Source organism: Ruegeria sp. BHSA163, from assembly GCF_059613365.1.
On the sequence record NZ_JBXWSJ010000027.1, the window covers coordinates 5,001 to 62,671 of the forward strand.

The 57,671-nt window shown below is 52.2% G+C and carries 47 protein-coding genes and 1 tRNA gene (2 of these 48 cut by a window edge); 32 read left to right on the forward strand and 16 right to left on the reverse strand.

The annotated features are described in order from the left end of the window. Positions 1 to 221: the 3' portion of a hypothetical protein gene (locus tag AC2FNV_RS13605; protein WP_496773618.1), read on the forward strand. It extends 139 nt beyond the left edge of the window; the window shows 221 of its 360 coding nt (coding positions 140–360); its start codon lies beyond the left edge, outside the window; it ends in the stop codon at positions 219 to 221. 95 nt (positions 222 to 316) lie between these two features. Here the strand turns inward: AC2FNV_RS13605 and msrQ are convergent, their stop codons facing one another. Together msrQ and msrP are read right to left on the reverse strand one after the other, a co-directional pair. Then, positions 317 to 931 carry a protein-methionine-sulfoxide reductase heme-binding subunit MsrQ gene (gene msrQ / locus AC2FNV_RS13610; protein ID WP_170608597.1) on the reverse strand — a complete coding sequence of 205 codons (615 nt, stop codon included), beginning with the start codon at positions 929 to 931 and terminating at the stop codon, positions 317 to 319. 4 nt (positions 932 to 935) lie between these two features. Further along, positions 936 to 1,838 carry a protein-methionine-sulfoxide reductase catalytic subunit MsrP gene (gene msrP / locus AC2FNV_RS13615; protein ID WP_170608599.1) on the reverse strand — a complete coding sequence of 301 codons (903 nt, stop codon included), beginning with the start codon at positions 1,836 to 1,838 and terminating at the stop codon, positions 936 to 938. A 272-nt stretch (positions 1,839 to 2,110) separates the two neighbouring features. On the opposite strand from msrP, the gene AC2FNV_RS13620 reads away from it, so the two are divergent. Further along, positions 2,111 to 3,085, forward strand: coding sequence for a hypothetical protein (locus AC2FNV_RS13620; protein WP_170608601.1), 975 nt, complete (start codon positions 2,111 to 2,113; stop codon positions 3,083 to 3,085). 61 nt (positions 3,086 to 3,146) lie between these two features. On the opposite strand, the gene clpB is transcribed toward AC2FNV_RS13620, so the two are convergent. Then, on the reverse strand, positions 3,147 to 5,765 hold the full coding sequence (gene clpB / locus AC2FNV_RS13625; protein ID WP_170608603.1) for an ATP-dependent chaperone ClpB: 2,619 nt from the start codon (positions 5,763 to 5,765) through the stop codon (positions 3,147 to 3,149). A gap of 226 nt (positions 5,766 to 5,991) precedes the next feature. On the opposite strand from clpB, the gene AC2FNV_RS13630 reads away from it, so the two are divergent. Next, positions 5,992 to 6,582 carry an isopropylmalate isomerase gene (locus AC2FNV_RS13630; RefSeq protein WP_170608606.1) on the forward strand — a complete coding sequence of 197 codons (591 nt, stop codon included), beginning with the start codon at positions 5,992 to 5,994 and terminating at the stop codon, positions 6,580 to 6,582. A 5-nt stretch (positions 6,583 to 6,587) separates the two neighbouring features. On the opposite strand, the gene AC2FNV_RS13635 is transcribed toward AC2FNV_RS13630, so the two are convergent. Further along, positions 6,588 to 6,905 carry a hypothetical protein gene (locus AC2FNV_RS13635; RefSeq protein WP_170608608.1) on the reverse strand — a complete coding sequence of 106 codons (318 nt, stop codon included), beginning with the start codon at positions 6,903 to 6,905 and terminating at the stop codon, positions 6,588 to 6,590. A 149-nt stretch (positions 6,906 to 7,054) separates the two neighbouring features. Between AC2FNV_RS13635 and pyrF the strand changes: the two genes are divergently transcribed. Together pyrF and AC2FNV_RS13645 are read left to right on the forward strand one after the other, a co-directional pair. Beyond that, positions 7,055 to 7,759, forward strand: a complete 705-nt coding sequence (pyrF, locus tag AC2FNV_RS13640) for an orotidine-5'-phosphate decarboxylase (RefSeq protein WP_170608609.1) — start codon at positions 7,055 to 7,057, stop codon at positions 7,757 to 7,759. A 351-nt stretch (positions 7,760 to 8,110) separates the two neighbouring features. Next, entirely contained in the window at positions 8,111 to 9,364 is a 1,254-nt protein-coding gene (locus AC2FNV_RS13645) for a DNA polymerase IV (protein WP_170476721.1), read from the forward strand. Between the two features lie 3 nt (positions 9,365 to 9,367). Here AC2FNV_RS13645 and AC2FNV_RS13650 read toward each other — a convergent pair whose 3' ends face one another. Further along, on the reverse strand, positions 9,368 to 10,228 hold the full coding sequence (locus tag AC2FNV_RS13650) for an N-formylglutamate amidohydrolase (protein ID WP_170608611.1): 861 nt from the start codon (positions 10,226 to 10,228) through the stop codon (positions 9,368 to 9,370). Between the two features lie 146 nt (positions 10,229 to 10,374). Here AC2FNV_RS13650 and AC2FNV_RS13655 point away from each other — a divergent pair. Both AC2FNV_RS13655 and ykgO read left to right on the forward strand, forming a co-directional pair. Beyond that, positions 10,375 to 10,449 (forward strand) — tRNA-Val (locus tag AC2FNV_RS13655). Between the two features lie 93 nt (positions 10,450 to 10,542). Continuing rightward, positions 10,543 to 10,668, forward strand: coding sequence for a type B 50S ribosomal protein L36 (ykgO, locus tag AC2FNV_RS13660; RefSeq protein ID WP_005648635.1), 126 nt, complete (start codon positions 10,543 to 10,545; stop codon positions 10,666 to 10,668). A 122-nt stretch (positions 10,669 to 10,790) separates the two neighbouring features. Here ykgO and AC2FNV_RS13665 read toward each other — a convergent pair whose 3' ends face one another. Continuing rightward, positions 10,791 to 11,813 carry a permease gene (locus AC2FNV_RS13665; protein ID WP_170608612.1) on the reverse strand — a complete coding sequence of 341 codons (1,023 nt, stop codon included), beginning with the start codon at positions 11,811 to 11,813 and terminating at the stop codon, positions 10,791 to 10,793. An 85-nt stretch (positions 11,814 to 11,898) separates the two neighbouring features. Between AC2FNV_RS13665 and AC2FNV_RS13670 the strand changes: the two genes are divergently transcribed. The 4 genes from AC2FNV_RS13670 (at position 11,899) to AC2FNV_RS13685 (ending at position 15,183) form a co-directional block, all read left to right on the forward strand. After that, positions 11,899 to 12,756, forward strand: a complete 858-nt coding sequence (locus AC2FNV_RS13670) for a LysR substrate-binding domain-containing protein (RefSeq protein ID WP_170608614.1) — start codon at positions 11,899 to 11,901, stop codon at positions 12,754 to 12,756. A 225-nt stretch (positions 12,757 to 12,981) separates the two neighbouring features. Next, positions 12,982 to 13,998, forward strand: a complete 1,017-nt coding sequence (locus tag AC2FNV_RS13675) for an extracellular solute-binding protein (RefSeq protein ID WP_170476712.1) — start codon at positions 12,982 to 12,984, stop codon at positions 13,996 to 13,998. Positions 13,999 to 14,113: 115 nt separating this feature from the next. Then, positions 14,114 to 14,668 (forward strand): helix-turn-helix domain-containing protein, encoded by a 555-nt coding sequence (locus AC2FNV_RS13680; RefSeq protein WP_170608616.1) that lies wholly within the window; start codon positions 14,114 to 14,116, stop codon positions 14,666 to 14,668. Continuing rightward, the gene (locus AC2FNV_RS13685; RefSeq protein ID WP_170608618.1) at positions 14,665 to 15,183 is read left to right on the forward strand and encodes a GNAT family N-acetyltransferase; all 519 of its coding nucleotides are present in this window, start codon (positions 14,665 to 14,667) and stop codon (positions 15,181 to 15,183) included. The genes AC2FNV_RS13680 and AC2FNV_RS13685 overlap by 4 nt, the downstream gene beginning before the upstream one ends. Positions 15,184 to 15,225: 42 nt before the next feature. On the opposite strand, the gene AC2FNV_RS13690 is transcribed toward AC2FNV_RS13685, so the two are convergent. Continuing rightward, positions 15,226 to 15,480 (reverse strand): BolA family protein, encoded by a 255-nt coding sequence (locus AC2FNV_RS13690; RefSeq protein ID WP_170476707.1) that lies wholly within the window; start codon positions 15,478 to 15,480, stop codon positions 15,226 to 15,228. Between the two features lie 108 nt (positions 15,481 to 15,588). Here AC2FNV_RS13690 and AC2FNV_RS13695 point away from each other — a divergent pair, with 108 nt between their 5' ends. Then, positions 15,589 to 16,215: a J domain-containing protein gene (locus AC2FNV_RS13695; RefSeq protein WP_170476705.1), complete on the forward strand. Its 627-nt coding sequence runs from the start codon at positions 15,589 to 15,591 to the stop codon at positions 16,213 to 16,215. A 6-nt stretch (positions 16,216 to 16,221) separates the two neighbouring features. On the opposite strand, the gene AC2FNV_RS13700 is transcribed toward AC2FNV_RS13695, so the two are convergent. From AC2FNV_RS13700 to AC2FNV_RS13710, 3 genes are all read right to left on the reverse strand, one after another. Continuing rightward, entirely contained in the window at positions 16,222 to 17,112 is an 891-nt protein-coding gene (locus AC2FNV_RS13700) for a Hint domain-containing protein (RefSeq protein WP_170608620.1), read from the reverse strand. A 653-nt stretch (positions 17,113 to 17,765) separates the two neighbouring features. Next, positions 17,766 to 18,752, reverse strand: coding sequence for a hypothetical protein (locus AC2FNV_RS13705; protein ID WP_170608621.1), 987 nt, complete (start codon positions 18,750 to 18,752; stop codon positions 17,766 to 17,768). Continuing rightward, positions 18,701 to 19,333, reverse strand: a complete 633-nt coding sequence (locus AC2FNV_RS13710) for a glycosyltransferase family 39 protein (protein WP_170608623.1) — start codon at positions 19,331 to 19,333, stop codon at positions 18,701 to 18,703. The genes AC2FNV_RS13705 and AC2FNV_RS13710 overlap by 52 nt, the downstream gene beginning before the upstream one ends. 186 nt (positions 19,334 to 19,519) lie before the next feature. On the opposite strand from AC2FNV_RS13710, the gene cobS reads away from it, so the two are divergent. The 10 genes from cobS to AC2FNV_RS13760 all read left to right on the forward strand — a co-directional run bounded on the left by cobS (position 19,520) and on the right by AC2FNV_RS13760 (position 38,459). Further along, positions 19,520 to 20,506, forward strand: coding sequence for a cobaltochelatase subunit CobS (cobS, locus tag AC2FNV_RS13715; protein WP_170476700.1), 987 nt, complete (start codon positions 19,520 to 19,522; stop codon positions 20,504 to 20,506). A gap of 12 nt (positions 20,507 to 20,518) precedes the next feature. Further along, positions 20,519 to 21,220: an aspartate/glutamate racemase family protein gene (locus AC2FNV_RS13720; protein WP_170608624.1), complete on the forward strand. Its 702-nt coding sequence runs from the start codon at positions 20,519 to 20,521 to the stop codon at positions 21,218 to 21,220. Continuing rightward, positions 21,217 to 23,094, forward strand: coding sequence for a cobaltochelatase subunit CobT (gene cobT / locus AC2FNV_RS13725; RefSeq protein ID WP_170476696.1), 1,878 nt, complete (start codon positions 21,217 to 21,219; stop codon positions 23,092 to 23,094). The genes AC2FNV_RS13720 and cobT overlap by 4 nt, the downstream gene beginning before the upstream one ends. Before the next feature lie 243 nt (positions 23,095 to 23,337). Next, positions 23,338 to 25,128 carry an aminopeptidase P family protein gene (locus AC2FNV_RS13730; protein ID WP_170608625.1) on the forward strand — a complete coding sequence of 597 codons (1,791 nt, stop codon included), beginning with the start codon at positions 23,338 to 23,340 and terminating at the stop codon, positions 25,126 to 25,128. A gap of 62 nt (positions 25,129 to 25,190) precedes the next feature. After that, the gene (locus tag AC2FNV_RS13735; protein WP_170476693.1) at positions 25,191 to 25,535 is read left to right on the forward strand and encodes a DUF427 domain-containing protein; all 345 of its coding nucleotides are present in this window, start codon (positions 25,191 to 25,193) and stop codon (positions 25,533 to 25,535) included. A 245-nt stretch (positions 25,536 to 25,780) separates the two neighbouring features. Then, positions 25,781 to 26,767 (forward strand): glycosyltransferase family 2 protein, encoded by a 987-nt coding sequence (locus tag AC2FNV_RS13740; RefSeq protein WP_170608626.1) that lies wholly within the window; start codon positions 25,781 to 25,783, stop codon positions 26,765 to 26,767. A 196-nt stretch (positions 26,768 to 26,963) separates the two neighbouring features. Continuing rightward, positions 26,964 to 28,289, forward strand: a complete 1,326-nt coding sequence (locus tag AC2FNV_RS13745; protein WP_170608627.1) for a nucleotide disphospho-sugar-binding domain-containing protein — start codon at positions 26,964 to 26,966, stop codon at positions 28,287 to 28,289. Between the two features lie 617 nt (positions 28,290 to 28,906). Next, positions 28,907 to 30,154 carry a HupE/UreJ family protein gene (locus AC2FNV_RS13750; protein ID WP_170608628.1) on the forward strand — a complete coding sequence of 416 codons (1,248 nt, stop codon included), beginning with the start codon at positions 28,907 to 28,909 and terminating at the stop codon, positions 30,152 to 30,154. Positions 30,155 to 30,532: 378 nt separating this feature from the next. Further along, entirely contained in the window at positions 30,533 to 34,639 is a 4,107-nt protein-coding gene (locus AC2FNV_RS13755; RefSeq protein ID WP_170608629.1) for a non-ribosomal peptide synthetase, read from the forward strand. A gap of 1 nt (position 34,640) precedes the next feature. Beyond that, positions 34,641 to 38,459 (forward strand): non-ribosomal peptide synthetase, encoded by a 3,819-nt coding sequence (locus AC2FNV_RS13760; RefSeq protein ID WP_170608630.1) that lies wholly within the window; start codon positions 34,641 to 34,643, stop codon positions 38,457 to 38,459. A gap of 17 nt (positions 38,460 to 38,476) precedes the next feature. Here the strand turns inward: AC2FNV_RS13760 and AC2FNV_RS13765 are convergent, their stop codons facing one another. The 3 genes from AC2FNV_RS13765 to AC2FNV_RS13775 all read right to left on the reverse strand — a co-directional run bounded on the left by AC2FNV_RS13765 (position 38,477) and on the right by AC2FNV_RS13775 (position 40,900). Continuing rightward, positions 38,477 to 38,860, reverse strand: coding sequence for a carboxymuconolactone decarboxylase family protein (locus AC2FNV_RS13765; protein ID WP_170608631.1), 384 nt, complete (start codon positions 38,858 to 38,860; stop codon positions 38,477 to 38,479). 73 nt (positions 38,861 to 38,933) lie between these two features. Further along, entirely contained in the window at positions 38,934 to 40,016 is a 1,083-nt protein-coding gene (locus AC2FNV_RS13770) for an aromatic ring-hydroxylating oxygenase subunit alpha (RefSeq protein ID WP_170608632.1), read from the reverse strand. Continuing rightward, positions 40,013 to 40,900 (reverse strand): MurR/RpiR family transcriptional regulator, encoded by an 888-nt coding sequence (locus tag AC2FNV_RS13775; RefSeq protein WP_170476676.1) that lies wholly within the window; start codon positions 40,898 to 40,900, stop codon positions 40,013 to 40,015. Before AC2FNV_RS13775 ends, AC2FNV_RS13770 begins: the two co-directional genes overlap by 4 nt. Positions 40,901 to 40,965: 65 nt before the next feature. Here AC2FNV_RS13775 and AC2FNV_RS13780 point away from each other — a divergent pair, with 65 nt between their 5' ends. From AC2FNV_RS13780 to speB, 10 genes are all read left to right on the forward strand, one after another. After that, positions 40,966 to 43,419 carry an FAD-dependent oxidoreductase gene (locus AC2FNV_RS13780; protein ID WP_170608633.1) on the forward strand — a complete coding sequence of 818 codons (2,454 nt, stop codon included), beginning with the start codon at positions 40,966 to 40,968 and terminating at the stop codon, positions 43,417 to 43,419. Further along, positions 43,416 to 44,498 carry an alcohol dehydrogenase family protein gene (locus AC2FNV_RS13785; protein ID WP_496773631.1) on the forward strand — a complete coding sequence of 361 codons (1,083 nt, stop codon included), beginning with the start codon at positions 43,416 to 43,418 and terminating at the stop codon, positions 44,496 to 44,498. Before AC2FNV_RS13780 ends, AC2FNV_RS13785 begins: the two co-directional genes overlap by 4 nt. Next, positions 44,495 to 45,601 (forward strand): mandelate racemase/muconate lactonizing enzyme family protein, encoded by a 1,107-nt coding sequence (locus AC2FNV_RS13790; protein ID WP_170608634.1) that lies wholly within the window; start codon positions 44,495 to 44,497, stop codon positions 45,599 to 45,601. Before AC2FNV_RS13785 ends, AC2FNV_RS13790 begins: the two co-directional genes overlap by 4 nt. Continuing rightward, entirely contained in the window at positions 45,598 to 46,704 is a 1,107-nt protein-coding gene (locus AC2FNV_RS13795; protein WP_170608635.1) for a mandelate racemase/muconate lactonizing enzyme family protein, read from the forward strand. Before AC2FNV_RS13790 ends, AC2FNV_RS13795 begins: the two co-directional genes overlap by 4 nt. After that, positions 46,701 to 47,804, forward strand: a complete 1,104-nt coding sequence (locus tag AC2FNV_RS13800) for a mandelate racemase/muconate lactonizing enzyme family protein (RefSeq protein WP_170608636.1) — start codon at positions 46,701 to 46,703, stop codon at positions 47,802 to 47,804. Before AC2FNV_RS13795 ends, AC2FNV_RS13800 begins: the two co-directional genes overlap by 4 nt. A 3-nt stretch (positions 47,805 to 47,807) precedes the next feature. Beyond that, positions 47,808 to 49,079 carry an aspartate aminotransferase family protein gene (locus AC2FNV_RS13805; protein ID WP_170608637.1) on the forward strand — a complete coding sequence of 424 codons (1,272 nt, stop codon included), beginning with the start codon at positions 47,808 to 47,810 and terminating at the stop codon, positions 49,077 to 49,079. Positions 49,080 to 49,472: 393 nt separating this feature from the next. Further along, the gene (gene speA / locus AC2FNV_RS13810) at positions 49,473 to 51,362 is read left to right on the forward strand and encodes a biosynthetic arginine decarboxylase (RefSeq protein WP_170608638.1); all 1,890 of its coding nucleotides are present in this window, start codon (positions 49,473 to 49,475) and stop codon (positions 51,360 to 51,362) included. Between the two features lie 24 nt (positions 51,363 to 51,386). Beyond that, positions 51,387 to 52,598: a saccharopine dehydrogenase family protein gene (locus AC2FNV_RS13815; protein ID WP_170608639.1), complete on the forward strand. Its 1,212-nt coding sequence runs from the start codon at positions 51,387 to 51,389 to the stop codon at positions 52,596 to 52,598. Between the two features lie 83 nt (positions 52,599 to 52,681). Beyond that, positions 52,682 to 53,851: a carboxynorspermidine decarboxylase gene (gene nspC, locus AC2FNV_RS13820; protein WP_496773635.1), complete on the forward strand. Its 1,170-nt coding sequence runs from the start codon at positions 52,682 to 52,684 to the stop codon at positions 53,849 to 53,851. Continuing rightward, entirely contained in the window at positions 53,848 to 54,690 is an 843-nt protein-coding gene (gene speB / locus AC2FNV_RS13825; protein WP_170608641.1) for an agmatinase, read from the forward strand. Before nspC ends, speB begins: the two co-directional genes overlap by 4 nt. Here the strand turns inward: speB and AC2FNV_RS13830 are convergent. The 3 genes from AC2FNV_RS13830 to qhpG form a co-directional block, all read right to left on the reverse strand. Continuing rightward, positions 54,687 to 55,277 carry an HD domain-containing protein gene (locus AC2FNV_RS13830; RefSeq protein ID WP_170608642.1) on the reverse strand — a complete coding sequence of 197 codons (591 nt, stop codon included), beginning with the start codon at positions 55,275 to 55,277 and terminating at the stop codon, positions 54,687 to 54,689. The two genes, speB and AC2FNV_RS13830, sit on opposite strands and share 4 nt — an antisense overlap. Positions 55,278 to 55,387: 110 nt before the next feature. After that, positions 55,388 to 56,524, reverse strand: coding sequence for an LPS export ABC transporter permease LptF (gene lptF / locus AC2FNV_RS13835; protein ID WP_170608643.1), 1,137 nt, complete (start codon positions 56,522 to 56,524; stop codon positions 55,388 to 55,390). A gap of 69 nt (positions 56,525 to 56,593) precedes the next feature. Beyond that, a protein-coding gene (qhpG, locus tag AC2FNV_RS13840; RefSeq protein ID WP_170608644.1) for a flavin-dependent monooxygenase QhpG crosses the window boundary here: on the reverse strand, positions 56,594 to 57,671 show its 3' portion. It continues 329 nt past the right edge of the window; only the last 1,078 of its 1,407 coding nucleotides appear in the window; its start codon lies beyond the right edge, outside the window; its stop codon occupies positions 56,594 to 56,596.

Here is a 57,671-nt window from a genome sequence, read left to right on the forward strand (position 1 = left end):
AACAAGACCATCACGCCAATAAATCAGCGCAACCGCCCAATCCCTTACCTCAGATGCCCACCGTCTCTCCGATGCGTCCAGCCAACTCTCCAGCCCGTCACCAAACCCATAAAGACCCGGTGAAGCGCCTTCTAAGCCCAACTCAATACTTCCGCAAGAAGAAAAAGACAAAAGTTCAAAAAAAATCCCACTTCGGTAAAACATTGTTTAAAAACAGTTAGTTAAATGATTAATTCTCAAATTTCACTGACGAAAATTGCTTAGGTAATTCTGGAAAGAGACTCATGTACAGAGTTACCCACAGACTCAGGTCAAATCACCTAATGTCGGCCTGACGAGATCGTTGAAACATGCCCGAGAACGGTAGGCGTAACGCTAAAAGAGCCAAAATAACCACTAAGTATATCAAAGGCTCGATCTGGAACCCTTTTGCCAGCATTACGTAATGAAGCGCACCTAAGATCGCCACGGGATAAACGAGCTTGTGAACTTTGCGCCAGCGGATTCCAAGCCTGCGAACTGACCAATCATTTGAAGTGAGTGCCAGCGGTACCATCAGCGCAAACGCCGCCATGCCGACCGTGATGTATGGGCGCTTGAGAATATCAGCCCAAATCTCACTAGGCACCTGCACATCCAGCACAAGCCAGACCAGCAGGTGCAAGCTGACATATGTGAAAGTTAATACGCCAATTGCACGGCGAAACTTGATGAGATTCAGGCGGAATTGTCGGTGCAGCGGCGTAATCGCCAGCCCAATGATCAATAGTTGAAGTGCAAGTTCTCCGTACCTGTGCTCAAGCGCCTCGATCGGTTCTACACCCAAGCCTCCGGTAAGACCGAGGTAAAACAACCAAGGGGCCGGCAATAAGCCCAGCACATAAACGACCCAAACTGGAACGCGGCGAAGGATCTGACTTAGGGCCCGCATGACTTCAATAGTTTTTCGCAAGATCCATACCGTCATACAGATCGGCGACCTCTTCTTCGTAACCATTGAACATAAGCGTTGGTTCACGCTTCGCGAAAAGTCCACCACCGATCCGGCGTTCGGATGCTTGCGACCAGCGCGGGTGATCTACATTGGGATTCACATTGCTATAGAACCCATATTCACCTGGGATCGCCATATTCCAACTCGTAGGTGGCTCCTCTTCCGTCAGGGTAATACGAACAATCGACTTTATCGATTTGAAGCCATATTTCCACGGTACCACTAACCTCAACGGTGCGCCGTTTTGATTTGGGATCGGACGGTCGTATATACCTGTGGCTATTATCGTCAGAGGGTGCATCGCTTCGTCCAGCCTCAACCCTTCACGATAGGGCCAATCCAATACTGGGAATTGAACACCTGGCATTTCGTCGGGACGCAACGCGGTTTCGAACGCCACGTATTTTGCTCCTTCCTGAACGCCTGCCATGTTCAAAAGATCGGCCAGTTCGAACCCATTCCAGGGAATGACCATTGACCACGCTTCAACACAACGAAATCTGTAGATTCGCTCTTCAACCGTCATTTCGGCCATCACATCTTTAAAGTCATATTCGCCGGGACGTTCCACCATCCCGTCGATTTCGATAGCCCAGGGTTCAGTCGTCAACGCACCCGCATATTTGGCTGGGTCATCTTTGCGCGTCCCAAATTCATAGAAATTATTATAGGATGTGATTTCTTCCCAAGTATTCGGCTCCAACCCTTCTTGAGCCGCGCCGGGCTTTGCCAAACCCGTTAACCCCAAACCTCCCAGCCCAGCGATTACCTGCCGTCGGTTCAGAAAAGCCGCCCGCGGTGTAACGTCGGCATGTGTAAGTTTGTTAGACCAGCGATGCGCCATTCAGGCCTCCTTGAACAACCCAATTACGACATGAGTTAATCCCCTCTTAGCACAGGGCAAAGACAACACTCATAACGATTGAGAGACGAGATTGTAACGTAAAGCCTATTTTTCGGGTCCAAATAAGGCTTCCGATTGCGTCAGAACGGAAAACCGGCTCCCAAAAGACACATAACTTGGTCGCTCTGATGCATGCCATTCAAAACAACTGGCACGTTTATCGGGATCTCATTATTAGAAAAACACCTAAAGATTGTATTCAGTAAATTTCGATGTTCTTGTCTCAAGCCATTCCTTTATCGTTGTCTATATTCTGGCGGCTTGTTATCGCACTGCCTTTCATGCTGATTGGGTTGGTGCTTTACGTAATTGTCGGCACGATTTTGGAGCTGCTGATAAGCATTCTATTCCCAACATCGGCAATTTTTCTGGCTTTTCTGATAATTGCTTCTGCAAGCGCCCTGCCAATTCTTCTCGGCGCCAGGTTTGGCCTTCAATCCATGAATGTGAAACCCAGTAATCGTATTCGGACATTGGTAATTCCCGCCGTCATTTACGGTGCTGTACAAAGCGCAGGCATGACATTGATTCTTGCGCTAATGCTTGCCATCCCATTATTGCTGACGTCTTCCGAAATCTTTCAACTTGATGCATTCAAGGATGTCGCGCTTAGGTTCTTGGAGCCTTCTTTGGCGATCCCTGCCGTTGCGGTTGTTGTAGCAGTTTTCCTGTCTGCTTGCTCGTTTCGCGCCAGCATGCTCGTGCCTATTGCATCCGCTTCAATCGGGAGAGACCCTGACGGTCTGACTTACACGCCTTTTCGACACTTCAGAGCTTCGTTCGGAGAACTTTTTGGGTTGACCGTTCTTAGCTATGTTGGGTCCACCACCCTTTACGCAATCCTGATCACATTGCTGTTTCTATCAGGAACGACCGAGACCTTATCGGCTGACGCAGTGGAAGTTCGAAATATGATCTATGGCACTGCGGCCGTACGGCCTGTCTGGTCTCTGATTGGTCTGTCGGTCGCTATCATGTTGATTGGCGTCTGGACGTATAGCCTGCAGTGCGCAGGAGGGGTTTTGGGATACCAGAAACTGTGCGAGGATTTGGCTATAGCGGCCTCAAAAGCGAATGCGCAACTTGATCGGGCCTCCACCCCACCACCTGTAACCAAAACCGGCCCCAAAATGTCCCCTGAAGAATTGCGAGCTTTGCGCAAAAGCCGAGAGTTCCGCGATCATTAGCATGCAGTCATAAAAAAGACCCGCCTAATAGACGGGTCTCTTGATGCTAAGTGTTTCAAAATTAATGCACGACTGCATCATCGGGACGTGGGCGATCAGATGTACCCAACCTGTCACCGATAATTAGGCCTTCTGCTCCGGCTGTCACGGGAACGGTTTCTCCATCCTTGATCTCACCGGCCAGCAAAGCTTCTGCCAGCGGGTTCTGCAAGGCGCGCTGAATAACGCGTTTCAAAGGACGAGCGCCAAAGACCGGATCATACCCTTCATTGGCCAGCCATTCCTTGGCACTATCATCCAATGCCAGTTCGATCTTGCGGGCGGCCAGACGTTTCTGCAGGCGTGCCATCTGGATATCGACGATGCCATCCATATCAGCCCGCTTAAGTCGGTCAAAGATGATCGTTTCGTCCAGACGGTTCAGGAACTCCGGCCGGAAATGCGCCCGGACAGCATCCATCACGTCGCGCCTTGCCTGCGCACTGTCCGCGCCTTCGGGCAGCTGACTGAGTGCCTGAGACCCAAGGTTCGACGTCAGGATGATCAGCGTCTGCTTAAAGTCGACAGTGCGGCCTTGACCATCGGTAAGAACCCCATCGTCCAGAACCTGCAATAGAACGTTGAACACATCCGGGTGCGCCTTTTCCACCTCATCAAACAGCACAACCTGATATGGCCTGCGCCGCACGGCTTCGGTCAGCACTCCGCCTTCGTCATAGCCGACATAGCCCGGAGGGGCCCCGATCAGGCGGGCGACGGCGTGCTTTTCCATGAACTCGGACATGTCGATTCGCACCATCGCGTTGTCGTCGTCGAATAGAAAGTTCGCTACAGCCTTGGTCAGTTCAGTTTTGCCCACGCCAGTCGGACCAAGGAACAGGAACGAACCCAGCGGGCGGTTCTCGTCGTTCAAACCAGCACGAGCGCGGCGCACGGCGTTGGCAACAGCAGTTACCGCCGCGTCCTGACCGATCACGCGGGAATGCAGATCATCTTCCATCCGCAGCAGCTTCTCGCGCTCGCCTTCCAGCATTTTCGAGGTAGGGATACCTGTCCAGCGCTCGACCACCGAGGCAATCTGTTCAGGACGCACGGTTTCTTCTGCCATCATGGCGTTGCTTTCGGCATTCTCTGCCTCGGTCAGCTTTTTCTCAAGCTCGGGGATGACTCCATAAGACAGCTCACCCGCCTTGGCGAGGTTGCCTTCACGCTTTGCAATCTCCAGATCTGCCCGCGCCTTTTCGAGCTGCTCTTTCAGATCGCGGGCACCGGCCAGCTTGTCACGTTCAGCCTGCCACTGAGCTGTCATCTCCGCGGATTGTTCCTGCAGATCAGCCAGATCTTTTTGCAAAGTATCCAAACGATCCTTCGAAGCAGCGTCATCTTCTAGCTTCAGCGCCTCTTCCTCGATCTGCATCTGCAGAATCTGCCTATCCAGTTGGTCAAGTTCCTCTGGCTTGGAGTCAACCTCCATCCGCAGACGCGACGCTGCCTCATCAACAAGGTCGATGGCTTTGTCTGGCAAGAAGCGGTCCGTGATATAGCGATGGGACAGCGTCGCGGCCGAAACCAAAGCCGAGTCTGAAACGCGTACGCCGTGGTGCAGTTCGTATTTTTCCTTGATACCACGAAGAATGCTGATTGTGTCCTCGACGGTCGGCTCCTGTACCATTACGGGTTGGAACCGACGTGCGAGTGCCGCGTCTTTTTCAACGTATTTCCGATACTCATCCAGCGTGGTTGCGCCGATACAGTGCAACTCACCCCGAGCTAATGCGGGCTTAATCAGGTTGGCGGCATCCATCGCGCCGTCGGATTTCCCGGCGCCCACCAAAGTGTGCATTTCGTCGATGAACAGGATAATCTCACCCGCCGCCTCGGTCACTTCAGTCAGAACTGCCTTTAGGCGTTCTTCAAACTCACCGCGGTATTTCGCGCCAGCGATCAACGCGCCCATGTCGAGCGCAAGCAACTTTTTGTCCTTAAGAGACTCAGGAACATCACCGTTGACGATACGCAAGGCCATACCTTCTGCGATCGCAGTTTTACCGACACCAGGTTCACCGATAAGAACCGGGTTGTTTTTGGTGCGGCGCGACAGAACCTGCATCGAGCGGCGAATTTCTTCGTCACGTCCGATGATTGGGTCGATCTTGCCTTCGGCTGCGGCTTCGGTCAGGTCGCGTGCATATTTCTTGAGGGCGTCATAGCCTTCCTCTGCCGACGCCGAGTCCGCGGTACGTCCCTTTCGAATATCGTTAATCGCCTCGTTCAGTTTCTGGGCAGATACGGCACCGGCTTCCAACGCGTCCTTCGCCTTGGACTTCACCATGCAAAGCGCCATCAAAACGCGTTCAACGGGCACAAAGCTGTCACCCGCTTTGATGGCGATTTTCTCAGCCTCGTCCAACACTTTGGCGGTTTGCCCATCCATGTAAATCTGGCCTGCGTCGCCACTGACCTGGGGGATCTTTGCCATAGCAGCGTCTAGCGCCTCAACCACCCGCGTGGGCGCGCCGCCCGCGCGTGTGATCAGATTGCTCGCCAGCCCCTGATCGTCATCCATCAATGCTTTCAAAATATGTTCGGGTGCCAATCTCTGGTGCCCCTCGCGCAGCGCTATTGTCTGCGCTGCTTGCACGAATCCCCGTGCCCGCTCGGTGAACTTATTCAAGTCCATTCCATTCTCCTTTTATCAAGCGCCCTGTTAGCTGCGCCCGCTTGGCGGCACGCGTCGATATGGGCCTCAAGTTCAATTTGGTAAATAACGGTAGGGAATCAAGACCTCTTTCGTCATTATCCCCGGATCGCTAAGTTGAGATGGAAACATGGGGCAAATACGAGCATATGATCTTTTGCAAATTAATGTCGCAGCGCTGCAGTGGCGGCACTGATCCAAAGATAGCATGAGCGTAACCGACAATCTTGGGGCATGCATTGCTGATGACTGGTCCCCCGTCATTGGTGATCCCAGCGTGCTGGGATGGGTGACTGTCGCCGCCTATGGCCTCACAGCAGTGTTGTGTCTTGTGGCGAGCCCTCGACATCCTGAAGGTACTGTTCGCGTGTTTTGGGCAACGCTGGGCATTGTATTGTTTGGGTTAATGATAAACAAACAGCTAGATCTTCAATCTGCCTTGACGGCTGGTGGCCGATGCCTATCACAGATGCAAGGCTGGTACGAAGAACGGCGCGCTGTTCAGTTCATCTTTATTGTAGCCATTGTGTTGACCGGTTTTAACATCGCCATCTTTAGCCTTTGGGCGCTAAGACAGCATCTGCGGGCCGTTGGCCTTGCCTTGATCGGTTTGATTATTCTGATTTGTTTTATCCTGATACGCGCGGCGGGATTCCATCATTTTGATGAGTTTTTGAACACTGAAATTCAATCCATTCGGATGAATTGGATTTTGGAACTGACGAGTATCGCCCTTATCGCCATCAACGCGATCGTGATTATCCGCCGAGGTCATTTGTACACCGGACCAAAGTACTGATCCAATCAGCGACGTGGCACCGTGTAGACAGTGTAGCCACCGGTTTCTGCCACCTGCCGCGCGTTGTACGCAGCCACCAGCGACTGCGCCGCTTCGCTACCCGAAGGGCAAGACACAAGATCAGCTGCATCATCCAGAAAATTTACAGTAAACGAGGTTTCCCCAGTCAGTTGGCATTGGTCGTCCGTCGACCGATAGCCGCGTACCAACATCAAGTCGTCTGAAGTTGGCTCAGGCGGGGCTGCGACGGCCTCATCGCTCGGTGCAGAGTTATCGCAGGCCGTCAAAGCAACAGTCGCCCCCAGAACCAATAGCTTTTTCATGTTATTGCTTTCTTTATTCCAATTTACATGTCTCGCAACATAACACAGACGCTAGTTCTGGACAGTTGTTCCTTTGATTGGTCACGCATGGACACGAGCGCCCGAAACAGCTAGGACGCAGACGTTTGCCAAATAGGAGCCCGAACGCAATGTCAGATGACCGCCTGATCGTAGCCCTTGATGTCCCGAATGCCCTGCAAGGGCTGGCTATGGCTGAACGCTTGGGCGACAGTGTATCATTCTACAAAATCGGACTGGGGATGCTGACAGGCGGCGGATTGGCATTGGCCAACGAACTGAAGCAGGATCATGGCAAGCGTATCTTTCTGGACATGAAGCTGTTCGACATCGGCAACACAGTCGAAAACGCAGTACGCGGGTTGGCACAGTTTGATTTGGACTTCCTTACCGTTCACGGCGACCCTCATGTTGTCCGTGCTGCAAAGGAAGGCACCTCGGGAAAAGATTTGAAGATCCTCGCCGTCACAATCCTGACTTCACTGAACCGCGAAGATCTGGATGCCAGTCTGATCAAACCAGGCGACGTGCGAGAGCTTGTCGTTGAACGGGCGGCGAAAGCGTTAGAGGCCGGCGCCGATGGCGTAATTGCCAGCCCACAAGAGGCCGCCCTGATCCGAGCACTGCCTCAGGCCAAAAATCGCGTGATCGTTACGCCCGGCGTAAGACCCGCCGGAACATCACTTGGAGATCAGAAACGCGTGGCCACTCCTGCAACTGCGATTAGTGATGGCGCTGATCACATCGTTATAGGCCGTCCGATCTATCAGGCAGAGGACCCAAAATCTGCGGCCGAAGCGGTTCTGAACGAGTTAAATTCCTTGACACGGCACTGAACTGTCCAGGGATTCGGGCTGAAATAATCTCAGGTTTCGATTGCAACGGCTTGACCTTACGTCAATATTCATTGGTTCTGTACCAAATCGTCTCTGTGCCTGAAAACACACATTCAAAAAGCGAGTTTATTGCCGCGCGCCTTCGTTCTATCGAAAACAAGTCTTATCGGCGAATTTAGGGGTGAGACACTCCCCCAACGAACCAGTTCTTCCTGAGGTTCGTTACCTCCCCCCGCAAAGTCGCGGGGGGTCTTCTTTCACAAAGACTAACTCAAACGATGGCCCTTTGATCGTCCGGAAACGGTGCTATAAGAAACGCCCTGCCCATTCGTGGACCGCGTGGGGACTTTTATGCCCGGAATTTGCCGAGATTGCCTGACTTTACTAGCTGAGGAACGCCGTTGCCCTTCCTGCGGCAGCCCTCGCGTCAAAACTCATCCCGAGCTATTTGACTTATCCATTGCGCATATGGATTGCGATGCTTTTTATGCCTCGGTCGAGAAACGAGACAACCCGGAGCTGGCAGACAAACCGGTTATTATCGGGGGCGGAAAACGCGGAGTGGTGTCGACCGCATGCTATGTGGCTCGGATTCGGGGTGTGCGTTCTGCTATGCCCATGTTCAAAGCGCTTCAAGTTTGCCCAGATGCAGTGGTCATAAAACCGCGAATGTCAGCCTATGCCGAAGTTTCCCGCGAAATCCGCAAGATGATGGATGAGTTGACACCGATCGTCGAGCCGCTGTCTCTGGACGAGGCGTTTCTAGACCTTTCCGGTACAGAGCGCCTGCACGGGGCGCCGCCAGCGGTGATGTTGGCACGACTTGTTAAACGCATGAAAGAAGAGCTCGGAGTAACCGGATCTATTGGCCTGTCACATAACAAGTTCTTGGCAAAGGTCGCGTCTGATCTGGACAAACCCCGGGGGTTCTCAATTATTGGCAAGGCTGAAACGGCTGATTTCTTACACGATAAGCCCGTGCGCTTGATTTGGGGCATAGGTCCGGCGGCGCAAGAGTCGTTGGATCGTGCGGGAATTCGCACCTTTTCCGACCTTTTGCGTTGGGATCAGGAAGCGTTAACAGCTCGGTTTGGGTCCATGGGATACCGTTTATGGCATTTGGCTCGCGGTCAAGATAAGCGCCGTGTCTCGGCCCACGAACCAATGAAATCCATCAGTAATGAGACGACGTTTTTTGAAGACACGGCCAGTATCGAAATTTTGGACGGTCATATATGGCGTATGTCTGAAAAGGTTGCTGACAGGGCTAAGGCCAAAGGATTGGCAGGGCGTGTGGTGACATTGAAACTAAAGCAAGCAAACCACAAGCTGATAACGCGGCGTGTTTCATTGCGCGATCCAACGCAAATTGCAGATCGCATTTATCGAACTGCGCGCGGCTTGTTTGATCAAGTTGGTGACCAAGGCCCGTATCGTTTATTGGGTTGTGGCCTTTCTGATCTGTGCCCTGAGGATCAGGCAGACATTTCAGGCGATTTGCTTGACCCTGGCGCGGCCCGCAGATCGCAGGCCGAACGAGCAACCGATGAAATCCGAAAAAGGTTCGGCACTGATGCTATTGTAAAAGGCCGCGCGTTACGTTGAAAATTATTCTGCGGCCAACCGCGCAGGTTCTGAACCGATACTGGCAATTTCAGAAATTACTAAATCCATTAAAGTTCGGAACGCGTGAAAGTTTTGGTTAGGCTCGATCCGTTCCTCATCCATGTACAATGAACGATCAATTTCGACCTGAATCGCGTGCTGGTGTCGCCCCGGGCGCCCGTAGGTCTGAGTCACATAGGCTCCGGCAAAAGGTGTGTTTCGCGCAACATTCAATCCGGCGGAAGCAAAAGCGGACTCGATCTGGTCCACGATTGCCCCCGACGCCGAGGCTCCAAACCGATCCCCCAGAACAATCTCGGGTCGTTTGGACTGCCCTGTACCTGAAATTGCTACGGCTTCATGCGGCATTGAATGACAGTCGATAAGTATGGCTTGCCCAAATTTTTGATGCGCCTCTGATAGCAGAGATTTGAGACACGCATGATACGGTCGCCAATAATTATCGATGCGCAAACGCGCCTCATCCATAGTGATTTTTCCATTGTAAATCACACGACCGTTGGCGACCACGCGGGGAATCACGCCCAGACCCGATGCGACCCGGGGATTGTGCCCCTGCCTCCGGGCCCCTTGTATCAAAGCCGGGTCCAGCTCGTCCGCATTTCTGTTCAAATCCAGATAAGCGCGTGGCATTGCAGCCGTAAGAAACGGTGCACCATGCCGGGGGGCGCTGTCGAACAGTTGATCAACAAACGCATCTTCTGACGATCGAATCGTTTTATAATTCAGAACCGAGCGGTCCAGAAACGCCGCAGGATAGTCCCGACCACTATGCGGGGATGCAAAAACTGCGCATGAACTCAGTTTCTCCGGCATAACCAAATTGTAAGCTTCGGTCGGCATAGTCTCTCCTTCTTCGCGTTGAACATAGACCGGAAAATAGTTCTTCCAAACCCCTTGATCCCCCTAACGACTCCTTTTATAGACCCCGCTACCGGCGCGGGGTTCCGCGCCCCATTTCGTTATGGGGCAGTCTCGCTATGGTTCGTGGGCGGTTAGCTCAGCGGTAGAGCACTTCGTTGACATCGAAGGGGTCACAAGTTCGATCCTTGTACCGCCCACCATTGTGTTCACTGTTTCGGGTCTGACTCGGGACACCCGCTAACCCAGGCGCTGGCCACGTCCTTGATGAAGGCGCCGCAGATTGGAGACAGGCCATGAAGGTCAAGAACTCGCTCCGCTCGCTCAAGAATCGGCACCGTGACTGCCGGGTTGTGCGTCGCAAAGGCCGCGTCTACGTGATCAACAAGACGCAGCGTAAGTTCAAAGCGCGCCAAGGCTGAGAACAAATCACAGAACAAAAAACCGCGCATCCAAGCGCGGTTTTTTTTGTTCTGGCCAACGAACATTGAGGATCTGATTACGCAGTCTTCCTTGAACGATTGGCTGCCGTATCAAAATGAATTCAGACCATCCATCCAAATAAATATCCTGCTGCGACAGAGCCCAGAACCGCAAGCAGCAGGTATAAAAGAAACGGTTTCAACTTTAGCACAGGGGCGATAGCCATTGCGCCCCAGATACTCACGACACCACCTGAGATCAAAAAGGCCATTGCCGCGCCTTCGGACATCCCGTTTTCAATCAATCCACGCGTGAGCGGCAAAGCCGCATATCCATCGATATAAGCTGGCGCGCCGACAAACACTGCGGCAGGTACAGCCCACCATTGATCCTCTCCGACGTAAGCAGCTAAAACTCCGGGGGTTAAAGCGGCGTTCAATGCATACTCGGCGGCGAATGCCGGAACTAAGCAGATCAGGATAAGTCGGGATGTGGCCCAGAATTGAGCGGCGAAGGACCGTCGACGCGCTTCGGTATTCCAGATCCAGGGGTCGAAAGTTGTATCGTCGCCACATCTGCCGACGCTAAGTTGGCGTGCCAAACCATTATCCCGCAAAGCATTCAGCGCCCAAGACGTCTGGGCGAACAATCCGGTCACTGCACCACCGAATAAACCCAACCCAAAAGCAGCCACTGTTTTGCCGACAGCAAAACTAAAGCCAAGGGTTGCGGCTGTCGTTGCAAGCATGGCTGGATCAGTGATCGGAGATGACAACCAAAACGCCATGATTGGTGCAAGCGGAACACCTGCAGCTAACAACCCGGCCATAAGCGGCAAGACGGTAACACCACAAACCGGCGTGATAGCTCCGATAAACGAAGCTGCAACAACTGTCTTCAGGGTTCTTCCCTCGAAAGCGCCTGCAATGTGCGCATCCGCGCCGCTGGCAATGATCCAAGCCGCAACGAATATGCCAGGAATGACGATTGGGGCGACTGCTAGCAATCCCCAGATTACGAACTTGACGACGCTCACGGCATGTTCGGGCCAAGCAAAACCAGCACCAATCGTCGCCAATAGGCACAAGCTCCATATCAAAAATTTCCTGCCTGATCGTTGGCTGATAACTGTCTGATCGGTCATGGGATACTCCTCTGACCTTGAAACCTAGTGGTTGATCTGACATTGGTGAAACAAATAGTATAAATCTCTCCTATAGGAATTTCGAATGCAAAACTTGGACAGCGATCTGCTTCGCACCTTCATTGCAGTGGCAGAGTCTGGCAGCGTTACAGAGGGCGCGGTGCGGATTCACAGATCCCAATCCGCCACTTCTCTTCAGGTCAAGCGGCTCGAAACCATTCTCGGGCAACCTGTTTTTGAAAGACATGGTCGCGGTATTGTTCTAAGCGACACGGGCCATCGATTGTTACCCGTTGCGCAGGAAGTAACCGCGCGTCTGGACGCAGCCTTGCAGGACATGTCCCAAAATACCATTGCAGGCAAATTGCGACTGGCGATCCCTGATGATCATGGCAGAGCAAAACTTTCGGAGATCATCGCCGCGTTCAGCCGCTTACACCCAAGGGTCGAGTTAGAGGTGACCTGTGCCTTAAGTACTGGTTTCCCAGAGGCACTTGAAAAGGGTTTGTTCGACCTCGCGATTTATGAAGTGGAACAGCCGGGTAACCACGAAGAGATTCTTTTTGAAGATCCTACATGCTGGGTGGCGTCAGCAGCCCGCGATTTCCAAACCGAAGAAAACTTGCCGGTTGCCTTGTTTGACCACGCCTGTTGGTGGCGCGACTCAGCGATCAACTCTCTGAACAGCCGGGGAAAGCCCTACCGCGTTGTATATTCCAGCCAAAGTGTGTCGGGTGTCATTGCTGCAGTGGAAGCTGGAATTGCAGTTGGGATGCTGGGTCGGTCATCGCTTCACTCGGGCCTGTCGGTTGTGAACAACAAGTTAGGCCTTCCAACTACGCCCGGCTCCAAGTTGGTGATGGCCGGGCCGGACTTACAAGAAACCGAAACTCGGGAAGCTATGAGAGCCGCTATTCGCTCCGCATTTAGGGTTATGGCTTAAAGTTCCCGATGCTTGTAAGGCCCTCGGCGCATGGCTAGCCGAGGGCGTTTCTGATTTCTCAGCTCATGCTTGAGGTGGTAGATTTCTTCCGCCAAGCCGCAAAAATAGGCTTGGGTCTTTGACTTAGTATTTTTGTCAGAATTACTTGCATCCCACCCAGAATCGTTTAATTGACTAAATCAGTCGGGTTATTGCCCGTGACACCTTTCAATATCGGGATAGATTATGCTGAAATCCTCAACCTGCGCCGCGGCAACTTTGGTGACTTTGATCGCTGCCTCAGCCTTTGCCGAGGGCGAATTAAACCTGTATTCGTCGCGCCACTACGACACCGACGAACGTCTCTACACAGACTTTGAAGAGGCCACAGGAGTCACTATCAACCGTATAGAAGGCAAGGCAGATGAACTGATCGCCCGGATGGAGGCCGAAGGAGCAAACTCGCCTGCTGATATATTGTTGACTGTGGACACATCACGGTTGGAACGGGCCAAGAATGCTGGCGTTCTACAATCCGTTGAAAGTTCGGTTCTGGAAGACCGCATCCCTGCAAATCTACAGGACAACGACAACCAGTGGTTCGGATTTTCTCAACGCGGCCGTATCATTTTCTTTGACAAAGAAAACGTGTCGAACCCCCCGACCACATATGCCGATCTGGCGAAACCAGAATACAAGGGGCTGGTCTGCATTAGGTCCTCCAGCAACACGTACAACCAGACGCTGCTTGCTTCGATAATTACGCATGAAGGACAAGAGGCTGCAAAATCCTGGGCCGAAGGCATTGTTGCCAACATGGCACGTAAACCGCAAGGCGGAGACACCGATCAGTTGCGTGGCATAGTCTCGGGCGAATGCGAAATTGCAGTGTCGAATACTTACTATTTCGCGCGCGCGATCCGCAAAGACGTTAAGGGGCTATCAGCTGATCGCGATATGATCGGCTTCGTGTTTCCAAATCAGGACAGCTATGGCGCGCACATGAATTTGTCCGGCGCAGGTGTGGCTGCAAATGCTCCGAATAAAGATAATGCGGTCCTTTTTCTGGAATACCTCGCAAGTGATCAGGCACAGCAATACTTTTCGGCTGGGAATGATGAATTTCCGGCCGTCGCGAGCGTTGAACTTGCGGACTCAGTCAAACAAATGGGCGAGTTCAAAGCTGATGAAGTAAGCTTGTCAGATGTTGCAAAGAACATCCCCGAAGCTCAGAAGATTTTCAACGAAGTTGGTTGGAAATGAACCAAAAGTAGTTATCAGTACTATTAGGGTGCAGTTTTCTGCACCCTTTTTTGTTGTATATTTATTATTTTTAATCAATAATCTCGAATACGAACATGATTCCCATTATTGAGATATGCAAGATTCACTTTCTAATAGATTGGCCTCACGGCTTGGCGAATTACGCAAATCACGTGGCTGGTCACTCGAGCAACTCGCCGCACTTAGCGATATCAGCCGAGCTACATTGTCGCGCATGGAAAAGGGCGATGTCAGTCCGACCGCTGAAACTCTGGGAAGACTGTGCGCAGTATTTGAACTGCCAATGTCCCGATTGCTAATGATGGTTGAAGACAGCTTTGCCCCGCGCGTGCCTTTTGACAAGCAGCCTGAATGGCGAGACCCCGAGACGGGGTTCACCCGCAAGTCGGTTTCGCCGCCAGCAACTGGGCTAAGCGGCGAGGTTCTGGAATGTCACTTACCACCCGAAACGGTTATTGCTTACGATGCACCTCCGAAACCAGGGCAAGAGCACCATCTGATAGTTCTGGATGGATTCTTGATTTTGAATGTTGATGGCATCGCCCATGAACTCGGTGCCGGAGATTGTCTGCGCTACCACCTGTCCGGCCCGACGAAGTTTGAAACAAACGCCTCCAGAGGCGCTAGATACATGATGGTATTGATATGATTACACAGCTCTTTGAAAAGTCTTTCGACGCCGCGTTGGATGATCTGACTGAAATTCTGCACGGGTGTGTTCATACCGGAGCAAGCATTGGGTTCGTTCTACCGTTTTCACAGGATGACGCCAGAACATATTGGGAAGCCACTGTTCGACCTGGCCTAGTGAGAAAATCGCTGGATCTTTTTGTTGCCTATGATGGCGGCGGAATCGTCGGCACGGTACAGTTGATCCCGGCCGGAATGCCTAATCAAACACACCGCGCAGATGTGGCCAAATTGTTGGTGAATCCCAACGCAAGACGTAGAGGAGTGGGGCGGTCATTAATGACGGCACTGATAAAGCGAGCATCCGAATTGAAAAGAACCCTGTTGGTTCTCGACACGCGCAGTTCAGATCCTTCGCGCATGCTTTACCAGACCATGGGATTTGAAATCGCCGGAGAAGTGCCGGATTATTGCCGAAATCCATTTGACGACAGGCTGGAACCAACAACTTTTATGTACAAGCGACTGGATTAATGCAGTTCGTCGCCTTTCCGATTGAGTTTCTCACCCAGCCTCTCAAACATCGATGTCCAAGGCCAGCGCATGAATGCGCGGAACCACGTCCCCGAGCGCGGCGTGTACGGCTCGATGACGGGCGACACGTGATTGACCTTGAAACGCCTCAGAGCGAATGCGGACATTGAAATGGCTCTCGCCACCTTCTCGAAACCCTGCGTGGCCTCTGTGGCTTTCACTGTCATCGATCACATCCAGCTCGCTTGGGTCAAAAGTCGCCTGTAAGCGAGCGCGAATTTCGTCAGTAATGCTCATTTTTTTGCTTGGCAGCAAAAAATTTTGCCGCTTCCCTCTTCTACTCTCTGGCCCTTACGTTAAACTGCTGCCTCCGAGTCGAAAAGACGCGTTCTCAGGAGCAGGCCAATGGAAAAATCAGACCCGTTTGGATTCGATATGTCCGTATCCAGCGCTAAGAAAAAGAAACCGCGCGGGCGTCGGGGCATGTCGGGTGCGTCCGAGACTTCAACCCGAATCTGCGATCACGAGGGATGCGAAGAGGCGGGAAAGTTTCGTGCACCCAAGGCGCCGGATGTTCTGGATGATTTCTATTGGTTCTGCCAACAGCATGTGCGTGAATATAACCAAAAGTGGAACTTCTTTGACGGCACAACCGAGGCTGAGTTGAATGCTCAGCGATCAAAGGACAAAGTGTGGGAGCGCGAAACCAAGCCAATGGGAGACCCCGAAGCACGCGCTTGGGCCCGGTTGGGCATTGAAGACCCGCATCAGGTTTTAGGTGCAAATGCGACAAAAAATCCTGGGCGTACCGCCGGTGGAGGCGGCCGCCGGCTGCCCCCAACCGAACGCCGTGCAATAGAGATACTGGACGCAAACGACAGCTGGACCAAAGCCGAAGTCCGCAAAGCCTATAAAAAGCTAATCAAAGTTCTGCATCCAGATATGAACGGCGGCGATCGATCGCAGGAAGAACAATTACAAGAAGTTGTTTGGGCTTGGGATCAAATTAAGGACAGCCGCAACTTTAAGTAATCTGCTTTAGTGAGGGAGCATGCCTTGAAGGGCTATAACCTCAGGGCGCTTGAGACAGCGTAGCCGAGTACGTTGCGCACCAGTCTCTTGCCTAATTAGCTCTGGAAACAGCGCTCGTAATTCTTCGATGTCACGACGGTCAAAAGAATTTAAGGCCCTGCCACCTAAAAACAGACTCTCGCTCTTTAAACCATGAGATCTTAATATCGCGTGCCGCGGGCATGCGATATGATAGTATTCCACCGGTGCAACCGGCTGCACCTGCCGGATCGTATTGTCATTGACCAAATGAACCGCGGCTGAAAAAACCATCGGCTCACCAAACAAAAGTTCGGCCCGCCAGCCATCCAGCACGATCCTGTGCTGTGGCGATACACATAAATCCCTGTTAGGAAGTCCTGGTCCGAGCGCATCACGCCGAATGTGAACAGGCCTGAATTTCGGATTTGCGCGTAGAACATCTGCGTTAAGGGTTTTCTTCCCGACCCAAACAATCGGCAAAGTTTCATCGTTTGAAACGCAGACCCTGTCACCAACGACCAAATCTTCGACCGCACGTGGGCCTGACTCCGTCTCGATCAAAGTTCCTGCTACAAAACAGGGTGGGTCCGTTGGATCAAGTTCAGTTTCACCAATTTGCCAGTTACCCGTGGTCATTGGGCCTGTGGGATTGTCAGTATCCCAAGCATAGATTTGACCACCTACCTGAATGAATTCACCGGATTCGCCTGATCCGCGGTAGTTGCCTTGCCCCAAATACGTATAAGGCTGGAAAGTTACGCCCCCATCAAACGACACAGTCAGACCGGAGATAATCGCGGGCGTAGTCGAGCCTTGTACAACCAGATCTCCGCCACCAGTGGTGTTCACAGTATGTAGCGTTGCGTCAAACGGCATCAGCTAACCCTTTTAGCATTCGGCAAAATTAAGTTGACAAACCCAGCGTAAGACTGGGTTGAGACACCGCTCATGACTTTGGCTTTCATGTACTCTTCACCCAGATTCTTTGCAAAATGCCTGCACCAACACCTTACGCGATAGGGTGCGCAATTCTATAAGATATATTATTTTATGAATTTTAATTCTCGTTGAAGAAAATCCATTCGATTGGAATTCTTGACTGCCTTTCCTGTTACAAAAAAGCGACATGGCAAACTTCATGAGTCGATCAGAAGACCCCGTCGGTTTGCCTGCAACTCCATCACTTATCTGTTCCCATTCATTGAAAAATCGGACCGCTGGCTACGGTTGGCGCAATATTTCAAGCGCGATAAGAGCTTTTAGAATAGGTATTGTTGAGGTTGGACACCCTTCAAAGCATCACCTCGGCCGGTGGCTTTTTTCGGACGTCAGATGTATCCTAAACAGTTACTTTTCCGAAGTAATTTTCCGCTTGGCAAGTTGCTTTGACGCGAACGTGGCGGTTTTCATTGGCCACACCAATTCCAAAGTACCACCAGAGGATTCAAAGCCTCACTACAACAAACCTGCTTTTCCGTTCACGACTAAACTGCGGTATCTCTTGGCTGTTCAGCCATCAGAGTAATTTTTTAATTGGAAAATCCAAAACCGTTCTGATCACCGGATGATATTGCAGAAACACCCATAGACTTTCTTCGCTGCATCAGAATGCTGCGGGTCCCACGATGTTCTATTGCCTCTATCTCATCAAAATTATCGCTCAAGTATTGCAGAAACACTGGGTTAGGCTTTCTGTGCGCGCTTATGTACCAAAACCGTTCAACATCCATTTCACTGAGCAATTGCTCGACGTTTTGAACGTCTCCAGCAGATCCGAATGGCCCAACCAACTTTTCTGCCAAATCACATTCATCGTCGTAGTATTCCAGATAGCGTGCCTCCAACGCATAAAAAAGCACTGGCTCTCTCTTGTATCTTTCACAAACAAATTCAATGGCTTCTCTAAATTGCGTCTTTTTTGTCTTGCTGTAATACCCACCTTTGAATCCGACGCTGTAGAATACTGAAAGCAGAACCAAAACAGATAGGACAGTGGTGACTGATCGTTTGGGAAGCGACCAAATGGAAGCTGCAACCATTAAATAGATTGGTGGAACGACTATTATCAGATTTCGCTTATGCCAGACTGGCGTTATCAAATGAGAAATCACCAACGCCATAAGAAATGGTAAAACAAACCAAAGCACTAGGAGTAAGTCCCGGTACTTCGCTACAAATTCAGAAACTTCTGGACCTTCTGGTGTTTTCTGCGTCCACAACAATACTGGAAAAGACAGAATTGCCAGTACAGGTATCACAGAGAAAGCATTTGTCCGATCAAAGGCAAATTTCATAAAATCTTGCAATGCCGCCCAGGAATTCGGCGCGGCAAGATGCGACATTTCCTTGCCGCTATGCGATAGCATTACTGGAACCCAGGGAGCGAAAGATATCAAAACCACCAGCGATAAAGCAAAAGCAGAAAGTTGTAACTCTCTGTGTCTCCATCCGATAAAAAAGGCTCCTAAAACCTGTATACCAAAAAGTAAAACGCCAAAGTAATGCAGGTAGACCATTGCAACGGACCACACGGCGAGACATACAACATCGTATGGCCGTACTTTTTGACCGCAGTAGCGTGTTTCAAAAATACTTTCACCCAGTAATAGCTTGTCGCAATCGCGCCTAGCATCAAAAGGCTGTAGGCCCGGCCTTCTTGTGAGTAGTATATCGGGGTCCATGAAACTGCGAGCAATAATGCCGAAAGCCCGGGGACCTGTGGTGTGTAAAGGCGCCGACCCAACAATAGCAAAAACGCTACGGCCCACACACCAGCAATTGCAGCTGGCAACCGTAACGCGATCTCGGTGTCGCCAGCAAGTTTGATCCAAAAATAAAGAAAAACTTGATAACCCGGAGGGTGGACGTCTCTTTTTGTCAACTCAATAACTTGGCCCAAGGAGTCAACTTTACTGAACGCCCAGCTGGCAAGCTCATCATTCCACAAGCTTTCACTTCCCAAATGAAAAAGCCTCAGCGAGGTCGCAACAATAATCAATGCACACCAAAAAAGAGCGTTGGAGTCGAAAGAAATCCTTTGTAAGGCCGCTTTTGTTAAACGCATAGAGTACACAGAAAATTCCCGTTTAAGTTGCATGGCGGCAAAGAGAGCAATTTTAACAGGTGTTCAAGAGCAATCGACCCAAACGACGTAACTCGTGGATCAGGTCAGCTTACAGTCACTATGTCGAATGCGCCGCTTTCCCTTGCCCTTCCCCGCAATATGTTGCACCACACACAGGTTCAAACTCCCTGAACGGGCCAAAGGATAAGGACTAGGCGCATGGCTGACGGATCGATCGACATCAACGCAAAACCGACCGAAGATATCTCGGTCCGTGAGGTGTTTGGTATTGACAGCGATATGACTGTCAAAGGATTCGCAGAAGCAAGCGACCGCGTGCCCGTCATTGACCATACCTATAAATTCGATCCTGAAACCACATTGGCGATTCTGGCTGGCTTTGCGCACAATCGCAGGGTGATGATCCAAGGTTACCATGGCACTGGTAAGTCGACCCACATTGAACAAGTGGCCGCGCGTTTGAACTGGCCTGCAGTTCGTGTGAACCTGGACAGTCATATCAGCCGTATCGACCTAATCGGTAAAGACGCGATCAAGCTACGCGATGGCAAACAGGTCACTGAATTCCATGAAGGTATTCTGCCTTGGGCCTTACGCAATCCAGTGGCGATTGTCTTTGATGAATACGATGCAGGGCGCGCCGATGTAATGTTCGTGATCCAGCGCGTGTTGGAGCATGATGGGAAGCTTACCCTTCTTGATCAGAATGAAATCATTACGCCGAACCCGAACTTCCGCCTGTTCGCCACAGCAAACACGGTGGGCTTGGGCGACACCACCGGCCTGTATCACGGCACACAGCAAATCAACCAAGCTCAGATGGACCGTTGGTCGTTGGTCTCGACCTTGAACTATCTCAGTCACGACGCTGAGACGATGATCGTGCTTTCCAAAGCACCAAACTATAATACCGAAAAGGGCCGAAAAACTGTTAGCCAGATGGTCACAGTCGCTGATTTGACGCGAACTGCATTCATGAACGGCGACCTGTCGACGGTTATGAGCCCCCGTACGGTCATTAATTGGGCGCAAAACGCCGAAATCTTTCGCAACGTGGGCTACGCCTTCCGTCTGTCCTTTCTGAACAAATGTGACGAACTGGAACGCCAAACCGTGGCAGAGTTCTATCAGCGATGCTTTGATGAAGAGCTGCCGGAAAGCGCGGCCAGCGCGAGCTTGGGGTAACAGGAGGCCGCCGTGCATATTGGCTTAATCGGCGGAATTGGAGTTGCAGCGACAGTAGTGTACTATCAACGGCTGAGTACTGCGGTGGCTTTGCGAGGTCGATCACTGGATTTGACCATTGTGCATGCGGACGTTCAAGAATTGATCCGAAACAATTTGGCTGATGAGAAAGTCAATCAGGCCAAAGTCTATTCGGAGCTTATAAACCGACTCAAGGCTGCAGGAGCTGACTGCGTTGCAATTACCTCGCTGGGAGGACATTTTTGCTATGATGAAACCGTCAAACGCTCATCGTTGCCGATGATCTCAGCCGTGAAACCTTTGGACGGTTACTTTGCCTCAAAGGGTTATGACACTGTGGGGCTTTTAGGTACTCGTGTCGTGATGCAGACCAAACTTTATGGCCAGCTCCAACAAACGCGTGCTGTGACTTTTGACGACGAGATTGAGACTTTGGGACAGATCTATCAGGATATGGCTGTTGAGGGTCGCTGCTCAGATCAGAATCGCGAGCTGTTTTTGGACGCTGGTCGTCGAATGGTGGATGATCTCGGAGCTGATGCGATTGTATTAGCAGGAACAGATTTGAATCTCGCATTTGATGGTCAAAAACCCGGATATAAGGTGATTGATGCGCTTGATGTACATGTCGATGTACTAACGCGATTGGCGACCGACGAAACAACGATGAAAGAAGCAGGGGCCGATATATGAGCAAACCGAACGACAACCCTGCCGATCCTTTCAAGAGAGCGTTGGCCGAAGCCACCAAGGTCATGGCCGATGATCCCGAGCTTTCAGTCACATATACGGTTGACCCGTCTGGCATGTCGGGCGAGTCGATGCGCCTGCCCCAGGTTAGCCGCCGAATGACGCGCGAAGAGGTGTTGTTGGCCCGAGGAACCGCCGACGCCCTTGCATTGCAGCGTAAGTACCACGACGACGCGACCCATGCTCGCTATGCGCCTCCGGGTGACATGGCCCGTGATTTGTACGAGGCAATGGAAGTTGCCAGGTGCGAGGCTATGGGCGCCCGCGATATGCCCGGTACGGCGTCGAATATCGACGTCAAAATCGGCAACGAAGCGATCCGTCGAGGTTATGACCAATGCAAGCAGCCTGCCGACGCACCACTGTCGGTTGCTGCGGGGTATCTGATCAGGCATCTCGCAACAGGGCGCGATTTGCCTCCTGCGGCAGAAAACATAATGAACCTGTGGCGCGGCTTTATCGAAGAACAAGCCGGCGGCACTTTGGACAACTTGCAGGACATTCTCTCGGATCAGACCGAATTCGCGAAGTTCGCACGGCAGATGATCAAAGATCTGGGTTATGGCGACCAATTGGGCGAAGACCCCGATGAATTGGATGACGAGCAGGAAGACCAGGCTGAAGATGATGCTGAAGAGCAACCTGATCCAGACAGCACCGGTCAAGATGATCAGGACGAACAAGACGCCGACGCAAATCCAGAACAGACGCAGGAAGAGCAGCAAGATCAGTCTCAGGCTCAGGTCTCGATGGATGAGATGGCCGAGGATGAAATGGGAGAGGAAGCCGAGATGCCCGACGGTGAAGCACCGTTGGAACCGCCTGCTCCACCACCGGCTTCCGAAGCTGATCCGGACTACAAGGTTTATCTGAATACCTATGACGAAGAAATCGCTGCTGAAGATTTGGCAGAACCTGCCGAGCTAGAGCGGTTAAGGGCTTATCTTGACCAACAGCTTGAGCCGCTTAAGGGAGCCGTCAGCCGGTTGGCGAACAAGTTGCAACGCCGCTTGCAGGCTCAGCAGAACCGCAGCTGGGAATTCGACCGCGAAGAAGGTATTCTGGACGCTGGCCGCCTAGCCCGTGTTGTTGCAAACCCGACCACGCCGCTAAGCTTCAAGGTCGAGAAAGATACCGAATTCCGCGATACAGTCGTAACGTTGCTTTTGGACAATTCGGGTTCGATGCGTGGCCGTCCGATCTCGATCGCTGCAATTTGCGCCGACGTTCTGGCGCGGACACTGGAACGGTGCAACGTAAAAGTTGAGATTTTGGGATTTACCACACGCGCCTGGAAAGGTGGACAGGCGCGGGAAGCTTGGTTGAATGACGGCCGCCCGCAACAGCCCGGACGTTTGAACGACCTCCGCCACATTATCTACAAAGGTGCTGATGCACCTTGGAGGCGGGCACGACCCAACCTTGGCCTGATGATGAAGGAAGGCCTGCTAAAGGAAAACATCGACGGTGAGGCACTGGAATGGGCGCATCGGCGAATGCTGGCACGTCGTGAAGCACGGAAAATTCTGATGGTGATCTCTGATGGTGCCCCAGTTGATGACTCTACCCTCAGTGTCAACCCGGCAAATTATCTGGAGAAGCACCTGCGGGACGTGATCGCCATGGTGGAAAAACGCCAAATGGTGGAATTGCTGGCCATCGGCATCGGCCATGACGTGACGCGATATTATGACCGCGCCGTCACGATCACCGATGTCGAACAACTTGCAGGGGCCATGACCGAACAGCTGGCTGCACTTTTCGACAGCGACCCGCGTGCTCGAGCACGTGTCATGGGGATGAAACGGGCGAGTTGAATCTTTCTTGCCTGTGACTTATTTTCCTTAGTTTTGCTGCCTTTTTAACTGGTTGCGCGACTACATGCGAACGATCTGTTGGCACAAGAAAGAAAGATGACCGCGAGCTTACCTAACATGGGTCAGGCGCTTATATTTGGCAGTCAAATACGCCCAAATTTTGATGCATGTCAGTATCTCAATCTGGACTTTTTGCCGAGTACCCCTCAGTTTCCAACACATTAGATTTAAAGGAGACCCCCAATGTTTCAGTCATTTGCGGCGACCGCGCGACCTGACCAAGGCCCCCCACGGCTGGCTGCATTGCGGGACGAGATTTCGAATGAGGGGCTTGACGGTTTTCTGGTCCCACGCGCAGATGCCCATCAAGGCGAATACGTTGCGCCAAGGGACGAGCGTCTTGCGTGGTTAACAGGGTTCACCGGATCTGCTGGATTTTGTGCTGTTTTATCCAAGGTCGCCGGGGTTTTTGTCGACGGGCGTTATCGAACACAGGTCAAAGCGCAGGTAGCGGGCGATTTCACACCTGTGCCTTGGCCCGAGGTCAGCCTGAGTGCTTGGCTGAAACAACATTTACCTGATGGTGGTAAAGTAGGATTCGACCCGTGGCTGCACTCGGTCGGCCAAATCTCGGGCGCACAGAAAGAGCTGGATGGCACAGGCATTGAACTGGTTCGCTGCAGCAATTTGGTGGATCGCATCTGGAAGGGTCAGCCGGCGCCACCGATGCAGCCAGTTAAGTCTCATCCCATCGAGTTTGCTGGCGAAACCTCGGAAAGCAAAATTTCCCGGCTGGCATCAAGCCTTCAAAAAGCAGGGAATGTCGCGGCCATCATAACTCTGCCGGACTCGATTATGTGGCTGTTGAACATCCGTGGCGCAGACATTGCCTACAACCCTGTTGCGCATGGATTTGCTATTCTACGCGCAGACGGACATGTCGATCTGTTTATGGCACCAAAAAAACTCAATAATCTCGACGGAGCATTGGCTCCCCGCATTCATCTTCACGAGCCGGACACTTTCCTTGATGCAGTTGGTTCACTGACGGGTAACGTGCAAGTTGATCCGGGAACAGTGCCTCAGATCGTTGGAGATATTCTGGGAGATCGGATGGTGGACGGCGGCGACCCATGCGTTCTTCCAAAGGCGCGAAAGAACGAAGCCGAGATCGAAGGAACGGCAGAAGCACACTTACGCGATGCTGCGGCAGTGGTCGAGTTGCTGTGCTGGCTGGACGCGCAACCGCCCGGCAGCATAACAGAGACACAGGTGGTCACCCGGTTGGAGGGAAGTCGCCGCCACGACAATGCTCTGCAAGACATCTCGTTCGACACGATTGCTGGCACGGGTCCGAACGGAGCTATCATGCACTACCGGGTAACTGAGGATACAGACAGTCGCCTCGAAGATGGTCACCTGTTAGTGCTCGACAGCGGTGGTCAATATCTCGACGGCACTACGGATATTACCCGCACAATCGCAATCGGCGACGTCGGTCACGAGGAGAAAACCTGTTTTACTCGCGTTCTGAAGGGCATGGTCGCAATGTCAATGTTACGCTGGCCCGTTGGGTTGGCAGGGCGGGATATCGAATGTATCGCACGGATGCCTCTTTGGCTCGCTGGTCAGGACTTTAACCACGGCGTAGGTCATGGCGTTGGAACTTACCTGAGTGTGCATGAGGGCCCGCAACGCCTGTCCCGGATCAGCCACGTGCCATTGGAACCGGGAATGATCCTATCAAATGAACCGGGGTATTACCGCGAAGGCGCATTTGGCATTCGTCTTGAAAACTTGGTTGTTGTGGAAAAGGCTCCTACCCTGCCCGGAGGCGACGTTGAGCGTGCGATGCTGAACTGGCGCACCTTGACATACGTGCCAATCGACCGTCGTTTGATCGTTGCCGATATGTTGTCGGGCGATGAACGCGCGTGGCTCAATAATTATCACAGTGACGTAGCAAAAAAAATTCGCCCAAGGCTGGGAGGTGACGCACAACTGTGGTTGGATGCCGCAACCGCAACTATTTGACACAGAAGTGACACATATACTGGGCAGGGAGAACCCCAGAAGAAACGAGGGAAGGAGCAGATATGGCCAAGCACATTACAATCCGCAAGGCACCGGGAAAGTGGAGCGTGCGTTCCGGTGGAGCAATACTGGGCGAAACGACCGATGCGCTAGAGCTGGTAGAGGGCGACAAGGAACCAGTGATTTATTTCCCTCGCGCTGACATAGCGATGGCATTCCTTGACCGAACAGACAAAGTGACCCACTGCCCAAGTAAGGGCGACGCAACGCATTTTTCAATTGTCAACAAATCCTCTGTGACCGAGAACGCGGTCTGGAGTTATGAGGACCCAATTGCAGCTGTTTCCAGCATAAAGGAATACCTTGCTTTCTATCCAATGGACTCGGTCAAAGTTGAACAGCTTTAACCTCGCTTAGACTGCCCCAAACGCGTCGTAATAAGCCCTCTAACCTGTGTTGGGTATTGCGAGGAAAATATCGTCCAGACACTGCAAATGAACAGGTCCAATCGATTGTGCAGTGAGTGCTGGCGTGCTACCAAAGGGCCAATCTGCGTAAGGCAAATTTCGTTGGCCTAATCATTGATTGTACGTCCCAACGAGTGTCTCTGCCGCGGCCACATAATGGGATTTAGTACTCGCCAGGGATCTTAATGAAGATTGGGCTGTTTTCATGCGCCAAGGACGAAGGTCCCTTCCTGCTGGAATGGGTTGCCTATCACAAACTCGTCGGATTTACAGACATTGTCATATACAGCAATGACTCGACCGATGGCACAACTGAACTGTTGGACGCCCTGGACGCAAGCGGAGCTCTATCCCACGTTCTTCAAAATCTGGCAGATGACCAGGTACCCCAAAACCAAGCCGCAGAGCTAGGCTTTGACCACGAGGCTTTTGAACATGCTGATTGGCTCATGTGGTTGGATTCTGACGAATTTCTATTCTGTGTAAACGCAGAAAACAGCGTGGTTGAACTGATCAAGAAAATCGAACCTATTGCTGCTGGCATGGCGGTGAATTGGCTGAATTTCGGCGACAGTGGCTTCGCGCAATGGTCTGAAGGTCTGGTCACGCAAAAGTTCTTGCATCGTAGCGAAACGAACAGCAGTCGCACCTTCCGTTTTAAAACGCTGTTCAAGAAAACGGATAAGACCCGCGGGTTTGGACTCCATCGCCCATTTTTTAAGTGGGGCTATCAAGAGTCGGATGGGAAATTCATAAATGCCGCCGGACAAGGCATGCATGATCTATTCTATCGCGCGGGCGGCGGCAGACGACACAGATTAGGGGATTCCCCACCGGATTTGGTATCTCATGACTGGGCATCGATTTTTCATTATGCGGTAAAAACAAAGGATAGTTTTGGACTTAAGAAACAGCGCGGCCAAGGTACGAAAGCAATCGGCGCCGAAAATCGCTCATCCAGATTTCGCGACAAGTATTGGGACATATTCAACCGCAACGAAGTTTATGATCCGCGAATGCTGGAATACCGGGGAAAGTTGAAGGCTAAGATAAGCGACCTGTTAGCTGATGAGACAGTATACAAAGCTCATGAAAATTGCATCGAGCATTACCGCAAAAAACTGGCTCAATTGAAATCTGAAAAAGCGACGTCTGAAAACCGAACCGCTTGAGCTTGCACCAACCTTAGAATTGCATTGATAGTAGTGGGACGCCTCGAGTACGGAGTTTTCAGCAAAGTCGTCAAACCGATGCAGCGTCGGTTTGGATCTGTCGATCTTTTTGCAACTCATGAATATCCTTGACCGATGCAAGAAACGCGATAGGTGCGAAGACAATGAAAGCAAAAAGAAAATGGACTGAATAGTGATGGCAAGACGGGTGGCCATCATCGCAAGTGGTATCTACAGCCCGCTCAGCAGTGTCGTCGAACTTGCCAGACGAGCGCGGGCTGAGGGTTATGACATAAAGGTGTTCGCCCCAAAATCTGCGGCTGAGCTATTGTCGCTGAACGGATTTAGTCATCACAAAATCCGCAGGCCAAAAATCCATACTCTCACACCCTTGCTATCACCACTTAACACGGCTGAAGCGAACAGTAATGCATTCCAAGATAGATTGAATGCAGCAGTTACCGAGCTTGGCGTCGATGGTCTGAAAATTGCGCTTAGGCAGTTTAACCCTGATGCGATCTTTGTCGATTGCGAGATGCACGCGCATATTATTGTAGCCCTGTCGATGGGGTTGCCCGTTGTTCAATACAGCAACATGTTCTTGTCACCGCCCGGGCTACGCGCACCACCCTTGCATAAAAGGTCTTATCCCGGATCGGGATTGAGGGGCAGCAGATTGGCCGTAATGTTGACATGGGCCCTATACCTTTTAAGCAAAAGAATACGGTTTTACCGAAATAAGCGATCTGATCTAGGCGCGGACCACCCAACAGCCCTAACCGAACTTGCCCGCAGGCAAGGTGTACCAATCAAGACGATCCGGCGCATCAACTGCTGGCAAATGCCTTGGACCTACAAAATTCCGACCGTGTTGTTGCTGCCCCAAGCTTTGGACCTGCCGACACGACCATACGCAGAAATGGAATATTTAGGCCCGATGATCCTGACAAGCCGTCCAGAAGGCGTAAGCGCACATTCCGCAGTTGAACGTTTCTGCAACCCAAAAGGGCAAAGGAAGCGAATTTTCGTTGGCTTCGGCTCAATGATGAAGCCAGACAGCCATTTGGTACGGCATTTGATGGAAATCGCCCGCCGCCGAACGGAATGGATTTTCCTCGGCGCGGCAGGCAAAAAATGGGGAGACATACCTCTAGAGGACAAACCCGACAATATCGACTTTGTGCCTTGGGTGCCGCAAACCCAAATTCTAAGACACGCTGACCTTGCTATAATGCATGGCGGGACCGGCGGTCTGGTCGAAGCGGTTGATGCGGCCACGCCGATGCTAATTTTCCCGCATGTCAATGATCAGAAAGGCGGCGCCGCCAGAGTGATCTTTCACGGTATTGGACGGGCAGGCCGAACCACGGATCCTGCCAATCTGATTGAGAAGAACATCGACGAGCTGCTTCGAAGTGACCGCGTCCTAAAAAACTGCAGGGCGATGCAGGCAGCCTGCCGCGTCGAAAAAGACGGACAAGTTCTTGAACGTTACTTGCGGCGATTGACCGAAAAACAATGACGCACACAAACAGACAAGCCCTGAAAATCTGCTGACCAACGCTTCATATAGATAAATTATGATCCGTTAAAGACAGCCCGGCGTAAATAGGTTAGGAATGACTTATTGACCAATGCCAGTGAACACATCGGGTATATTCACGTGCAGCGCTTCGCCGAACGGTTGCAAAGATTTTGCGACCTTCTTTCGCTTTGAGTGCTCAACCGACCCGAGCTCTGCCCGGCGACTGGAAGCACTTCGAGGATTGTCTTTATTTTTCCCCCCTCAGGATGACGACGGATCGTTGGATTCTACCGGACCCGTTTCGGTGTCTGATGTCTGCCAAGATAAGACCACAGCACATGTAACTGACCACTGCTATGCTTATGGTAAGACATCACAGTTTTCCTTTGTGCCTTTGGTAAGCAGTGCCGACGAGCAACCCCAAGGGCCAAGTACGGATGCTATGTGCACTTTTGGCGGGTGCCCGTACTCATACCAAGTTGCGGCGATCAACGGCCCCAAGTGTCCAGAAGATTATCCGTTCTGTTCGGTCACTTCGGACTTTCAACGAACGAGAATCGTCAAATTGGAAATCGGGCAATGGCCCCGCCCTTTAAAAATGGAATTCAAAGCTCATGAAATACGACTTTCCTGAACGCACCGAGAGCCGGTCGCCTATCAGTTTTCACAGCACATTTCTTGCGCTGGTAAATTGGTCTTGGATGTGGCTGTTGGTCGTATTTGCTTCGATGGCGCACGCTCACAGCTTTAACGAAAGCTATGTCTATTTTGACGTGACCGAAGACACACTTGCGGGACGTATCGAGGTAACGCTGACAGATTTGACCCGGATACAGCAAAACTCCAAAGATATCGAAACGTCTCTATCAGAAGACGAAGTGCGCGCCGCAGCTGACGAATTCTATGCGTATTTTCAGGAGCGGATGCAGCTATCGCATGAAGGACAGCCCTACCAAATTGAGTTTGACGACATGACATTCTTTGGCACGAAGGTCGATAAATTTGCTCAGTTCCACTTCAATGTTCTGGGTATCGAACAAACCCCAACGACCATCGACATGTCATACGACGGTTTGTTTTCGGACGTTGACCCTACACATCGAGGATACGCGCTGATCGGCAGTAACACCCGCAACGATATGGATGAAAACGAGCGCTTTATTTCATTGATTTTTGCTCCAGGCGACGGTGTCAAAAGCCTGTATCTTAATGACGAGCCAACCAAGGATATTGCACGCACGTTCTTTGAACATGGTGTCTGGCACATCTGGTTGGGGTTCGACCACGTGCTGTTTTTGCTCACGCTTTTGCTCGGCGCGGTCATGCGCATCGAAAACTCTCACTGGGTTCCTTCGGAAAGTGTCCGAGAGAGCCTGAAAGAAACTGTCAAAATCGTGACGGTGTTCACCGTCGCTCACACTATCACTTTGTGTCTGGCGACCTTCGAAGTGATCACCCTGCCCATCACGCTGGTTGAAGCCATAATTGCAATTTCTATTGCAGTTGTCGCCTTGGGTAATCTGATCCCACGCTTCCACGCCAGTTCATGGAAAGTGGTATTCCTGTTCGGTATTTTCCATGGGTTTGGATTTGCCAATGTGCTGGAACCTCTCGGCCTCGATCCAGCCCGCAAGGCTTTGGGCCTGGCCACGTTCAACATCGGCGTCGAGGTTGGACAGTTGGCAATTGTGTTGGTGGTGTTTCCGATATTCTTTGCCCTGCGTCGGCTCACTGCTTACCGCGTCATCGGGCTTCAATTCGGGTCCGTCGCGTTGATTGCGATTGCTCTTTTCTGGTTTATCGAGCGCACCGTTGGAGGGTTTCCGGGACTTGGCATAGCGACGGCAGGATTGGTCAACTGATGCAGTGTACGAGTATCCTGAATCCTTCGCGTTCGACCGGGATTAAAGTTGGCGTAGTCGATACATTGTTCTTGGATCGGCCTGGCGTTTCGAGCGAATTGGATCCAGACCATGTATCGGAGCGTAACGATCAGCCGATCAAACCTCTTACGAAGTTTTTCCATGTCGCCCGAATGGGTAGAGATTGCCTCCCATCAACTTCGGGATCGATCACCCCAATCGGTTCCTCTAAGTTTATTTCACCGCCGTTGGTTATCGAACATATATACAGAATGGAAAGACCGTTTGAGGCAGGGACACCCGAAAATTTTGGATTAGAAAAAATAGCTGCACGTGCCGGCGCCCACCGCGCAATCCCAAGCTAGGTGGATCGTACTAATGCACCGTCTTACCGAGAGCCAAAAACGTTTCTGGAGAGGGCACCAATTGCACCCAGACGTGCCGCTGTACAACGTGGCATGGCGTTTTGATCTGCGGTTCGAAGTAAAGCCAAATGTGTTCTATCAGGCGTTTTTAGAGACGCTGCAACAAAATGAAATATTAAGAACCGTTTTTCGGGATGACGGTGACGGCCCATTTCAAATTGCTAGCGAAGCCACAATGGATTTGCTGGAGATTGGGGATCTAAGCAGTGAAGCCGACCCAAACAAAGTTCTAGAGCAAACCTTACCAGCATGGGTTCAGAAAGCATTTGATCTGGGTCGGGCCACGCTAAGAAGTAAACTGGTAAAACTGAGCGACAATCATTGGGTCTGGACCGTGTGTCAGCATCACATTGCCTGTGACGCCCAATCTGGGTCAGTGTTGTTCGAGCAGGTTTCTCAACGATATAAAGCTCTGACAGCAACTGGTTTCAGCGAAGTAGAACCGGCACCAAGCTATTTCGAAAGTGCCGTATACAGAGACGCTCAGACAAAAAGTCCGCCTGCATCGACGCCAAACCCATCCTCGCCGCCATATGGCAGCCCAGCACAACGCACCTCTTTTTCGACCCGTATTCGCGTTCCGTTCACAGACATAAACGCAGAGATGTTAGAGGCCGCTATAGGCCAGCCCGAATTTCGACTTTTCACGCCGGACTTGTCACGCATGGCCCTGTATTTGACGGCCTATTTCGCGTATCTGCACAGAGTTACTGGCGATGAGGTAATCACTATTGGCCTGCCGTCCCACAACCGCGCATCTGACGCAGATCGCAGAAGCCTGGGTTTGTTTGTAGAGGTTCTGCCATTTCGGATCGAAATAGAGCCTTCAGACAGTTTGCTGACATTGCACGGTAAAATCAAAACTGAACTGGGCGAATTTCTGCGGCAGGTTCGTTCATGTGCCGCCTCCGACCGGCAGGATGGTGGCATCAGTGCTGTCTGCAATTTTATCCAGTCTCGGTTTGGAATGTTTGCCGGTCATCCGGCTTCCATACAATGGCTGCACAGCGGCGCGCATTACGCCGCTCATGCCATTCGGTTCCACATTACCGATTTCGAGGGGACAGGCCGAGCCGATCTGTTTTTCGACGTACACAACGAAATTCTGCACGAAGTTCCAGCAGAACGTTTAGTTTCGCATTTCGCAAAGATGCTGACGGCGACACTATCCTCTGCCAATTCGAAAATTCCCGAAGTTGATCTAGGCGGCCCACGGGATGATCGCGCAATCCTTTACGGTCCGGCCGAAGCCCCAAGTCCCGTCCGAACGATACTTGATGCCATTGAAGAGCAAGTGAAAAACACGCCGGAAGCCGTGGCAATCATCGACGGTTCTTTCTCGATGACATATGCGCAGGTGCACAAGCACAGCAATCAAATTGCTGCGCACATCACGCATCTTGGTGTTGATACAGGATCCCGGATCGCAATTCACTTGCCACGTTCCCCAGAATTTGTGTTGGCAGCATTGGGCATCCTCAAGGCTGGTTGCTGCTTCATTCCAATTGCGGCAAATACGCCCAGCGCCCGTGTCGAACGAATTTTGACCGAGTCCAAATCTGCCGCTGTTGTAACCGCTTCGGATCTGCCGCCAGTTCAAACCTGCCAAAGCATCACAATTGACTCCATTACGGAAACCAGTGAGGCAGCATTACCGACGGTTACCAGGTATGACATTGCGTACGTTCTGTTCACTTCAGGTTCGACAGGAACGCCAAAGGGTGTCGCGGTCGATCATGGCAATTTTCATCGATATATCCGTTGGGCCGGTTCCACGTTCAGCAAAGATCGTCCCGCCCATTATCCATTTTTCTCGTCAGTATCTTTCGACCTGACACTTACATCGTTATTTGTGCCTCTATCTACTGGCGGTTCGATAACAGTTTATCCAGAACGCGGGGAGCCAGATTTGGCAGTCCTGGATGTCTTTAACGATGATAAAGTGGATATTGTTAAACTGACGCCATCTCACCTTGCTTTGGTATGCGCACAAAACCGCCCCGTGCGCAGAATCAAGACACTTGTTTTGGGAGGCGAAAATCTGACCAGTCGGCTATGCCGATCGGCTCTGGACGTTTTGTCGACTGATTTGAGTATATTTAATGAGTATGGCCCGACCGAGGCAGTTGTCGGAGCCATGCAACATCTGTTTGACCGTGAAATCGACATTGAGCCATCGGTGCAGATCGGCTGTCCAGCCTCTGGTGTTTCAATCAGTGTGCGTGACAGTGCACTTAACATCTGCCCGTTTAGTGTGACCGGCGAAATTGTAATTGGGGGCCGGTTGGCCCAAGGCTACCTCAATGCATCTTCTGGCATGGATCATAAATTCCCGGATCAATCCGAAGATGAGCAGGGGCGCATATACAGAACTGGTGATCTCGGGCGCATCAGGCGCGACGGTTCGGTTGAATATCTCGGTCGGACAGACGAACAAATTAAGCTTGGCGGGGTTCGCCTTGAAGTCGCCGAGTTCGAACACGTTCTGCAGAAACTGCCGGGGGTGGACTCGGTCCACGTCGCATTTGAGGCAACAAAACAACCCTTGCAAACCCGCAATTGCCGTCGGTGCGGGCTACCCGACAACCTGCCAGAACTTGAATTCCCAGAACCTGATCTCTGCGCAATTTGCGAAGAGTACGACACGTACAAAGACCGCGCTCAGGCATATTTCAAAGATGAGTCCGAGCTAGGTAAGCTGATTTCACGCGCCAGCCAAGCGCGCACGGGAGATTATGACGCCATTATGCTTCTTAGCGGTGGCAAGGACAGTACTTATGCAGCCTATCGCCTGGCAGAATATACTTCTCGCGTACTCGCCGTGACGCTCGACAATGGCTACATCTCCGAAGGCGCAAAGGCGAATATTCAAAGAATAACACAGGACCTTGGCTGGCTGCACCGCTATCTGCGCACCGACAAGATGAACCAAATCTTTGTTGATAGCCTCAAAACTCACTCCAATGTCTGTCAGGGGTGTTTCAAGGCTCTTTATACGTTAGCATTTCGAACCGCGCTTTCAGAAGGCGCACCGATGATTGTAACCGGCCTGTCGCGGGGGCAATTCTTTGAGACCAGGCTAACACCTGACCTGTTTCGCTCAAGCGCTCCGACATGCGCCCAACTGGATGCAATGGTAACGCAGGCGCGAAAGACTTATCATGCCGAAGATGACGCTCTATCCCGACTACTTGAGACTCAAGACTTACAAGATGGTCAATTCTTGGACCAGATCCAGGTGCTAGACATTTACCGGTACACTGATGTGCCCGTATCTGATATTTACAATTTTCTAAAAATGCGGACTGCATGGGTGCGACCGGACGATACTGGCCGATCGACCAACTGCTTGATCAATGACGTCGGAATTCACCTCCACAAGGCCCGGGAAGGGTTTCACAATTATGCGCTGCCGTATTCGTGGGATGTTCGCATGGGGCATAAGACGCGTGCGCAAGCTCTGGATGAGTTAAACGACGAAATTGACGAACAAAAGGTGTCTCAAATCCTGGACGAGATCGGTTTTGACGAGCCACTGGATCGTCCACCAACCCTTACCGTTTATGTGGCCGGGCGGAACCTGAGGGAAAGCGATGTATGGGAAATGCTTGCCGCCCATTTTCAGCGCGAAATGTTACCGGATAGCGTGGTTATACTGGATGAAATGCCGCTGACGACAAATGGCAAAGTCGACAATGCCCGTCTGCCAAAAGGCAGCAGGCGGACGGCGGAAGACACGGTGATCGTCGCCCCTTCGTCAGCAATGGAACACCACCTGACAAAAATATTGTCACTCATTCTAAAGAAAACCCAAATCGGAATAACACAGGACTTCTTTGATCTTGGGGTCGACAGCCTGACGGCAATTCAAATCGCAATAAGGGCAAATGAGGATGGGCTGCCGCTGCCGCCATCTTCGGTATTTGAACACCGAACCGTAAAAGCTCTTGCCGCTTATGCAGAGGGTTTGGCAACCGCCGAACCGGACCAAGATGACTCTGCCTCTCTGATTGATTTGGACCACGAAGACTTGGCCGCAATAACGCAGGCGCTACGCTGACATGGGACATCCCAAGGGCATAGCGGATATTCTGCCTTTGACCCCATCACAGAAGGGTATGTTGTTTCATGTTGTCGATCCCGACAGTGTTCCCGGTGCTTATGTGGCTGTGGTATCGTGCACTCTTGAAGGTCCGCTTAACGCCGAACGATTGCGTTCCGCAATGCAGAAAGTTCTGGATGCACGTGACGCGCTGCGAACAGGTTTTGTGTGGGAAGGTATCAAACAACCCGTTCAGATCGTTAAAGAAAATTCCGCCTTGCCTTGGCGCCAGCTGGATTGGCGAGGTTTTGATGATACTGATACCCGACTACGCGATCTGGTACGGTTGGAACAGACCCGGCGGTTTGACCTTAAGTCTCCACCGCTGATGGCAGCGACACTCATTCGTGTTACTGACACCTCATGGCGACTTTTGTGGACAGTGCATCATCTAATCAGTGATGGCTGGTCCACCCAAATCGCACTTCGAGGCACCTTAGAAAATTACAATGGTATCCCCCATTCACGCACGCAGCCCCCTGGGTTCAAAAATTATCTTAGCTGGCTGAACAAACATCCGAACCTGACCGACACAAGCTTTTGGACCGAACAGTTCAAGGGTCTAGAAGAACCTTGTCTTCTTCCGCAAAGCGATGCATCCCAAAGTGGATTGGTGCAAGAGTGCAAATCTGTGTTCCTGGGTGATGACCTGCTTACACAGGTCAACAACGTTGCACGCAAATTGAAAGTTACCAGCAACACGGTCTTGTCAGCGAGTTGGGCTTTGGTAATGCGCCACTTGTTGCAGCAGGACGATGTAATATTTGGCACGACTACCGCTGGCAGACCTGTGGATATTCCCGGAATTTCCGAAGCCGTCGGTCCATTCATTAACACGTTGCCAGCGCGCGTGAAAATTGACCCATGGCAAACTGTAGAAACTCTGTTGCAAAGTCACGCCAAGGCAGAAATTGCGCGGCGCGAACATGAGTTTGCTTCGTTGGCCGAAGTTCAAGCCTGTGCCCCGTTTCCAGCGGGGACAGCTTTGTTCGACACGTTGTTTGTCAATGAAGGTGTTGCCCAGGAAAATTTTGATGTTGGTGATATTCGATTATCCAACCTTAGAACTGTCCAGCACAGCTCTTACCCTCTTGCTCTTTTGGTGACACCCAACGGACAGTTCAGAGCAGAAGTATATTTTGACCCAAACAGGTTAAGTGTCGGGGTCGACGAACTACTTTCTTGGTATGAACATGTACTGTCTGAAATGGTACGCGACCCCAAGCTCCGTATCAGAGAAATCTTCCGTTCCCGACAGGTACCTGAAATCGTACCCTACGATCCAAACTATCAAGACGTTGTACAGCGGATTTTGAGTCATGCGAAGGCAGAACCCAACGCCGCGGCCGTTTCTGATGAAAAGGGGACCCTAACCTACTCCGAACTTTCCTTTCGGTCCCGGCAAATCGCCTGGGCCTTGAAACAATCCGGCGTGGGCCCTAGCGATATTGTTCCTGTTGCCGTCTCTCGAGGGTTCGAAGCGATAGCGGCTTTTATCGGTATCATGATGACAGGCGCGGCCTATGTTCCGTTGGACATGAACTATCCGACGCGCCGTATATCGCAAATACTTGAGGCTACCTCTCCACGTTTCATTGTCACCAGTTCCACTTGTCTCGAAAACCTGCCGCCGAATACGGCAAGCATAATTTTGTTTGATGGGTTGGATACAGCGATTGACGACACCGAAAGTGTTATTGGCCAGCGAGCCTACGTCATGTTCACATCTGGTTCGCAGAACCGCCCAAAGGGCGTCGAGATCACTCGGAACGCGTTAGCCATCTCAACATCTGCGCGCGAAGCTGTTTATAGAGCCCCGCCAGAGTCGTATTTACTTCTTTCATCTCTAGCATTCGACAGCTCGGTAGCAGGCATTTACTGGACACTGTCTACTGGTGGGCACCTTGTCATTGCGCCCCACCGAGTTGAACAGAACCCGACAAACTTGGGCAAATTGATCCGACATCATCGAATTACTCATACTTTGTGTCTTCCGAGCTTGGCACAAGCCTTGCTAAGCACAGTCGAAAGACGAAGCCTTCACAGCTTGCGTGTTTTGATTGCAGCGGGCGAGGCGGTACCTGCTGCATTGGTCGCCCAGTGCAAATCCGTGTTGCCAGACTGCCGAATTGTCAATGAGTATGGACCGACCGAAGCAACCGTGTGGTGTACGTCTTACGACACCACCGAGTGGAACGGGGAGGATAACGTGCCGATCGGCACCGCTATTCCCGGTACCTGGGTGGGCATCGTGGACCAAGACGACAACACGATCCCAGAGGGTAAAGTAGGAGAAATCGTTGTAGCTGGCAGCACAGTGGCAAAAGGTTATCTTGACGACCCGGCCCAGACTCAAGATCGGTTCTTTGCATTGGGTCCGGACGAAATACCGGCCTATCGAACCGGAGATCTGGGTATCGCGGATTCGTCGGGAAGCATTACGTTTCTGGGTCGAAAAGACAAGCAGGTCAAAATCCGGGGACACCGTATCGAGTTGTCTGAAATCGAAACTGTCGCCCGCTCGGTCGCTACGGAAACGCGCATGGCAGCACTGGTATTGGACTATGGCGGAGTTCAGGCAATTTCTGTTGCGGTCGAATGCCCTGATGGTGACCCTTTGTGCAATCAGGTCAAACAGACAATCGAAGAGACACTGCCCGCGCAATTTCATCCTAGATCCGTCAGGGGGGTTGCGTCGTTCCCCAACTTGCCCAATGGGAAACTGGACGAACGTGCATTGGCAGAGCTACTAGAAAATTGGTCTGAAGTACCTTCTGGCGCACCTTCCCAAGATGACTTGGAAAGAAAGATTGCTGACCTGTTTAGTGAAATCCTAAAGGTGCCCTACCCCGCGCGGGACGCAAATTTCTTTGATCTTGGCGGAGACAGCCTCATAACACTCAAAACTGCTGCCGAGGCGAAAGAACGAGGCATTACATTCGAGCCGATGGACTTGTTCAGCTTTCCAACTGTGGCCGAATTGGCAAATCGCGTTCGAGTCGCAGATGCAGGTCGACCCAGCCAAGAAAAATGGAAAGTTTATCACGCAGCCAATCAAGGTGGCGACAAAACCCCTGTGGCTCTTGTTCATTGTCTGATGCCGTTTTTCAAGCATGTCGCGGAAAACTTAGGGCCAGATCACACTGTCGTTCACATGCCCGGCCACCGCCTGCCGAGAATGCCGGTACCTTTTGACAAGTCGCTCGAAGATTTGGCGGATGAGGCTATCGCCACGCTCAAAGATGTTACCCCGGACAAGCCAATCGTGTTGTGCGGATTTTCGGCTGGATGCGCTTTGGTCTTGGCGGTTCTCAAACAATTGGGTCCCGACAAAGTTGCGGGATTGGTATTACTCGACCCTCCTTACAAAATGATAGGGGCTGAACCCTCGCTGCAACCATTGTATTACCGGACATACAAGCGGTGGAGGTACATGTTCCGTCGCGCAAAGCATGCCCGAAAAGCCATAAAATCGGTACCTCAGGCGAAGGCGCTGATGGCCAGTGAAAATTGGACTGAAGAGCAGAGAATCGAAGCTGTTTCTTTAGCTTACGGCTTAGCAATCAACGATTTCGAGGTGCCACGCTTTGATGGAAAGACCCACGTTTTTCTGACGCCGGGCAATCCTGCAATGACCAAGGGCGACGTCCTTGATACCCATCTGACAAACAAGACATTGCACCGAGTAGAGACAAAACACCGGCAGCTGTTGCGACTTCCAGACTCACAAGCACTCATTTCTGCGTGCATCAAGTCCGTGATAGACGAAAACACCTAAGCCTTGCCCGAGGAAATCTAGTTCTTTTCTTCAATGACTTTGCGAGCCACTCGAAAGCACTCCAGCGCTTGTGGGACACCGCAATAGATTCCGATGACATGAATTATTGCTCGGATTTCATCAACGCTGACGCCATTGGTAATGGCACCCCGGCAATGGATTTCCCATTCGGTCATTTTTCCCAAAGCACCGATCATAGAAAGGTTCATCATCGACCGCGTCTTTGCGTCAATGACATCGTCGCCCCAACCAAATCCCCAGCACCAGGCTGTCATTGCTTCTTGAAAGGGTCGGGTAAAATCATCTGCTGCGGCCAGATTCTTTTCGACATATTCGGCACCTAGCGTTGCCTTGCGTTGTTCAAGACCTGCAAGAAACAGGTCTTCGTCAAATAAGCTCATTTCTTATTCCCTTTTTCGCGAAAGTTATGCGATTCCATAGGCACACTGGGTTTGATGGGGTTTTCACGCGATATCACACGCCATCGACAGCTTCGCGCATCCACTTCTGTAGGTGCATGACCGGATGTTCAGAATTTACGCCCCCGTTGGGATCGATCACAAGCGGACCCGGTCGGTACCCACGCGAATGCAGCCCGCGCTGAACGGATTCCACAAGGCGAATGTCCTCTTCTACCGTGGTCGCCCTGTCCTGTGCCGCCAGTTGCCGTATCTTCGGATCGTCGATGCCGTCGACCGAGTACCAACCCCGCCAGACCACGACATGATCGGCGTCCACCGCCCGCCAGTGATAAGTGTTTAAAACATTCCCAGGGTAGACTTGAAAGGAAAACATTGGCCATAGAAACCAACTGGAATATTCGTCGAAATGTTTAAAACCAGACCTGATATCGTATGTCATGTTTTCAAGGCTTTGGCACTCAGTCGTATGACGCAAGCACATCCCCTGAGGTTGAATGTCGTAGGTTTCCGGCTTGACCACTCCATTTGCGAAAGTCGGGTGGTTTAATGAACAGTGGTAGCATTCTGAATAGTTTTCGACCGATACTTTCCAATTGCAGAGTTCAGGAATTTCCACCCACTCCAGCGGCTTTAAATCTGCCCAGTTTGGAACCCATTCTTCAAGCTCAGCCCGCGCATTCGGAAACCAATCATCCATTGGCGTTGCGTTGGGGTCAAGATTGACAAATACAAACCCCAAAAACTCTTCGGTCCGAACTTCGTTCAAGCAAACAGTTGATTTGTCGAAACCTTCTACGGCTTTGAGGTTTGGACCAGCACGCAGTTCGCCCGTTAGTTCGTAAGTCCAGGCGTGATAGGGGCATACAACAACGCGAGTAGTTCCGGTGCCACTGACCAGTTGATGTGCCCTGTGCTGACAGACATTGTAAAACACCCGTATTTTGGAATCACGCCCGCGAATAGCAAACAGGTCCTGCCCCGCTACTTCGAACGCTACGTAAGCTCCCGGCTCGGCCAGCTCAGAGGCGTGACAACCGAACTGCCAGGTACGTGCAAGCAGACCATCATTTTCAGCCCGGAAAACAACCGGGTCCGTGTAGTAACGGGCTGCAAGAGATTGAATTGGTGCAGTCACGTTTCCTCCGAATGATAAAGTCCTAATTGATGGCGGCGCTTGTGAAAAGTTTCGACCCTCTCGACGATCTCATCGCTCGAAACAGCGATCACAAAGGACAACAATGTTTCCAGCAACGCTATCGTGCTAACAGAGGATGGGAAAAACTGCGGCGTGTCAGCCGAAATGACAAAGCCATGTTGGGTGTTTCGCAGAACAGGGCTGGCCGGACTGTCAGACAGGCCAACTATAGTCATTCCCTGCTGGCGTGCTACCTCAACCGCTTTAACGACCTCATTTCGATATGGCCTGCAGGTCATTGCAATCAGCACATCACGTTCGTCAGCCCAAGCCAGATCATCAATCGGATTGGACCCTGGGCGAGGAATCGCGTGGAATTGCACCATTCCAGTCGAAGCCAAATAAACAAAGTTTCTCGCGTTCGAGTTATTCACACCAACGCCCAAAACGAAAACGTTGCGCGAATTCCAAATATCCTCTGCCGCGGCCCTGAGTTGTTCGGCAGAAATGCTGGCAAAGGTTTCTTCGACGTTGCGAAGGGCGTCCTGAACCATATCCGCGTATAGGCCGCCCATGTTTCCAGACTTTCGAATGTCTTGCAGCCACCGGGCGCGCTCTGGGAAATCCGCCTGCCCTCTCCGGATCGCTTCGCGAAACGGAACGCGGAAATCGTCGTAACCATCAAACCCTACCTGCCGAGCCATGCGAACGATGGTGTTGGGCTTTACGTTTGCGGCTTCGGCAATTTCCCGCACGGTAGAAATGCCCACATCCCGTGGATTCTCTAGCACGTATGTAGCTGCTTTACGGGCTTCGGGCGTCAACTCCGGCAGTTCGTCAGCTAACCGTTCGAGAATCGAATTTGATACATTTGTCCCATTCATGATTGACGATGGTATTTTTGTTTGCTTACGGTGTCGAGAGAAAATCGACTCGAAGGAGTGATCCGATGACATCTGAATTCCCGACCCACGCGCGTGTGGTTATCGTGGGTGGCGGCGTCATGGGTGTCGGCCTTGCCTATCACCTCGGGCACGAGGGCTGGGGTGCGGACACCGTCCTGCTGGAAAAGGCAGAGTTGACGAGCGGAAGTACATGGCATGCGGCAGGCCAGATCACGCATTCCACATCCAGCTTTGGTTTGGGAAAGTGCGTAGACTACAACATTGATCTCTATTCCGGCAAACTCGAGTCCGAGACGGGACAAGCAGTTACTTGGCATGGTTGCGGTTCGTTCCGGTTGGCCTATACCGAAGACGAAATGGACTGGTTGCGCCACACGCTTTCCGTAGGTCGGTCTCTTGGTTTCAACATTGAACTGGTCGGCCCTGAACGGATCGCAGAGTTGCACCCATTCTACAATCTTGATGGTGTGTTGGGCGCGCTGCACACACCCGACGACGGCCACGTCGACCCAACCAATGTGACCATGGCGATGGCCGCTGGTGCCCGCCAAAAAGGCGTTCGTATAATCCGCAATTGTCGTGCCACGAATATTACCCAGTCTGCAAACGGCGAGTGGATCGTAGAGACGGAAAAAGGCACGATTGCGTGTGAACATGTGGTCAATGCAGGCGGCACATATGCGCGCCAGATGGGAGAATGGTCCGGGTTGCAACTGCCTATGACATCGATGACACACCACTACTTTGTAACCGAACCGGTGCCCGAGTTTGAAGGTCTGGACAAGGAACTTCCTGTAATCCGAGACGACAAAAAAGTTTCGGGTTATATCCGGATGGAGCAGAAGCGCGGATTGATTGGGATCTACGAGAAAGAAAACCCGAATTCAGTCTGGCACGATCATTGCCCCTGGGACTATGAAAACTGGTTATTTGATGCGGATTACGATCGCGTAATGCCGTGGCTAGAAGAAAGCCTGAACCGCATGCCCATCTTTGCTGAACTTGGCATTCAACGAGAGGTGCATGGCGCGATCAGTCACCCGCCCGACGGCAACCCATTGATAGGCCCAGCGCCCGGCGTACGGAACTATTGGTGCTGCTGTGGCACTCAAATTGGCATAGGCTGGGGGCCGGGTCTAACCCGCGAATTGGCCAGATGGATGGTTCACGGTGCCGCCGACATTTCCATGCGCGAATATGATCCGCGCCGCTTTGGCACCTACGCAGATAAAGAATGGCAAGTGACCAAGGCGCACGAGGACTATTGCCTCCGCCACGAAATCCCGTTCCCGCATTTTAACCGGCTTGCCGGGCGGCCGATCAAACCATCTCCATTGCATGAGCATTTGAAATCCAAGGGCGCTGTGCATGAGGAGGTCTATGGGTTCGAACGACCCCGATGGTTCGCGCGTAACGGCGTGCCTCAACAAGATAACTATTCCTTTCGGCGCAACGTAGTTGACGAAATGGTTGGGCGAGAGGTCAAAGCTGTGCGTGAACGGGTCGGAATAATGGACGTGACCGCGTTTACCAAAGTCGAAGTATCAGGCGCCGACGCATATGCTCTACTGGATCGTCTAACGGCTAACAGAATGCCACAAAAAGACGGGTCAATTACATTGACGCATATGCTGAACCGCCGGGGCCGTATCGAACTAGAGACAACGATCGTACGTATGGCTCACGACCGGTATTACCTTGTTTGCGCAGCCTTTTTCGAGCAGCGCCTGCTAGATCATTTGGAACACAATCGCGTGGATGAGGAAGTGACCGTCAACTCGCTGTCCGCCGAATGGTCGGCCCTTTCATTGAATGGACCAAGGTCGCGCGACGTCCTAAGCGCCTGCACTGACGCAGACCTTAGCAATGCGAGCTTCCGGTGGCTTTCAGCGCAGGAAATCAAAATCGCCGGTCACACTGTTTGGGCGTTTCGCATGTCCTACGCAGGTGAGTTGGGTTGGGAACTTCACATGCCAAATGCGTTGTGCATGGATGTTTATTCAGCTTTGCATTCTGCTGGGCAAGCTCACGGAATCGTGGACTATGGCAGCTTTGCCATGAATGTTATGCGCATGGAAAAAGGCTTCAAAGGCGCCGGGGAACTAACCAACGAGGTCACATTGGCAGAAGCTGACGTGCTGCGATTTGCACGCACGGATAAGGACTATCTTGGGCGAGACAACACTCTGAACACCAATTTGCCGTGGGTCTGCGCCTATCTGGAAATCGAACCTGACGGAGCGATTGACGGTCATGGCGGCGAGGCTGTTCTTTTCAAAGGTCGTGTTGTTGGTTCAACTGCTTCAGTAGTCTATGGCCACAGTGTCGGTAAGATTCTCGCCTTTGCCTATATTAAGCCCGAAGCGGCCAATGCGGACACCGAATTGCAGGTTCTCATTCATGGCACACCCAGATCGGCAAAGGTATTGGCGCAGCCAGCTTACGATCCTGAAAGTCTTTTACCCCGCGCTGATGCAGCGATGGAGGTTGCTCAATGAACTTGCCAAATACGATGCGAGCTATGGTCACGATGGGCCACGGAGATCTGGATCAAATGGTCTGGCACGAGGATTGGCTGCGTCCTACCCCTGGCGCGGACGAGGTTTTGATACGTGTCGGGGCTTGCGGGCTGAACAACACGGACGTGAACACCAGATCAGGTTGGTATTCTAAAACTGTCAGCGACGCGACAACCGGTGGTGCCTTTGAAACCGTCGGTCAGGATGATCCCACGTGGGGTGGCGCTCCTTTGACATTTCCAAGAATTCAAGGGGCAGACGTGTGCGGTGAAATCGTAGACGTCGGGGAAGGCGTTGACGCTGAACGGATAGGTCAGCGCGTTATCACCGACTGCTGGCTTCGCGACCCTGCTGACGTTTTGAACAAGGACAAGACCGGATATTTCGGTTCCGAACGAGACGGTGGTTTTGCCGAGTTCACCACAATCCCGGCGCGCAATGCGTTGGCAGTTAATTCGCCTCTTTCGGATGCTGAATTGGCGACGTTTTCGTGTTCATACTCCACAGCAGAGGGCATGTTGACCCGCGCTCGTGTATCGAATTCTGACACAGTCCTGATCCCCGGCGCATCAGGTGGCGTTGGTGGGGCGTTAGTGCAACTGGCAAACCGGCGCGGCGCTCGGGTCATTGCAATGGCCTCCGAAGCCAAGCATGCCGACGTGGCGCAATTGGGTCCGGATCACATTCTGCCCCGTGCTCCCGCCGACTTAAGGCATGCATTAGGCGACGAAAAAATCACTGTTGTCGCCGATGTCGTGGGCGGTCCTTACTGGCCAAATCTGATCGATGTGTTGGAGCGCGGTGGGCGGTACACCTGTTCGGGCGCTATCGCTGGTCCAATCGTCGAATTCGACCTAAGGACATTCTATTTGCGAGACCTAACATTCAAAGGGTCCACCGTGATCGATCCAGAAGTGATGCAGAATTTGGTAAAATACATCGAGGCTGATCAGGTCAAACCTGTTCTGGCCGCGACATACCCTTTGAAAGACCTGAAAGAAGCTCAAACCGAATTTATCGCGAAGAAACATACGGGAAACATTGTGGTGCTCCCATGAAAATAACGCGTATCCGCATTTATCAAACGGGGTTACCTTATGTTGGCGGGACCTATTGTTGGGGTGGGGGGAATGCGTTTGATACTGCCACTGCTTCAGTAGTCGTTATTGATACTGATGCAGGTCTTCAAGGTTGCGGAGAGTTTACACCTTGCGGCGAAAATTACATGGTTGCTCATTCAGAAGGTGTCGTCGCCATCGCACGTTTGATCGCTCCGGCACTGCTGGGTGAGGACCCGCGACAGGTTGGTCGGATTGAGCAACTGATTGACACACTGGTTCAAGGCCACGGTTATGCAAAATCCCCATTTGATGTCGCCTGCTGGGACATCTTGGGGCAAGCCTGCAATCAGCCATTATGGATGCTGTTGGGCGGTAAGCTTACGGATGGCGCTCCGATGTACCGAGTAGCACCCCAAAGAGAGACGGCACAAACGATAAAAGAAATGAACCTATATCGCGATCAGGGATACAACCAGTTCCAGATAAAAGTGGGTGGCGATTGGTCTAGTGATATCGAACGTATTCGCGACATTGTACCACTGCTTGAACCCGGAGAAAAAGCGATGGCGGACGTCAACCAAGGTTGGCGTGTGGACAATGCGATCAGGGTCGCCCGCGCGACTAAGAGTCTGGACTTTATTCTGGAACAACCCTGCCGCACCTATGAGGAATGCCAACAAGTACGCCGCGTGGCCGAACAACCGATGAAACTGGACGAATGTCTTACCGGCATGCATGTGGCGCAAAGAATTGTCGCGGACCGAGGCGCTGAAGTCTGTTGCCTTAAAATATCGAACCTCGGTGGGATCAGCAAAGCCCGACGAGTTAGGGACTATCTGATCGAAAACCGCGTACCCGTGGTCAGCGAGGACACATGGGGCGGAGAGATCACGACTTCGGCAGTGGCGCATTTTGCGGCTTCCACTCCACCCGATTATCTGCAGAACACGACCGACCTCATGAACTACAATACCCGCTCCACCGGGATTGGCGGTCCAGTTGCGCGCAAGGGAAAGCTATATGCAACGGACACTCCCGGTTTGGGTGTTCGACCTGATTTCACCAGTTTAGGCACTCCGGTGGCGGAGTATGCAGCATGAAGATCAAGAGTATCTCCGTATACCAACTCGACCTGCCTTTGGAACATCCTTATTGGCTGTCTGGAGGGCGACTGAAATTTGAAACCCTAGATGCGACACTGGTAAAGGTCGAAACGGATTCAGGGCTGATCGGTTGGGGCGAGGGCACGCCATGGGGCCACACATATGTCCCGGCGCACGGCCCGGGCATTCGAGCCGGAGTTGAAACAATGGCTCCGTTTATCCTTGGACTCGATCCCCGTAAGGTCCTGCAAGTTGAACGCGCGATGGACGCCGCATTGCCGGGCCATCTTTACGCCAAAAGCCCCATCGATATGGCTTGCTGGGACATTGCCGGACAGGCTGCGAACCTGCCGATTGCCGATCTGATGGGAGGCGGGTCTCGGACCCCGCGCCCTATTGCTTCGTCTGTCGGAGCAAAAACCATTGACGAAACGCTAGCGGTCATCGAGCGATATCGTAAGCGTGGCTACGTCGCCCACTCGGTGAAAATTGGAGGCGATGTCGAGCGTGACATTGCCCGCATTCGTGACGTCGAATGCATCCGCAACCCGGGTGAGATTATACTTTACGACGTGAACCGAGGCTGGACCCGTCAGCAAGCCTTGCGGGTTATGAGTGCCTGCGCAGATTTGAACGTTATGTTTGAGCAACCCTGTGAAACGTTGGACGACATCGCCGCCATCTCAGGCCATCATGCGTCGCCCGTTTCAGTGGATGAAAGCCTCGTGACTTTACAAGATGCAGCTCGAATTGCTCGTGATGGTTTGGCAGAGATATTCGGGATCAAATTGAACCGCGTTGGTGGGCTGACCAAAGCGGCCCGGATGAGGGACATCGCCCTCGCCCACGGGATCGATATGTTTGTTATGGCGACAGGCGGAACCGTTCTGGCCGACACCGAGGCCTTGCATCTGGCAGCCACTATCCCTGATGAAAACTGCCATGCCGTTTGGGCCTGTCAGGACATGATTACGGTTGAAATTGCTGCAGGGCGCGGCCCCCGGAACCGGGATGGGCATTTGCATCTGCCGGAAACACCGGGTTTAGGTGTGCATCCTGACAAAACCACCCTGGGCGATCCGGTTGGGGTTTATCGATGAAGATTAGCAAAATATCCTTATGGTCTTTGGATCTGACAAGCCACGAAACCTACTACATGGCCGAAGGCAAAACTTGCGACACTGTCGAAAGCCACGTCCTGTGCCTTGAGACTGACACAGGCCATCAGGGGTGGGGAGAAGTGTGCCCAATCCCACGTTATTTGCCAGCCTATGCCAAAGGTGTGCCTAGCGCAGTATCCGAAATGGCCGAAGGCTTGCTTGGAGTGGAGCCGTTAGGTGTCGACGCTGTAATGCGTTCGCTTGATGCTTTGCTGCCGGGACATTTCTATGCCAAGTCGATCGTCGACATTGCGTTGTGGGACTTGTTCGGACGTTTGACAGGGTTGCCGCTGTACACCCTGTTAGGAGGTCGCACACGAACGGACATGCCGGTCTACCATTCGATCACCTGCATCGAACCAGATGAAATGGCAAGGATCGCGGCATCCGCATTTCAAAGCGGAGTACGTCAATTTCAGGTAAAACTTGGAACAGATGCAAACTGGGAAGCAGATGCGGAACGCCTGATCAAGGTTCGTGAAACAGTTGGTTCTGCGCCGTTGGTTTATGGCGACTGGAACTGTGGCGCCTCTCGACTTCATGCAACACGTACCGGCCGAGCGGTGGCTCATCTGGACATCATGCTGGAACAACCTTGCAAAACTCTGGAAGATTGCGCTGCAGTGCGTCAGGCCACCGGGCTGCCCATGAAGATCGATGAAAACGCTTTTGATACTGTCTCTTTATTGCGCGCATCGGAATTGGGATGTCTGGACGCGGTTGCATTAAAACTGTCCAAGTTCGGTGGCCTATCCGTCATGCGTCGCGCCCGCGATCTCTGCGTTCACTTGGGCGCTGAAATATGCGCTGAATGCACTTGGGGTTCCGATATCGTTACCGCCGCATCATTGCATTTTGCCGCCTCAACACCGAAGGGTTCGTTGCTCAACACCTGTGATCTTTCCTCATATGTTTCGCCCCGTCTTTGCCCAGACGCGCCGAGCCGCAATATGGGCAGAATAGCACCGCCCGAGGGAGCAGGGTTGGGTGTTACTCCTGACCGCGACCTTTTGGGGTCGCCCATAATTGAATTGGTCTGACAAATGCAGAAAATCAGCACACAAGCCGAATGGATCACGCGGGCTCAACATGTTCTGCCTGCAGGCGGCTTTGGCAATTTCGATCCTGAGATCATTATAGCGAAGGGCGAAGGCAGCCGCGTCTGGGATGAAGATGGGCAGGAATACATCGACTATCTCATCGGATCAGGGCCGATGCTTTTGGGTCACGGCCACCCGGAAGTGATGGAAGCCGTACTAGAGCAACTGCCGCTGGGCATGACTTTTTTTGCCAACAACCGTAAAGGGATCGAATTGGCCGAGGCGATCGTTGAAGCCGTTCCATGCTGTGAGCAAGTGCGATTTGTTGCTTCGGGCGGTGAAGCAGACATGTACGCAATCCGCCTAGCGCGTGCCTATACCGGGCGCGACAAAATTTTGAAATTCGAAGGTGGGTATCACGGGATGAGCGCTGAGGCGCAAATGAGTCTGGCCCCGGCTGAGCGCGCAAACTTCCCTCAAGCGGTGCCCGACAGCGCCGGCATACCACAGGGCGTCGCGGATCAAATGTTGATTGCGCCTTTTAACGATCTCGAAGCGGTTGCAAACTTGTTATCCGAAAACACGGACATAGCAGCCATTATCGTCGAGCCGCTGCAACGAATTGTACCTGCTGAAGCCGGCTACTTGCAGGGTTTGCGCGCGCTGTGTGACAAACATCAGGTTCTTCTTATTTTTGACGAGATCGTCACTGGATTTCGTTTGGCTTACGGCGGCGCGCAGGAGCGGTACGGTGTGATACCGGACATCTGCACTCTTGGTAAAATTATTGGTGGTGGCTTCCCGTTAGCCGCTCTGGGCGCAAGTACAGAGATCATGCAACATTTTGATAAAGCTCAAGTTGGGGCCGACAAGTGGTTGATGCAACTTGGCACTCTTTCAGGCAACCCAATTGCAGCCGCAGCCGGCATAAAGACAATGGAGGTCTTAAAGCGCGATGGAACCTATGACCGATTGCGTGCGGTTGGAGGGGCGTTGCAGGATATGCAATCCGATATTCTGGCGAGTGCAGGTATCGCACATCAAATTTGTGGCGACGAGACGCTGTTTGACGTTTATTTCTCAGACACGCCGTGCCGGGATTACCGATCAGCCGTTCACGATGACCCCGCCAGGGGCGCTCTTTACAACAAGATTCTGCGCGAAAACGGAATTTTCAAGTCGCCCGGGAAATTATACCCCTCGCTTGCAATCTCGGATGACGATTTAGAACAAAGTCGCGAAGCATTTGAAATCGCAACAAAGGCGCTGTGCTAGACCAATCGATACGGAATTAGAAACCCTTGAGCTTTCGTCTGGTTGTGTTGGCACACTGCTGAAGCGGCCTTCGTTGGAGCCAAGCAAAAAGAGTATTTGATCCCGCCTGTATGTCCGGCCAGTCGTGGGTTCGCCGTATACCCAGCTGCATTCTGATGTGACCGCCGTCGGCGAGAAGGGCCATGCAGAGATCAAAAAGTACGGTACCCACGCGAACTGGACGCAGGCTAATTCGTGGTTTTGGCTGAACCCAAGATTATAGCTGACGTGGTCGATCTCAGCGCCTTGAGTTATAGCATTTAAGCACACCACGTAGATTACACTTGGAAGAATCAAATCGCTGTCTTATTGGCGGGCGCGAAATCTGCACCTTTTTTGCTAGGATTGAATTGATTGAAACAGACACCTGACGCACCGCATTCCGTTTACGGGGTTGAGAAATGGGGCAAAGGTCTCATCGAAGTGACGGAACAGGGTGAGATCGGGCTTCGCAATCCCATGGCACCTGATGCAGATGCGATCAGTCTTCCGGGGATACTTCGAGATTTGGACGAACGCGGTATCAAGGCGCCGATGATCTTGCGTGTCAGTTCGTATCTGGAAAGCGAAATCACTCAAATAAATGAGAGTTTCGCTGAAGCGATAAATCGCTCGGGCTATTTGGGCAGTTATCGTGGTGTATTCCCGATAAAGGTAAATCAACAGGCGCAAGTCGTCGACCGGATCGTTGAATTTGGGAAGAAATACAACTTTGGGCTTGAGGCCGGGTCCAAACCCGAATTGGTGATCGCGCTGGCGCATCGCCTGGCAACTGAGGCTTTGATCGTTTGCAATGGCGTCAAGGATGCTGAGTTCATCCAGCTTGCCATTCTAAGTCGTAAGCTGGGCTTCAACACTGTAGTTGTTTTGGAAAGCCCGAAAGAGGCCGACACGGTGATAGAGGTCTACAGAGAATTGGGCATCAAGCCCTTGCTCGGTGTTCGGGTAAAGCTGACCAACCAGATCAGCGGTAAGTGGGAAGAAAGCTCGGGTGACCGATCAGCGTTCGGGATGAACACCGATCAACTGGTGGCTGTTATTGACAAGCTAAAAAACGCTGACCTTCTGGACTGTCTCAAGCTGCAGCATTCGCATTTGGGCTCGCAGGTTCAGGACGTCAACGACGTACGACGCGCGGTGGGAGAGGCATGTCGTTATTACTCGGAACTGGTGCGCGAAGGCGTACCGTTATCTCATCTCGACCTAGGCGGTGGAATGGGCGTGGACTATACGGGCGAGAAAAAAGCGACCGAGAACTCGATAAATTATTCAGTTTCGGAGTATTGTTCCAACGTGGTCGAAACCGTCGCTTACGCGATGGATGAAGCGGGGGTATCGCACCCTACCTTGGTCACCGAAAGCGGACGTGCGGTGGTTGCAACATCTTCATTGCTGATTTTCAATGTATTGGAAAGCACCCTTTATGATGCGCCAGATAGTCCTGAAGTAGAACCCGAAGATCACCACATGGTTTCGGATCTGGCGGCTGTTCACGGTTATATTAGCACTGAGCGCCTGCAAGAATGCTGGAACGACGCGACTTTCTATCGTAACGAGCTACGCGCACTTTTTCGCAGGGGTTACGTCGATCTGCGCCAGATGGCCCGCGCCGAACGTATCTACTTATCGCTGATCGCGCACCTCAAGGCGCTTGCTGCATCCGATGACTTGGAAACGGATTTGGGTGATCAGCTCGAGAAGGTGGCTGACATCTATCACTGTAATTTCTCGCTTTTTCAATCACTTCCCGATGCTTGGGCTATTGGTCAGTTGCACCCGATTGTCCCCTTGCAAATGCTGAACACAGATCCCAATCGACGGGCTGTCTTGTCAGACATAACTTGTGACAGCGACGGCAAAATAGACCGTTTCATTCTGGCAGACGGCGTCTCACCCAGCCTTCCTGTCCATAGCCTTCCCGAGGATGAAGAGTATTACATGGGCGTCTTTTTTGTTGGCGCATATCAGGAAACGCTTGGCGATCTGCATAACCTGTTTGGTGACACCAACGCAGTCACCATCGATCTGCGTCCGGATGGCGGGTTCGACCTCTTGCATGAACAGGAGGGCGATACGATCAGCCAGGTTCTGGCCGCTGTCGAATTCGATCCCGCCGATTGTGTCGCAGCATTTCGCAAAATGGTAGACGAAGCGATCTCGACCGGTACTCTGAAGGCCAAGGACCGAAAAACCCTGATGAACGCCTACCGCGACTCAATTAACGGATACACCTATTACGAATAATCCCCTGTGAAAGGAGAATTTCCTATGGGCAAAACACTGGTTGTCGGCGCTGGCGGCGTGTCCCACGCAGCCGTGCACAAAATGGCAATGAATTCCAACATCTTCACCGAGATCACTTTGGCCAGCCGGACGAAATCGAAATGCGATGCCATTGCCAAATCGGTAAAGGAGCGGGTCGGAGTTGATATCGCCACCGCAGAACTGGACGCATACAAAGTTGATGATACAGTCAAGCTGATCCGGGAAACCGGTGCCGAGATACTGGTAAACCTTGCCCTTCCCTATCAGGATCTGGTGCTTATGGACGCCTGCCTTGAGGCCGGAATTCATTATCTGGACACAGCGAATTACGAGCCCGAGGATGAGGCCAAGTTCGAATACCACTGGCAATGGGCCTATCAGGACAAGTTCAAACAGGCCGGCCTGACAGCCATACTCGGTTCAGGTTTTGATCCGGGCGTGACAAGCGTTTTTGCCAAATGGCTGAAAATGCACAAATTGGATACGATCCGTCAGATCGACGTGCTGGACGCAAATGGCGGTTCGAACGATCAGGAATTCGCCACCAATTTCAATCCGGAGATCAACCTGCGCGAAGTTCTGGCCGAAGTACGCCACTGGGAAAAGGGTGAGTGGAAGCACAGCCCCGCCATGACTCACAAGGTCGAGTTTGATTTCCCTGCCATCGGCCCGAAAAACATGTACCTGATGTATCACGAGGAATTGGAGTCGCTGTCGACCCACTTCCCCGAGATTGAGCGCGCTCGGTTTTGGATGACTTTCGGGGACGCGTACATCACACATGCCAAAGTGCTTCAAAATGTGGGCATGACCCGCATTGACCCCGTTATGCATGACGGCAAGGAAATCATTCCAATCCAGTTCCTGAAAACCCTTTTGCCTGACCCGGGTGATCTGGGTGCAGAAACTAAAGGAAAGGCCTGCATCGGTGACATAGCAACCGGTCAGGCCAAGGATGGTTCGGGCGAGAAAACCTATTACATCTACAATATCTGCGATCACGAGGAATGCTATGCGGAAGTCGGATCGCAAGCTGTCAGCTACACCACAGGCGTTCCAGCCATGATCGGGGCAGCGCAGGTATTAAAGGGCAACTGGAATGAGCCGGGCGTCTGGAACATGGAGCAACTTGATCCAGATGACTTCATGGACATGCTCAACGAACATGGCCTTCCTTGGCAAGTTCACGAGTTGAATGGCCCGGTCGATTTTTGATCCATTCAGCTTCATTGACCTGAATTTTGCCGCAGGTCCGGGAACGGTATCCCCGGACTTTTCACCACGAGGAGAAGCAGAACATGTCCGACATGATGACTACTCAGGCGGGCGACGCTGGTGCTTTTCGTAACTTCGACCTTAGTCGCGTGCCCACCCCCTGCTTCGTGGTAGACGAGAAGGCTGTTGAACGTAATTTGCGCATTCTTGCCGATGTCGGCACCCGATCAGGAGCGCACGTGCTGAGCGCTCTTAAGGCCTTCTCTATGTTCTCGCTTGCACCGCTGGTTCGCCAATACCTCGGCGGCACCTGCGCAAGTGGGATATACGAGGCGCGACTTGGCCGGGAAGAATACGGCGGTGAGGTCGCGACATTCTGTGCGGGTTACAAAGACGCGGACATGGCCGAGATCCTGTCGCTGTCCGACCACGTCATCTTTAACTCTCCTGCGCAGAAAGTGCGCTTCCTGAACCAGGCAAAAGCCGCAGAAGTTCAGGTAGGTCTTCGGATTAACCCGGAACATTCCGAAGGTGAGATTCCAAAGTATGACCCTTGTGCTCCATGCTCACGCCTTGGGACACCGGTCAGCCAACTGACCGCCGATGCATTGGATGGTGTCGACGGACTCCATATGCACACTTTATGCGAACAGGGCTTCGCGCCCCTTCACAGCACTTGGGAAGCCGTGGCACCGAAGCTGAAACCGTTCTTAGCTCAACTCAAATGGCTGAATTTTGGTGGCGGGCATCATATCACTCGTGACGATTACGACCGGGAAGGATTGATTGCGTTTATCAAAGGCATCCGAGAGACATACGACATCGAAGTATATTTGGAACCTGGCGAGGCTGTGGCACTGGACGCGGGCATTCTGGTCGGTGAAATCCTCGACCTGCCAACGAATGGCATGAAACTGGCTATCACTGATATCTCGGCCACCTGCCATATGCCCGACGTCATCGAAGCACCTTTTCGTCCTGCCCTGATGAATGAGGCCAAGGCGGGTCATACCTACCGGCTGGGCGGTCCTTCTTGTCTAGCAGGAGACGTCATCGGCGACTATACATGGGAACAGCCGCTTAAGATTGGACAGCGTTTTGCCTTTCTCGACCAAGCGCACTATTCGATGGTGAAAACCAATACGTTCAATGGCGTCCCTCTGCCCACAATCGCATTGTGGAACAGCGATACTGGCGACCTAAAGATCGTGAAAAAATTCGGGTACGAAGATTTCAAAGAGCGCCTCTCGTGAGTGTTTTTCTTGATAGTGAATTGACAGAAATAGAACGAAGTGAAAATGCACGCTTTCGGGTGATCCCAGTGCCGTTGGAACGCACCGTTTCCTATGGGGCTGGCACAGCAAATGGCCCAAACGCCATAATTGAGGCCAGCAACGAGTTAGAACGCATAACCGGCCATGCCGAACCTTGCGTTGAGGGAATTTTTACCGAACAGCCGATCGACTGTGACGCAGACTTGCCCACTGTAATGGAAAACATAGCCAACCGCACCGAAGCAGCCGTGCGTTCGGGTAAAGTTCCGGTAACATTGGGTGGGGAGCACTCACTCAGCTATGGTGCTGTAATGGGCGTTGCCCGCGCGTTGGGACAGCCATTCGGGATGGTTCAGATCGATGCCCACGCCGATCTACGCGAAGCCTACCAAGGTGAGAAGCATTCCCACGCCTCGGTAATGCATTTATTGACCGAAAAGGGTATCCGACTGGCCCAGTTCGGAGTCCGCGCTTTTTCAACCGAAGAGGCGAAAAGCCGGTTGAAAAACAATATTTTCCACGTCGATGCCGAGGAACTTGTGACGGGGAATATTCATGCAGTTGACTTGCCCGACGATTTTCCCGAACTCATCTATGTCAGTTTCGACGTGGACGGCCTGGACCCATCATTAATGCCTGCCACGGGCACACCGGTGCCTGGCGGACTCGGTTACTACCAAGCATTGCGACTGGTAGAACACTCCCTGAAAGGTCGCAGATGCGTCGGATTCGATGTGGTCGAGTTGGCTCCGAACGGTAGCACAGCCTGGGACTTTACTGCCGCTCAGATCGTCTATCGCTTGATGGCCGCCTGTTAGCCTTTACTGGTTTCATTCAGCTCCAAATGCCCCTCGCCCTTGTTTAGGACGCGACGCAACATTGGCTCAAAGAACTCCAATGGCTTGGTCGGATAGTCGGGGTCAAACGCCTTCTGATCATATTCGTGGCAAAAATAGCGGCAATCTTCCCAATATGGGCTGTCACGATACTTGTCGCGCGCGTTCCGATCACCTCCAAGATGGTGGTTATAGTAGTAACCCTGAAATACGCAGTGGTGTTTCAATATCCAGTAAGTTTTCTCACTGACATAAGGTTTCATCATCGCGGCTGAAAGTTCACCGTGATTGTAAGGCGAAAGAATATCCCCAGTGTCATGGATCAGGGCCGCCACGACCAACTCTTCGTCGGCTCCATCCTGATAGGCGCGGGTCGCTGCCTGAAGGCTGTGCTGATATCGGTTCAATGGATACGGTGTCCAGTCTTCGTCCAATGATCGAATTGCATCAAGAATACGATCAGGAAGAGCCGCGTTATATGCCTCTTCGTACTCCATAACGGCATCCCAATCTTCTTTGGTCGCCTCTTCGAAACTTGTCCAGGTGGGTTTATGATTTTTGTCCAGCATGGCGAATCCCTTCCGCGAACTTGGCCAGACAAAATTAGCGGTTTCGCCTATTCTGGCAAAAGAAAATCGTTGCAACGCACCCGATTTTTCTTACTGACCCCCAAATGGTTTCAGGGCGTATTTGCGATCTGTGTTACTCTGCCGCGCCTTCGCAAAATTGGCCGCCCGGCAATCAGCAGAAATACCACGGAAATGCCAATGCCGATGCCCGAAGGTAAATATAGTAAAAGCCAAAGCGCAGGATCGGCAATGACAATTGGTGAAACCGTGCCGCGAAACCCTTCGAGCAGTACTAGGATGGTAAATGCGGAAAAAATCTGCGGCCAAAGGCCAAACCGCGAAAAACTACCCAACATCAGAGCCGAGTACCCGACAAGAGCAACGGCAATGTTGATGGTAATCCAGGAAAACCGCTGGTGTAACTCTTCGATAACCTGCCCTTCTGAGTACCAACCAAGCGCAGTTGCATCTTCCTGGGCGTTCAACAGTTCCGAAGTTGGGGTAGCTTCTAGACTGCGTCTACCGATTTCGGTGTTTTCGGCCATGCTTGAAATGTCATATGAAGCGTCTTCAAACAAAGTGGAAGACAACGTGTTCCCGCGTTTGTCCAGCCGCAACGCTATGCCATCTACCATAACAAGGTTCATGTTGCCGCCAGAATTAACCAAATAGGCCGTGTTACTGGAATAGCTCGCCGGGTTTTCGCTGTCCCGGGCATCCGAAACAAAAACTTGGTGCAATGTGCCGTCCAGATCAACGCGCCCAATATAGACCGTTACGCCTTCCGTCGGGTGCATGAACTCACCTTCATTCAACAGCTGTGCGGTCACATCGCCTGCAACTTCGGCTTGCCTCCGTTCAAGTTGCTCCAGAGAGGCCGGACGTAGGAAGACACTTATGACCGCCATCATCAAGCCGGCACAAACGCCAAAAACCACTACTGCCCGTGCCAACCGCCAGGGGCTGGAACCGGTGGCCAACATAACGGTCAGTTCACTTTCCCGGCTCAGGCGATTGGTTGCATAGACGGCGGCGGCAAAAACCGCCATGGGCATGACTGTTCGGATAAGGGTCGGGAGGGTCAAAGCCGTGAATTCCAGGAACACCATTGCAGATTGGCCGCCGCTTATGACCCTGTCGAACAGGCTAACAGAGCGGGTGATCCAGAAGACACCTACAAGCACCAGAGTGAAAAAGCCGAACAGGACAAGCAATTGCCGCAGGAAATACCCATCGAATCGCGACATGTGACCTCTTTACGGCTACTTCGAACGTGTCGGAACATTAGGCCATTCGACTAGGAGAGGAAACCGCGATTAACGAGCTGCTACCAAGATGCGATTGCGCCAAAGCCACGCCAAAATTCTTTTGGCCTTTTGCGCGTCAACAACGCCGGACCAACGGCTCAGGATATCTTGAGCGTGTGCTGGCTTTTTCAAAAGTCCGAGCAAGGGCGCAAGCGGAATGCCCTCAATATTGGCAACAGGGCGGGGAAGATTGTGATGAACCACAACGATGCCGGGCTGAATGAAGGTGTCCGTTTGAATGCCAGCTTCCTCTATACGTGTTCTTCTGGACAGTATCAGGTGTTCTGTACGCGGCAGTTCGGCTTCTTCGAAATTTTCCGAATGACACCCCACCCAGGAACAAGCGGTTGCCCGTTTAGCCCAAAAATCTGTGTCACACACTCTTTGCTGGCGTGCGTAAAAATCGGCTGCCAACCCTGCATGAGCGCGAACTCTCTCTAATTGACGATCGTTATAAAAAGTCAATGCAATGCCCGTATCTTCGGGTCGCAAAAGCAGAGTATTCACCACCGTTGCGGCCTGAACCGCTTGCCCCATTGCAAGTTGCACGCCTTGAGAAGATAAAGGATCGACCGTCAAGCTCGCCTCTCCCACCCTCAACAGATCGGGGGCTGGCGGTGTAACTTCACACAAGCTGGTGGCGTCGCTGCGCCGGACAGGACCAATCCGACGATGTTCCAAACAGGGCGACAGCAAGGTCGATTGCGCCAGCAAATTTAGGTACAGGTCGCGCCGGTCTGAAGGAGACAGGCCGGTGCAAGTCACTGGGTCAACAAAAACCATCGCGTTTACAATTCCATCCGGCAGCAATGCGCTCCAATACCAATGGCTATGCCCTGCCTCGACCCTTGCCTGAGCACCAAATCCTGTCGGTGCACGCCAATAAGCATAAAGGCAAAGTAGTGGCGCAGAAGCAGACCGATAGCTGCGCCCCAATCCGGCTTGCCTGCCTGCTGCATCTACAAGGACATTAGAGACGATCCGCGATGGACCTTCGTCAGTTTTTAAAGGGATATTCCAACGTTGGTTGTTTCGAACTGGCCGATAGGCTCGAACTGGCTGCAACACTCGAACCCCGGCTTCCTTG

Bases quoted from the DNA above. Each gene is read 5' to 3' on its own strand.
- AC2FNV_RS13690 (WP_170476707.1), bottom strand. From the start codon at position 15,480: ATGAGCATTACTGACGAAATTCGCGCTCGCTTACAGGCGACTTTTGAC.
- AC2FNV_RS13830 (WP_170608642.1), bottom strand. From the start codon at position 55,277: ATGCTGGACAAAAATCATAAACCCACCTGGACAAGTTTCGAAGAGGCG.
- AC2FNV_RS13815 (WP_170608639.1), top strand. From the start codon at position 51,387: ATGGGCAAAACACTGGTTGTCGGCGCTGGCGGCGTGTCCCACGCAGCC.
- AC2FNV_RS13740 (WP_170608626.1), top strand. From the start codon at position 25,781: ATGAAGATTGGGCTGTTTTCATGCGCCAAGGACGAAGGTCCCTTCCTG.
- AC2FNV_RS13780 (WP_170608633.1), top strand. From the start codon at position 40,966: ATGACATCTGAATTCCCGACCCACGCGCGTGTGGTTATCGTGGGTGGC.
- cobS (WP_170476700.1), top strand. From the start codon at position 19,520: ATGGCTGACGGATCGATCGACATCAACGCAAAACCGACCGAAGATATC.
- AC2FNV_RS13645 (WP_170476721.1), top strand. From the start codon at position 8,111: ATGCCCGGAATTTGCCGAGATTGCCTGACTTTACTAGCTGAGGAACGC.
- clpB (WP_170608603.1), bottom strand. From the start codon at position 5,765: ATGGACTTGAATAAGTTCACCGAGCGGGCACGGGGATTCGTGCAAGCA.
- AC2FNV_RS13710 (WP_170608623.1), bottom strand. From the start codon at position 19,333: ATGCAACTTAAACGGGAATTTTCTGTGTACTCTATGCGTTTAACAAAA.
- msrP (WP_170608599.1), bottom strand. From the start codon at position 1,838: ATGGCGCATCGCTGGTCTAACAAACTTACACATGCCGACGTTACACCG.
- AC2FNV_RS13650 (WP_170608611.1), bottom strand. From the start codon at position 10,228: ATGCCGACCGAAGCTTACAATTTGGTTATGCCGGAGAAACTGAGTTCA.
- AC2FNV_RS13775 (WP_170476676.1), bottom strand. From the start codon at position 40,900: ATGAATGGGACAAATGTATCAAATTCGATTCTCGAACGGTTAGCTGAC.
- AC2FNV_RS13630 (WP_170608606.1), top strand. From the start codon at position 5,992: ATGAGCGTAACCGACAATCTTGGGGCATGCATTGCTGATGACTGGTCC.
- AC2FNV_RS13735 (WP_170476693.1), top strand. From the start codon at position 25,191: ATGGCCAAGCACATTACAATCCGCAAGGCACCGGGAAAGTGGAGCGTG.
- lptF (WP_170608643.1), bottom strand. From the start codon at position 56,524: ATGTCGCGATTCGATGGGTATTTCCTGCGGCAATTGCTTGTCCTGTTC.
- cobT (WP_170476696.1), top strand. From the start codon at position 21,217: ATGAGCAAACCGAACGACAACCCTGCCGATCCTTTCAAGAGAGCGTTG.
- AC2FNV_RS13760 (WP_170608630.1), top strand. From the start codon at position 34,641: ATGGGACATCCCAAGGGCATAGCGGATATTCTGCCTTTGACCCCATCA.
- AC2FNV_RS13730 (WP_170608625.1), top strand. From the start codon at position 23,338: ATGTTTCAGTCATTTGCGGCGACCGCGCGACCTGACCAAGGCCCCCCA.
- AC2FNV_RS13675 (WP_170476712.1), top strand. From the start codon at position 12,982: ATGCTGAAATCCTCAACCTGCGCCGCGGCAACTTTGGTGACTTTGATC.
- AC2FNV_RS13795 (WP_170608635.1), top strand. From the start codon at position 45,598: ATGAAGATCAAGAGTATCTCCGTATACCAACTCGACCTGCCTTTGGAA.
- AC2FNV_RS13765 (WP_170608631.1), bottom strand. From the start codon at position 38,860: ATGAGCTTATTTGACGAAGACCTGTTTCTTGCAGGTCTTGAACAACGC.
- msrQ (WP_170608597.1), bottom strand. From the start codon at position 931: ATGCGGGCCCTAAGTCAGATCCTTCGCCGCGTTCCAGTTTGGGTCGTT.
- AC2FNV_RS13705 (WP_170608621.1), bottom strand. From the start codon at position 18,752: ATGGTCTACCTGCATTACTTTGGCGTTTTACTTTTTGGTATACAGGTT.
- pyrF (WP_170608609.1), top strand. From the start codon at position 7,055: ATGTCAGATGACCGCCTGATCGTAGCCCTTGATGTCCCGAATGCCCTG.
- AC2FNV_RS13680 (WP_170608616.1), top strand. From the start codon at position 14,114: ATGCAAGATTCACTTTCTAATAGATTGGCCTCACGGCTTGGCGAATTA.
- AC2FNV_RS13700 (WP_170608620.1), bottom strand. From the start codon at position 17,112: ATGCCGTTTGACGCAACGCTACATACTGTGAACACCACTGGTGGCGGA.
- AC2FNV_RS13750 (WP_170608628.1), top strand. From the start codon at position 28,907: ATGAAATACGACTTTCCTGAACGCACCGAGAGCCGGTCGCCTATCAGT.
- nspC (WP_496773635.1), top strand. From the start codon at position 52,682: ATGTCCGACATGATGACTACTCAGGCGGGCGACGCTGGTGCTTTTCGT.
- AC2FNV_RS13805 (WP_170608637.1), top strand. From the start codon at position 47,808: ATGCAGAAAATCAGCACACAAGCCGAATGGATCACGCGGGCTCAACAT.
- ykgO (WP_005648635.1), top strand. From the start codon at position 10,543: ATGAAGGTCAAGAACTCGCTCCGCTCGCTCAAGAATCGGCACCGTGAC.
- AC2FNV_RS13685 (WP_170608618.1), top strand. From the start codon at position 14,665: ATGATTACACAGCTCTTTGAAAAGTCTTTCGACGCCGCGTTGGATGAT.
- AC2FNV_RS13620 (WP_170608601.1), top strand. From the start codon at position 2,111: ATGTTCTTGTCTCAAGCCATTCCTTTATCGTTGTCTATATTCTGGCGG.
- AC2FNV_RS13800 (WP_170608636.1), top strand. From the start codon at position 46,701: ATGAAGATTAGCAAAATATCCTTATGGTCTTTGGATCTGACAAGCCAC.
- AC2FNV_RS13695 (WP_170476705.1), top strand. From the start codon at position 15,589: ATGGAAAAATCAGACCCGTTTGGATTCGATATGTCCGTATCCAGCGCT.
- AC2FNV_RS13745 (WP_170608627.1), top strand. From the start codon at position 26,964: ATGGCAAGACGGGTGGCCATCATCGCAAGTGGTATCTACAGCCCGCTC.
- AC2FNV_RS13755 (WP_170608629.1), top strand. From the start codon at position 30,533: ATGCACCGTCTTACCGAGAGCCAAAAACGTTTCTGGAGAGGGCACCAA.
- AC2FNV_RS13790 (WP_170608634.1), top strand. From the start codon at position 44,495: ATGAAAATAACGCGTATCCGCATTTATCAAACGGGGTTACCTTATGTT.
- AC2FNV_RS13670 (WP_170608614.1), top strand. From the start codon at position 11,899: ATGCAAAACTTGGACAGCGATCTGCTTCGCACCTTCATTGCAGTGGCA.
- AC2FNV_RS13785 (WP_496773631.1), top strand. From the start codon at position 43,416: ATGAACTTGCCAAATACGATGCGAGCTATGGTCACGATGGGCCACGGA.
- AC2FNV_RS13665 (WP_170608612.1), bottom strand. From the start codon at position 11,813: ATGACCGATCAGACAGTTATCAGCCAACGATCAGGCAGGAAATTTTTG.
- AC2FNV_RS13635 (WP_170608608.1), bottom strand. From the start codon at position 6,905: ATGAAAAAGCTATTGGTTCTGGGGGCGACTGTTGCTTTGACGGCCTGC.